Annotated in this window: 45 protein-coding genes and 1 tRNA gene (1 of these 46 only partly in view); 23 read left to right on the plus strand and 23 right to left on the minus strand. The window is 59.8% G+C overall.

The annotated features are described in order from the left end of the window. Positions 1-59: 59 nt before the first annotated feature. Positions 60-608, plus strand: a complete 549-nt coding sequence (locus tag ACO08A_RS23920; RefSeq protein WP_422038396.1) for a MarR family winged helix-turn-helix transcriptional regulator — start codon at positions 60-62, stop codon at positions 606-608. A 99-nt stretch (positions 609-707) separates the two neighbouring features. After that, positions 708-1,346 carry a DUF938 domain-containing protein gene (locus ACO08A_RS23925; RefSeq protein ID WP_422038397.1) on the plus strand — a complete coding sequence of 213 codons (639 nt, stop codon included), beginning with the start codon at positions 708-710 and terminating at the stop codon, positions 1,344-1,346. Positions 1,347-1,349: 3 nt separating this feature from the next. On the opposite strand, the gene ACO08A_RS23930 is transcribed toward ACO08A_RS23925, so the two are convergent. Further along, positions 1,350-2,060 carry a spermidine synthase gene (locus ACO08A_RS23930; protein WP_422038398.1) on the minus strand — a complete coding sequence of 237 codons (711 nt, stop codon included), beginning with the start codon at positions 2,058-2,060 and terminating at the stop codon, positions 1,350-1,352. A gap of 213 nt (positions 2,061-2,273) precedes the next feature. Here ACO08A_RS23930 and ACO08A_RS23935 point away from each other — a divergent pair, with 213 nt between their 5' ends. Beyond that, positions 2,274-3,578, plus strand: coding sequence for an NAD(P)H-dependent oxidoreductase (locus tag ACO08A_RS23935; RefSeq protein ID WP_422038399.1), 1,305 nt, complete (start codon positions 2,274-2,276; stop codon positions 3,576-3,578). 34 nt (positions 3,579-3,612) lie between these two features. Here ACO08A_RS23935 and ACO08A_RS23940 read toward each other — a convergent pair whose 3' ends face one another. From ACO08A_RS23940 to ACO08A_RS23950, 3 genes are all read right to left on the minus strand, one after another. Then, positions 3,613-4,008 (minus strand): hypothetical protein, encoded by a 396-nt coding sequence (locus ACO08A_RS23940; RefSeq protein ID WP_422038401.1) that lies wholly within the window; start codon positions 4,006-4,008, stop codon positions 3,613-3,615. 43 nt (positions 4,009-4,051) lie between these two features. Continuing rightward, entirely contained in the window at positions 4,052-5,392 is a 1,341-nt protein-coding gene (locus ACO08A_RS23945) for a hypothetical protein (RefSeq protein WP_422038403.1), read from the minus strand. 385 nt (positions 5,393-5,777) lie between these two features. Then, positions 5,778-6,833, minus strand: coding sequence for a manganese-dependent inorganic pyrophosphatase (locus ACO08A_RS23950; RefSeq protein WP_422038404.1), 1,056 nt, complete (start codon positions 6,831-6,833; stop codon positions 5,778-5,780). 524 nt (positions 6,834-7,357) lie between these two features. Here ACO08A_RS23950 and ACO08A_RS23955 point away from each other — a divergent pair. From ACO08A_RS23955 to ACO08A_RS23965, 3 genes are all read left to right on the plus strand, one after another. Next, positions 7,358-9,130 carry a caspase family protein gene (locus ACO08A_RS23955; protein ID WP_422038405.1) on the plus strand — a complete coding sequence of 591 codons (1,773 nt, stop codon included), beginning with the start codon at positions 7,358-7,360 and terminating at the stop codon, positions 9,128-9,130. A 378-nt stretch (positions 9,131-9,508) separates the two neighbouring features. Beyond that, positions 9,509-11,242: an adenylate/guanylate cyclase domain-containing protein gene (locus ACO08A_RS23960; protein ID WP_422038406.1), complete on the plus strand. Its 1,734-nt coding sequence runs from the start codon at positions 9,509-9,511 to the stop codon at positions 11,240-11,242. A 67-nt stretch (positions 11,243-11,309) separates the two neighbouring features. Then, complete coding sequence (locus ACO08A_RS23965) at positions 11,310-12,152, plus strand: class I SAM-dependent methyltransferase (protein ID WP_422038407.1); 843 nt, start codon at positions 11,310-11,312, stop codon at positions 12,150-12,152. A gap of 228 nt (positions 12,153-12,380) precedes the next feature. On the opposite strand, the gene ACO08A_RS23970 is transcribed toward ACO08A_RS23965, so the two are convergent. After that, positions 12,381-12,884, minus strand: coding sequence for a hypothetical protein (locus ACO08A_RS23970; RefSeq protein WP_422038408.1), 504 nt, complete (start codon positions 12,882-12,884; stop codon positions 12,381-12,383). On the opposite strand from ACO08A_RS23970, the gene ACO08A_RS23975 reads away from it, so the two are divergent. Next, positions 12,870-13,235, plus strand: a complete 366-nt coding sequence (locus ACO08A_RS23975) for a hypothetical protein (RefSeq protein ID WP_422038409.1) — start codon at positions 12,870-12,872, stop codon at positions 13,233-13,235. The two genes, ACO08A_RS23970 and ACO08A_RS23975, sit on opposite strands and share 15 nt — an antisense overlap. A gap of 232 nt (positions 13,236-13,467) precedes the next feature. Here ACO08A_RS23975 and ACO08A_RS23980 read toward each other — a convergent pair whose 3' ends face one another. Next, complete coding sequence (locus tag ACO08A_RS23980) at positions 13,468-14,274, minus strand: class I SAM-dependent methyltransferase (protein WP_422038410.1); 807 nt, start codon at positions 14,272-14,274, stop codon at positions 13,468-13,470. 122 nt (positions 14,275-14,396) lie between these two features. Here ACO08A_RS23980 and ACO08A_RS23985 point away from each other — a divergent pair, with 122 nt between their 5' ends. Further along, positions 14,397-15,434: a GlxA family transcriptional regulator gene (locus ACO08A_RS23985; protein WP_422038411.1), complete on the plus strand. Its 1,038-nt coding sequence runs from the start codon at positions 14,397-14,399 to the stop codon at positions 15,432-15,434. Between the two features lie 166 nt (positions 15,435-15,600). Here the strand turns inward: ACO08A_RS23985 and ACO08A_RS23990 are convergent, their stop codons facing one another. After that, positions 15,601-19,287 carry a vitamin B12-dependent ribonucleotide reductase gene (locus tag ACO08A_RS23990; protein WP_422038413.1) on the minus strand — a complete coding sequence of 1,229 codons (3,687 nt, stop codon included), beginning with the start codon at positions 19,285-19,287 and terminating at the stop codon, positions 15,601-15,603. Between the two features lie 637 nt (positions 19,288-19,924). On the opposite strand from ACO08A_RS23990, the gene ACO08A_RS23995 reads away from it, so the two are divergent. After that, complete coding sequence (locus ACO08A_RS23995) at positions 19,925-20,647, plus strand: response regulator (RefSeq protein WP_421983235.1); 723 nt, start codon at positions 19,925-19,927, stop codon at positions 20,645-20,647. Between the two features lie 209 nt (positions 20,648-20,856). Further along, on the plus strand, positions 20,857-21,243 hold the full coding sequence (locus tag ACO08A_RS24000) for an NADH:ubiquinone oxidoreductase subunit NDUFA12 (protein ID WP_421983234.1): 387 nt from the start codon (positions 20,857-20,859) through the stop codon (positions 21,241-21,243). A 56-nt stretch (positions 21,244-21,299) separates the two neighbouring features. Here the strand turns inward: ACO08A_RS24000 and ACO08A_RS24005 are convergent, their stop codons facing one another. The 6 genes from ACO08A_RS24005 to ACO08A_RS24030 form a co-directional block, all read right to left on the minus strand. Beyond that, a complete protein-coding gene (locus ACO08A_RS24005; RefSeq protein ID WP_422038414.1) occupies positions 21,300-22,349 on the minus strand; it encodes a hypothetical protein in 1,050 nt (349 codons plus the stop codon). A gap of 123 nt (positions 22,350-22,472) precedes the next feature. Beyond that, positions 22,473-23,153, minus strand: a complete 681-nt coding sequence (gene aat, locus ACO08A_RS24010) for a leucyl/phenylalanyl-tRNA--protein transferase (protein ID WP_422038415.1) — start codon at positions 23,151-23,153, stop codon at positions 22,473-22,475. Positions 23,154-23,203: 50 nt separating this feature from the next. Next, positions 23,204-24,550: an acetyl-CoA carboxylase biotin carboxylase subunit gene (gene accC, locus ACO08A_RS24015; protein ID WP_421983231.1), complete on the minus strand. Its 1,347-nt coding sequence runs from the start codon at positions 24,548-24,550 to the stop codon at positions 23,204-23,206. Between the two features lie 15 nt (positions 24,551-24,565). Further along, on the minus strand, positions 24,566-25,039 hold the full coding sequence (gene accB, locus ACO08A_RS24020) for an acetyl-CoA carboxylase biotin carboxyl carrier protein (RefSeq protein ID WP_421984481.1): 474 nt from the start codon (positions 25,037-25,039) through the stop codon (positions 24,566-24,568). 304 nt (positions 25,040-25,343) lie between these two features. Beyond that, positions 25,344-26,132 (minus strand): DsbA family protein, encoded by a 789-nt coding sequence (locus tag ACO08A_RS24025; RefSeq protein ID WP_422038416.1) that lies wholly within the window; start codon positions 26,130-26,132, stop codon positions 25,344-25,346. Positions 26,133-26,188: 56 nt separating this feature from the next. Then, positions 26,189-27,571, minus strand: a complete 1,383-nt coding sequence (locus ACO08A_RS24030; RefSeq protein WP_422038417.1) for a M48 family metalloprotease — start codon at positions 27,569-27,571, stop codon at positions 26,189-26,191. A 268-nt stretch (positions 27,572-27,839) separates the two neighbouring features. Here ACO08A_RS24030 and ACO08A_RS24035 point away from each other — a divergent pair, with 268 nt between their 5' ends. After that, the gene (locus ACO08A_RS24035) at positions 27,840-29,003 is read left to right on the plus strand and encodes a pyridoxal phosphate-dependent aminotransferase (RefSeq protein ID WP_422038418.1); all 1,164 of its coding nucleotides are present in this window, start codon (positions 27,840-27,842) and stop codon (positions 29,001-29,003) included. Between the two features lie 90 nt (positions 29,004-29,093). On the opposite strand, the gene ACO08A_RS24040 is transcribed toward ACO08A_RS24035, so the two are convergent. After that, a complete protein-coding gene (locus tag ACO08A_RS24040) occupies positions 29,094-32,015 on the minus strand; it encodes an Rne/Rng family ribonuclease (protein ID WP_422038419.1) in 2,922 nt (973 codons plus the stop codon). Positions 32,016-32,685: 670 nt separating this feature from the next. Between ACO08A_RS24040 and ACO08A_RS24045 the strand changes: the two genes are divergently transcribed. The 3 genes from ACO08A_RS24045 to prfB all read left to right on the plus strand — a co-directional run bounded on the left by ACO08A_RS24045 (position 32,686) and on the right by prfB (position 37,905). Then, positions 32,686-33,990 (plus strand): N-acetylmuramoyl-L-alanine amidase, encoded by a 1,305-nt coding sequence (locus tag ACO08A_RS24045; RefSeq protein ID WP_422038420.1) that lies wholly within the window; start codon positions 32,686-32,688, stop codon positions 33,988-33,990. A gap of 187 nt (positions 33,991-34,177) precedes the next feature. Continuing rightward, the gene (locus ACO08A_RS24050) at positions 34,178-36,622 is read left to right on the plus strand and encodes a penicillin-binding protein 1A (RefSeq protein ID WP_422041800.1); all 2,445 of its coding nucleotides are present in this window, start codon (positions 34,178-34,180) and stop codon (positions 36,620-36,622) included. A 151-nt stretch (positions 36,623-36,773) separates the two neighbouring features. Next, positions 36,774-37,905 (plus strand): peptide chain release factor 2 gene (gene prfB / locus ACO08A_RS24055; protein ID WP_422038421.1). Its coding sequence is split into 2 segments (ribosomal slippage): positions 36,774-36,842 and positions 36,844-37,905, totalling 1,131 coding nucleotides; the frame shifts between segments, so codons are not numbered across the junction. A gap of 46 nt (positions 37,906-37,951) precedes the next feature. Here the strand turns inward: prfB and ACO08A_RS24060 are convergent. From ACO08A_RS24060 to bcp, 3 genes are all read right to left on the minus strand, one after another. After that, complete coding sequence (locus ACO08A_RS24060) at positions 37,952-39,256, minus strand: M23 family metallopeptidase (protein ID WP_422038422.1); 1,305 nt, start codon at positions 39,254-39,256, stop codon at positions 37,952-37,954. A gap of 135 nt (positions 39,257-39,391) precedes the next feature. Then, on the minus strand, positions 39,392-40,228 hold the full coding sequence (locus ACO08A_RS24065) for a ferritin-like domain-containing protein (protein ID WP_422038423.1): 837 nt from the start codon (positions 40,226-40,228) through the stop codon (positions 39,392-39,394). A 38-nt stretch (positions 40,229-40,266) separates the two neighbouring features. After that, positions 40,267-40,734, minus strand: a complete 468-nt coding sequence (gene bcp / locus ACO08A_RS24070) for a thioredoxin-dependent thiol peroxidase (RefSeq protein ID WP_422038424.1) — start codon at positions 40,732-40,734, stop codon at positions 40,267-40,269. A 227-nt stretch (positions 40,735-40,961) separates the two neighbouring features. Here bcp and ACO08A_RS24075 point away from each other — a divergent pair, with 227 nt between their 5' ends. Next, complete coding sequence (locus ACO08A_RS24075) at positions 40,962-44,219, plus strand: AsmA-like C-terminal domain-containing protein (RefSeq protein ID WP_422038425.1); 3,258 nt, start codon at positions 40,962-40,964, stop codon at positions 44,217-44,219. Between the two features lie 42 nt (positions 44,220-44,261). On the opposite strand, the gene tyrS is transcribed toward ACO08A_RS24075, so the two are convergent. Continuing rightward, positions 44,262-45,515, minus strand: coding sequence for a tyrosine--tRNA ligase (tyrS, locus tag ACO08A_RS24080; RefSeq protein WP_422038426.1), 1,254 nt, complete (start codon positions 45,513-45,515; stop codon positions 44,262-44,264). Between the two features lie 234 nt (positions 45,516-45,749). Continuing rightward, a complete protein-coding gene (locus tag ACO08A_RS24085) occupies positions 45,750-45,968 on the minus strand; it encodes a hypothetical protein (protein ID WP_422038427.1) in 219 nt (72 codons plus the stop codon). A gap of 166 nt (positions 45,969-46,134) precedes the next feature. Here ACO08A_RS24085 and ACO08A_RS24090 point away from each other — a divergent pair, with 166 nt between their 5' ends. Together ACO08A_RS24090 and ACO08A_RS24095 are read left to right on the plus strand one after the other, a co-directional pair. Continuing rightward, positions 46,135-46,404 (plus strand): tyrosyl-tRNA synthetase, encoded by a 270-nt coding sequence (locus ACO08A_RS24090; protein WP_422038428.1) that lies wholly within the window; start codon positions 46,135-46,137, stop codon positions 46,402-46,404. Between the two features lie 224 nt (positions 46,405-46,628). Beyond that, positions 46,629-47,675, plus strand: a complete 1,047-nt coding sequence (locus tag ACO08A_RS24095) for a P1 family peptidase (protein WP_422038430.1) — start codon at positions 46,629-46,631, stop codon at positions 47,673-47,675. A gap of 58 nt (positions 47,676-47,733) precedes the next feature. Here ACO08A_RS24095 and glnA read toward each other — a convergent pair whose 3' ends face one another. The 3 genes from glnA to ACO08A_RS24110 form a co-directional block, all read right to left on the minus strand. After that, complete coding sequence (glnA, locus tag ACO08A_RS24100) at positions 47,734-49,143, minus strand: type I glutamate--ammonia ligase (protein WP_421983214.1); 1,410 nt, start codon at positions 49,141-49,143, stop codon at positions 47,734-47,736. Between the two features lie 124 nt (positions 49,144-49,267). Beyond that, complete coding sequence (locus ACO08A_RS24105) at positions 49,268-49,606, minus strand: P-II family nitrogen regulator (RefSeq protein WP_006934743.1); 339 nt, start codon at positions 49,604-49,606, stop codon at positions 49,268-49,270. Positions 49,607-49,627: 21 nt separating this feature from the next. Then, on the minus strand, positions 49,628-49,918 hold the full coding sequence (locus tag ACO08A_RS24110) for a hypothetical protein (RefSeq protein ID WP_422038431.1): 291 nt from the start codon (positions 49,916-49,918) through the stop codon (positions 49,628-49,630). Between the two features lie 52 nt (positions 49,919-49,970). On the opposite strand from ACO08A_RS24110, the gene ACO08A_RS24115 reads away from it, so the two are divergent. Together ACO08A_RS24115 and ACO08A_RS24120 are read left to right on the plus strand one after the other, a co-directional pair. After that, positions 49,971-51,524, plus strand: coding sequence for an NAD(P)H-hydrate dehydratase (locus tag ACO08A_RS24115; RefSeq protein ID WP_422038432.1), 1,554 nt, complete (start codon positions 49,971-49,973; stop codon positions 51,522-51,524). A gap of 82 nt (positions 51,525-51,606) precedes the next feature. Further along, positions 51,607-51,691: transfer RNA gene (locus ACO08A_RS24120), tRNA-Leu, on the plus strand. 69 nt (positions 51,692-51,760) lie between these two features. Here the strand turns inward: ACO08A_RS24120 and ACO08A_RS24125 are convergent. Beyond that, positions 51,761-52,759 (minus strand): aldo/keto reductase, encoded by a 999-nt coding sequence (locus ACO08A_RS24125; protein WP_422038433.1) that lies wholly within the window; start codon positions 52,757-52,759, stop codon positions 51,761-51,763. Between the two features lie 632 nt (positions 52,760-53,391). On the opposite strand from ACO08A_RS24125, the gene tig reads away from it, so the two are divergent. The 4 genes from tig to lon form a co-directional block, all read left to right on the plus strand. Beyond that, complete coding sequence (tig, locus tag ACO08A_RS24130) at positions 53,392-54,741, plus strand: trigger factor (protein ID WP_422038434.1); 1,350 nt, start codon at positions 53,392-53,394, stop codon at positions 54,739-54,741. A 199-nt stretch (positions 54,742-54,940) separates the two neighbouring features. Then, positions 54,941-55,576, plus strand: coding sequence for an ATP-dependent Clp protease proteolytic subunit (locus ACO08A_RS24135; RefSeq protein WP_421983208.1), 636 nt, complete (start codon positions 54,941-54,943; stop codon positions 55,574-55,576). Positions 55,577-55,811: 235 nt separating this feature from the next. Next, positions 55,812-57,077, plus strand: a complete 1,266-nt coding sequence (clpX, locus tag ACO08A_RS24140; protein WP_306143751.1) for an ATP-dependent Clp protease ATP-binding subunit ClpX — start codon at positions 55,812-55,814, stop codon at positions 57,075-57,077. A 330-nt stretch (positions 57,078-57,407) separates the two neighbouring features. Then, on the plus strand, positions 57,408-57,671 hold the start of the coding sequence (gene lon / locus ACO08A_RS24145; protein WP_421983207.1) for an endopeptidase La. The gene runs 2,166 nt beyond the window's last position; 264 of the gene's 2,430 nt are visible here — the first part of the coding sequence; the start codon lies at positions 57,408-57,410; the stop codon falls past the right edge of the window.

Genomic DNA, 57,671 nt, shown 5'->3' on the forward strand with positions numbered 1-57,671 from the left:
TTAATTAATAGCGAGTCGCTACTATTGCAAGGACTATTTTGAGTCGCTACTTTTAGGTCATGAAAAACGACTCCCGATCACGTGTTCGCCCGCTGCTGGATCGCCTTCAACGGCTCATTGCCTCCGAAGACTGGGCGGACGACCTCAATCCCGCGCAGCGCAGTGCGCTGGGGTACCTTGTGCGCGCGAACCGGTTTTCGCGCTCGCCGTCCCAGGTCGCCGACTATCTGTGCACGACAAGAGGGACGGCCTCGCAGACACTGAAGGCCCTGGAGAAAAAGGGGTTGATTGAGCGTTCGGCATCCGACGGTGACAAACGGACCATTTCCTACGATGTCACGCAGGCGGGATTCGGCGTGGCCGGCCGGATGGATGCGCTCGACAATGCTCTTGAGAGGCTCGACACCGAAAGCGGCGCCGCGCTTGAGAATACGCTCTCCGAGCTGATCAGGCTTCAGCTCGCGGCACGCGGTTTTCGGTCATTCGGGCTGTGCAGAACCTGCAAATATCACAGGACGGCGGAGGCCGGGCTTTATTGCACGCTGCTTCAGGTCGACCTCACGGCCGAGCAGGCCAACGAGCTGTGTCACGAACACGCCGCGGCCTGAAACCCGCATCCGGGCGTTGAGATGAAGCGCCAGTGAGAGCCGATTGATCCGGCTCTTTCCGTGCTGGACGCAGGCCGTTCCGGCTGGCATCGTCGCGTCATGGCAAGACACATCATTCAACAGGCGGATGAAGCTGCTGACGGCCGTCGAACCGCACCGGCGGCATTGCGCAACAGTGGCCCGCTGATCGAGGCTCTCCGGCGACGGTTGCCCTCCGAAGGACGCGTCCTGGAAGTGGCGAGCGGCACCGGTCAGCATGCGGCCGCCTTCTCAGAAGCGTTTCCGGACCTTGACTGGGTACCCTCCGACGTCGACCCCGGGCAAAGGCAGAGCATTGCCGCCTGGCGCCGCAGCAGCGGTGTGAAAAACCTTGCCGAACCGCTGGCCATCGATATCTCGGCCTCCTGGCCGGTCGGGCAAGGATTTGCGCAGGCGGTCCTGACGGTCAATCTTCTTCATCTCGTACCGGAGACTTTCGTTTCGCGTTTCTTTGAAGAGGCGCGTTCAGCGCTGAGTAGCGGCGGCCGGGTGATTGTCTACGGCCCGTTTCTGAGAGGATCGTCCTACGCTTCGGAGGGTGACCGTGCCTTTGACACGTCGCTGCGTGCCCGGGATCCCACGATCGGGTACAAATCGGTCGAGGCGGTGTCTGAATTTGCAGGTGCAGCGGGGTTTTCGCCCTTGGCAAACGATGCGATGCCGGCGAACAACCTTCTTCTGACATTCAACCTGCCGTGACGGTCAGGCCTTGCGTCCGAGATAAACGGCCTGCGTGACCTCGCGGCCCTCCTGCAGCGGGTTTGCGAATACGACAGGCTCGGCCCATGCCTGGTCAAAGGCTCCGGCCAGCCGATTGGTGATGGCCTCATCGGGTGGCTCATCCGACCAGAGCCCGACGATCCCGCCAGGTTTCAGGAAACGCTGTACGGAGCGGAAGCCTTCTGCCGTGTAGAACCCCTTCGAGCCACCGTGGAGAAGCCGCTCCGGCGTGTGGTCGATGTCGATGAGGAGCGCGTCATACTGGCGTCCGGGATGTTCGGCATCAAACCCATCCGGCGATGCCGCCAATGCAAAGAAGTCTCCTTGAACAAGCCGGCATTTCGGGTCGTCGGCAAGCTCGGTTTTCATCGGAACCAATCCCTCGCGGTGCCAGCGGATCACCGGTTCCAGAAGATCGACCACATCAAGGGAGAGAAGACGATGATCCGCCAGCACGGCCCTGGCGGTGTACCCAAGTCCGAGACCGCCAACGAGCACGTCCAGCCGGTCGCCTTTCAGCGCGGCCATGCCCTTCTCGGCCAGTGCGATTTCGGACGCGGTGAACAGACTCGACATCAGATGTTCGTCCCCGAGCAGGATTTCGAAGACATCGATCCCGAGCGACAGGATATGCCTTCGCCGCAGTGAAATCGCGCCGATCGGGGTCGGGGCGTAGTCCAGTTCTTCAAACATTCTGCTCATCCCGGCACCGTGGCAGGTCAGGCGGACAAAGGGAAGTACAGAGTTGCCGCAATCCGGAACATGGGGTCCGTTGCGGCTGTCGTTGTTGACCGGATACGGTGCGTGCGCCCGTGAAAGCCGAGTTGACATCAGGCTGGCAATCTTTGAATTCTGACGCTCAGACCGGGTTGGCTTTGCGGGACAACAGTCGAAAAGGGGAGGCGCATGTTCGTTTATCAGGAGCTGTCGGCACGTGTCGCGGCGGAACGGCCGGTGCGGGTGGGTCTGATCGGTGCGGGCAAGTTTGGGTCGATGTTCCTGAGCCAGGTTCCGACCACGCCCGGGCTGACGGTGTCGGCGATCGCGGATCTGCGACCAGACAATGCCCGCAAGGCATGCGCCGAAGTCGGCTGGACGGAGGATCTGGCGGGCGGCGTGGCCTTCACCGACGACGCCATGGCCATGATGGCGCGTGACGATGTTGATGTCGTTGTCGAAGCGACGGGCAACCCTGTCGCGGGCCTTGTTCATGCCCGGGAGGCAATCCGGCAGGGCCGGCACGTTGTCATGGTCAATGTCGAAGCCGATGTGCTGGCCGGTGCGCTGCTGGCGGAGCAGGCGCGCGCGGCGGGCGTGGTCTACTCGATGGCCTATGGTGACCAGCCGGCGCTGACCTGTGAGATGGTGGAATGGGCCCGGTCCTGCGGGTTCCGCGTTGTCGCGGCCGGCAAGGGCACGAAATACCTGCCCGGCTACCATGGGTCCACGCCGGACACGGTCTGGGATCACTATGGTCTCACACCCGAACAGGCAGCGGACGCGGGCATGAATGCGCAGATGTTCAACAGTTTCCTCGACGGAACCAAGTCTGCGCTCGAAATGGCTGCGATTGCCAATGCAACGGGTCTGACGCCGCCATCGGACGGGTTGCTGTTTCCGCCTGCCGGAATGGATGATCTGGCGCATGTTCTGCGGCCCGTTGAAGATGGCGGTCAGCTGGCCGGAAAAGGCATGGTGGAAGTCGTGTCTTCCCTGGAGCGGGATGGCCGGCCGGTTTTCCGGGATCTTCGCTGGGGCGTCTATGTGGTCATCGAAGCACCGAACCCTTACGCGGCCGCCTGTTTCCGACAATATGGCATGAACACGGACGCCTCCGGACGCTACTCGGCGATGTACAAGCCCTTTCACCTGATCGGACTCGAGTTGAACGTTTCCATTCTGTCCGCTGCATTGCTCGGCAAGCCGACCGGCTCGACGCTGTCCTTCGACGCCGATGTTGCCGCAACGGCCAAACGCGACCTTGCCATCGGTGAGAGACTGGACGGGGAAGGCGGATCAACGGTCTGGGGCAAGCTGTTGCCGGCAAAAACCTCGCTTGCGCGGGGCGCGCTGCCGATCGGCCTTGCCCACGGCGTGACACTGAAGAACAGAATTGCCGCCGGACAGATCGTAACCTGGGACGACGTAGACATCGACGAGGCCACCGATGCCGTCAGTATCCGCCGCGAGATGGAACAGCGTTTCGGCTAAGCCCGGTCTTCCTCACCGCCGCTCGTGTTTGCTGCTATTTGGAAAACACCTTGGCGGCGGCGGTGATCAGATCGCCCAAACCGTCAATCTCGTTTTGTTTTCGCGTGACCTTGGTTCCATCCTTGTGGAAAATGATGACCTCGCCCTTGGGCAGGTCCGGATCTTTCGTGACACGTACTTTCTCGCCCTCGAAATCGATGACGACGCCCGTGCGCCATTCCCGGCGAATGAGCATGACGAGGTCGACGATAGCCCGGATGCCGAGGATCGCCAGGATCGTCAGCTCGAAGCCGCTGGCGCCAAGTCCCTTGCCGCTCTTGAAGCTGTCGCCTTCGGCCGCCTCCCTGACGGCGCTCTCGATACTCGCCTGTTCCTCCGGCGAATCGGGGGTGAATTCCACGTCGATCTCGACGGTCGTCGTCATATCCATATTGCTTCCATCCTCCTGATCGAATGACGCACTTTAAACGTTGCTACGGCGTTTGCGACGCACGGCCCCAAGTTCGGCGAATGCGTCCGTTCCACATTGGGGATGGCCGCAGCCCCTTCATGTAATCACTTACGAGAAACAGAGTGATCTGGTCCTCTGCCATGGCAAAGAGGGAGTTGTTCATACCGATGAGGCAGCCGGTTGCCAATCGTGAAACCTCTGGGATGTCGCCGGGTACGTAGTCCCGGAGCATTATGCGGCGCTCTTCCGGCGCTGGGTATTTTTCATCCTTCCAACGCAGACCGGGCCTTCCGTGTTCCAGCACGCACAAGGCATTGTCCAGCATACGGAAGGCGATGAGCGCAAGATCGACACACCAGAAGGGTACTGACCACGACTGGCCGCCAAGCATGGCTTGGTATGAGATAAGGAACGCTGCGTTCCCATCGGCCTCTGTTTCAGGGCTCGGGCCGAAACGGTTTGTCGCATAGTGTCCGAGGCGCACGTGACCTTGTTCGTGAATCACGACAAAGCTCAGCATGTTCTGGAAAACAGGTACAAACAGATGCCTGTTCCATTGCGGCACGGGCACGTAGGGAGCATTCGCCTCAGGTGTTCCTTCGTAGATGTAGCGCCGCAGGGTGTTCAGGCACATGTCGATCGCGCCGGGTGGAAAGGTATGGGAGCGGGGAAGCTGAGTGATCGCCCTGTCATCCATCAAGGCTTTGGGATCGATCGGTGGCACAAACCAGCACACCAGTGCTGCGAAGTCGCGCAGATAGCGCATCATGCCGTGATCATAGAAAATGACGTAGTTGTCGCCATCCAGCGTCGGGACGACGCGCGCGTTGATGTCCCCCTCCGGGAGAGTGGCGATATACGGCAGCAGATGCAGGGGCTGGCCGACATGACGCATCGCCTGTTCTTCCAGTACGGTCTGGATCCGGAACCAGCGCTGCCGGACCAGCTCATCTTCCAGGGCAAACTTCGGCAATTTGGGCTCGGCCGCATCGGCTTCGGCAATTGTTTGTTTGGCCGCTTCAAGTTCTTCATCGGAAACGAGCGATTGCCAGCCCATTTGATCGCGAAACTGCTCCGGTGTCAGGCCTGGCCGCGGCGTTTCCCGGAGGCGTTCAAATGCGGCGGCTGCGCCGCCTTCGATTCCGAGAGCCCTTGAAACTTCGCGATAGCTCGTGGCCTGGCGATAGCGGATCGTCGTAAGGACATCCTCCGGCCACTCCGTCATGCTGGGGTAGGGATGTGGCTGCAGCGCTCCGGCGATCTGGCCCGGCAGGAGGCCGTCATCACCGGTTGGCGCATGGGCCTGATCACTGGTTGAGCCGAATACGCTTGCAATACGTTTCAGCGCAGCTTGAGTATCCATATTGCCCCTTCGGAACAATTCACAGCCAAATGGGCTGACTACTCGACAGGGCGGCCTTCCTGGCCGCAGAACTTTTAAAATCATTATTGCATGGTAAAGCACGGTGCGCCGTTCAACGAGCGCTTGTCGAAACTCTACTACATCACACTGGCAAGTAAACAGTATTTCCTTTACGTAAAGTATGGCACGGTTCTGCACACTGTTGCGGGCGGCAGTTCAGGCGTGCATATCGGCAGAGCCACACCGCGTGACTGTTCTCCACGCACGTTGAACTCGGCTCCAGACTGCGGGGAACAAGCACGCGCTTCCGCAGGCCTGGTGACCGGCGTCCCCGAAAAGGCATGCCCCGCCCGAACGTTTCCGCCGGGCGGGTCTTCCTTTACGGTCAGTTCGTGAGGCTCGCCGTCACCGCGCTCTGGATGGCGGGCGCGATCTGGTTCTTGCGGGAGACGACGTTGTCGAGTTCGAGCATTTCATCATCGGTGCCCTGAGCAAATGCCGAAGCAACAATGTCCCTGTCGGTATCATCGCCCCAAAGAAGGTATGATTTTTGGTCGCGCGCATCGACGATCGCAAAGAACAGGTGATCAAGATTGCTGTTCTGTTTGTGGTCCCGAACGGCCGTCTTGAGCTCCGGCTTCCGGTCAATCAGGTCCTGTGGCGTCAGCGTTTCGGCAACACCGATGCCAACATGCTTGCCGTCGAACTCGAAGTCCTTGTAGTCGAGAAGGATGATGTCCAGGGCCGACATGGCGCTCAGATCCGACTTGGCCAGCAACATTCTTTCCGCGAAAGCGTCCCTATCGTCGATCCCGGCGGTTTCGGCGAGTTTGCCCGCATAGTAACGGTCGTAGTCGGTCGTTGTCGTGGAGGTCAGGTTGAGCGTATCGGACAGGATCGCCGCCATTCCCATGCATGCCAGCGGGGCCGGAAGGTCGACGCCGAGCACCTCCGCACGGTCGGCAAGAATGGTTGCCGTCGATCCCCACGGCCGGATGTCGAGGTTCACCACCTTTGAAAGATCAAGGGGCGAACCGGCGATCGCATGGTGGTCTATGATTGCCACGACCTGATCAGGTTCGATTGTCTGCGGCAACTGCGTGGTTTGATTGAAGTCGACGATACCGACATTCATGCCGGTGAAATCCTCGATATACTCGGGCGTGTCGGCCATGCACGCGTCAATGGCAAACCGAGACTCCGGGTTTGGCGGCCCTGCGCTTCCCGGTTTGCCGCCATAGATATGGGCAGCAATCAGACTTGCGCCGATGGCATCGGTGTCCGGATTGAGGTGTCCGGTCCAGACTAGGTTGTCGTAATCCGCCAGCTTGGTCTTCAGGTAGCTTCTGACGTCGGGCGTGTTTTCCCACGTTCCCCCGGCGCTCATGTGTTCTTCGGCCGAGACCGAGGTCAGACCGGGGCCGACAATCAATCCTAGCACTATTGCAACTGTTCCGATCGTTCTTGTGAGACCAGACACGGCGTCTCTGCCGGGTCGTGTGTTCTGAATGGCTTCGGAATTCAAATTCATTACGGTATCCTCCAGTAATTTTGTATATTGAAAATAAATATAGTGTCTATTATTTGAGAATCAGGCTAAAATTGAAAATAATCTCAAAAACTTCATTAAATTACTGTAATACTGATTATGGTAAATTTCCATCATCAGCGCTTCTATTTCATTATTTTTATCGAATGCAATATTTTTACTCAGAAGCATGGCGGTGGTTCGGAGCGTTTCGTTCTTTCATTTCCATGGACCGGTACGATGCGAGTGACCGAAAAAGGTCAATCCCGGTAATCTGTGCGAAGCCGGTCTTTGAAGGTTGTCCGAGACCAGGCTGGCAAAAGAGTTCGATGCCAATTTCGCCAGCGTGTGATGGGCTACGCTTGTCGCTTGCCGCTGGGTTAGGTATGCATATCAAGTGAATTGTTCTGAACAGATAAATTGCCGGCAGGGTGCCAATGTTTCGAATTCTTGTTTTTGCCTTTGTGTTGTTGCTGGGTGCGCTTCCAGCCCTTGCGGAGAAACGCACGGCGTTCATCGTCGGCAACGCGGACTACGCCAATGCGGGGCCGCTCGCCAATCCGGTCAACGATGCGCGCCTTGTGGCTGAAACGCTCAAAAGACTGGACTTCGAAGTCACGCTGGCGACCGATCTGACCCGGGCAGGGCTGGCATCGGAGTTCTCGGCTTTCCTCGACCGGACCGAAGGTGCGGACGTAACGCTCTTTTACTACGCCGGCCACGGTATGCAGTTCGAGGGACAGAATTACCTGTTGGGGGTGGACGCCGCGTTGCGAAGTGCCTTCGACGTGCAGAGCGAGGCATTGCCGCTCAACCGGATCGTGCAGATGCTCGAAGAAAGAGCGCGCGCCGCTCTGGTCTTCATTGACGCCTGCCGGGACAATCCACTGGCCACCGAGTTCTATACCCAGAACTTCTCGCCGACGCGTGCGCTTTCGACGCGGGGCCTCGCACCGATGGCAGGGCGCTTCCAGGGCTCGATGCTGATGTTCGCAGCCTCGCCCGGGCAGGTCGCCTATGACGGTGTTTCGGGGAACTCGCCGTTCACCGCGGCGCTGGCGAAGCATCTGCCGACCGAGAATGTCGAGATCCTGACACTGATGAAGCGCGTGATCCGCGACGTGAAGGCCGATACCGAGGACAAGCAGGTGCCGACGGTGACGAACGATCTGGCACTGGAGGTGTACCTGAACCTTGCCGCAGGAGGTGAGGGCGCGGCGATCGCCGCAGCGCAGGAGGAGGCGATCTTCGAGGCGGCACTGGCGATCAACACCGAGCGGGCCTGGGACATTTACCTGAAGCGGTTCCCGGCAGGTTCGATGCGCGACCTGGCGCTGACAGCGCGCGAGGAACTGACGGCCGCAGCGCTGGCGGGCGCACCGGGGAGCGTCGTTGCCGAAGGCGGGCAGATCACGGTTGCGCGCGAGGCCGCGGCCTCGGCCGAGCAGTCGCTCGGTCTGTCGAAGGAAGACGCCCAGGCGGTGCAGGTAGCATTGAATGCGCGCGGCTACGACGCGGGTCCTGAGGACAGCGTGATCGGGACGCGGACGCGCCGGGCGATCGCTGATTTCCAGGCGGCGGCCGGGTTGCCGTCGACCGGTGTGGTGACCGCGGGCACGGCTGAGGCATTGAACATCGAACTGATTGCGGCTGAAACCAGTTCAGTCCCTATCGTGTCTTCCAGCAATGCACGCCGTTATGACCCGAAAACGCTGGCTCTTCTCGAGACGGATCCACGGCTTCTGAAAGCGGCAACGGCGCTTGCAGGCAAGGAATTTGTGTACGGCTTTTTCGAAGATCGCCTGTTTATCGGCGTTCTGACATGGTGCTGTTCGAGGGTCGACGGGGCGAATGCGCTCGCCAAGCGAAGCGGTGGACATCTGGCGACGCTCACGACACCGGAGGAAAATGACTTCGTTTTTCGACTGGTCAAGGACGACAAGAGATTCTGGCGGGACCATGGCGACAACTCCTATGTCGGTCCAACCTTCGGTTTGCAGCAGAAGGAGGGCGCGCGCGAACCCGATGGCGGTTGGGGCTGGGTGACCGGCGAACCCGCAGACTGGATACCGTGGTTCCCGAGCCAGCCAAACAACAGTGGCGAGGGTCAGGCGGTGATGGCTGCGTTCTTCAATGAACCCCCGATCCCGTATAACCGTTGGGCAGATGCCCACGTGGTCCATACGGGCATCATCATCGAAATCGATTGATTGTGGTCGCCTTCGAGACATGGGCTGATCGTTTACGGTCGCAGGTCTTCCTATCCGGGTGCCGGAGCTGCGCGAGGCAGGCGACCGGCGGGTTAACGCGCGCGGATGGCAAACCACAAAACGTTGAAAAATGGATGATAAACGGTCCAACCGGCGAACGGTTTCCTGCGGAGCGAAGCGGACGCTCAAGGTTGCTTCGAACGGCTTCGTTTTGGGCGGATGACGATTGACGGGTCTGAAATGTCATCGCCGTTTGCCTGCCCCCGGCGTCGCGCATTGTGCTACGCTTTCGCATAGGATCGTGTCGGACCGTTTAGATCGATGAAGATCGCGCGGCGTCCGTAAGACGAGCGGTACTGGTCCCGGAGAAATGGTTTCATGGAGCACACCCTGGAAAGACGCCTGGCCGCGATCGTCGCTATGGACATGGTCGGCTTTTCCCGTCTGGTGGGGTTGGACGAAGAAGGAACAATTGCACGGCAACAGCGACTGAACTCTGAAATATTCCAACCGGTTATTGCCGGAAACAATGGCCGTGTCTTCAAAAGCAGCGGTGACGGTCTGCTTGTCGAATTTCCCTCGGCAGTAAGCGCTGCACGTGCTTGTGTCGCGATCCAGCAATCCGTATCGGAAGCCGAAAAGTCGATAGATTCCTCCAAGAGAATTGCCTACCGGATCGGCTTACATGTTGGCGACGTCATCGTCGACGGCGATGATTTGTTTGGTGACGGTGTCAATGTCGCTGCCCGGCTGGAAGCGCTGGCAGAACCTGCAACGATTGTTGCTTCGGCAGACGCTCATCGCCAGTTTGATGGCAGGCTGGACGCGGACTTTGTCTCAGCGGGATCCCGCACCCTGAAGAACATATCCGAACCTGTTCACATCCTGCAGTGGCCCGCAGACGTGGTTCTGGCTGCGCCGGCAACTTCCAAGCCAACCGTGGCAGTGCTGCCATTCGAAAACCGATCTTCCGATCCGGATAACGAGTTCATTGCAGACGGCATGGCGGAAGATATCACGACGGACCTTAGCCGTATGCCCTGGTTCAATGTGATTTCGCGCAACTCCACCCTCGCTCATCAGGACAACGGATTGGATCTGGCGGAATCGACACGGCAATTGGGGGTGGTCTATGTGCTGAAAGGTTCCATCCGGAAGTCTGCCGACCGCATTCGGGTGACGGCTCAACTCGTTGACCTTGCGACTGGAACGCAGGCCTGGGCAAACCGCTACGACAGGGTTTTCACTGACATCTTTGATATTCAGGACGAGATTTCCAACGCGATTGTATCCGCAGTCGGGCCCGGTTTCCTGAATGCGGAAGCCAGGCGCGCCCGGGCCAAGGATCCGACCCAACTGGATGCGTGGGAGTGTGTGATGAGAGGACGGCCTCTGGTCATGCATCTGGGGCAGTCGGAGACTGCAGAGGCCCGACGTTTTTTTGAACGCGCCGTCGAACTTTCCGGAGGCTCGATCGGAAACGCCGATCTGGCGCTCGTGCATTTCTTGCAGGCATTCTACCGATGGGCTGAACCCGGCGAAGATTCTGCCGCAGCAATGGTAGCGGCGGCCGATGCGGCCGTCCGGGGAGACAATCAGGATCCGATTGTATTGGCTATCAAAGGCTGGTCGTTGATGTTTGTCGGCCGCTGGGACGAGGCCGTTGACCTCTTTGATCGCGCCATTACCCTCGCCCCGTCGTTTTCGACCGTACTGGGTTTTTGCGGAAGCGGCTACTGCATCAGCGGCGCATATCAAAAAGGCCTGGATCTTGTCGAGCGCGCCGAGTCGTTGAGTCCCCAGGACGTTTTTACACCGCTTTGGCTTATGGGTGTCTACTTCGCCCATTTTTGCCTGGAAGACTACGAAAGTGCAGAAAAGACGGTACGCCGTGCGTTGACGATGGCCCCCGAAAACCCGACCTACAGACGGCAGTTGGTCGTGACGCTGCATCTTTCCGGCCGCCTTGAAGAGAGAAACCAGGCTTTGGACGAATATCTGGCCGTTGCTCCGGACGTCCGGGCAAGTGACGCAAGAAAGATTCCCGGTCGGGACCGCGAACAGGTAGAGCGCTTTGTACAGGTCCTGCTTGCTGCAGGTGTGCCGGACTGAGATCTTGCCGGATAATTTAGCGCCCAGACAAATGCCGGTTAGGCTGGCCGAAACAGGGTGTCAATTGATGGATGTAAACAAGGCGCAGGCCGAATATTGGGCTTCTCCTGCAGGCCTGAAATGGATCGAACACGAACATGCTCTGGATACGGCGATGGCCGGGATGCTGGACAAGATGCTCGATGCTGCCGGCATTGCATCAACGGACCGCATCCTCGATATAGGCTGTGGAACCGGAGCAAGCACACTCGAAGCCGCCCGGTGCGCTCCGGACGGGCACGTCCTTGGCGTCGATATCTCCGATCCGCTTCTGAAACGCGCTGCCGACCGGGCGAAAACGGAAGGTGTTGCCAACGCGTCTTTTCTGCTGGCAGATGCACAAACCCATGACTTTTCAGCCCGTCCTTTCGACCTTCTTGTCTCGCGATTGGGTATGAGCTTCTTTTCCGACACGGTTGCAGCCCTGAAGAACCTTTCCAATGCTCTGACCGACAACGGTAAAATGATCTTCGTCAGTTGGGCATCCGTGGCAAAGAACCCCTGGTTCGCGATCCCGGAACAAGCGGCCGAGAAAAGGTTGGGGGCGCTGGCAAAGGCAGACCCCGATAAACCGGGTCCGACAGCCTTTCAGGACCGTGAGCGTGTCACCGATCTGTTGGCCCGGGCTGGTGTGTCCAATATCGAAGCGCACGAGCTGGACATCGCGCTCACGCCTCCAGGCGGGATTGCCGGTGCGGCGCGGGCCGCCAGCAAGGTGGGTCCGGCCGCGCGCATCATGAAGGCCCATAACGGGTCGGAAGCCGACGCAGCAGCAATCGAAAGCGTGGTCGTCGCCGCTTTTGAGGCGTTCAGGAAAGGTGACGCTGCGGTGGTGCCTGCCGTCGTGAACCTGTTTTCCTGTTCCCGATGAATGGCGAACCGGGAGATCCCGAAGACCCTAAATACCGCCTTCTGCCAAAGTTCGGATAGTCGTTCATACCGTGACGGGCGGCCGATTACCGCCCAGGTGAGGCTTGGCCGTGAACAACCCGGAGCGGACACTGGTGCGCCGCACCGCGAAGATCCGGACTGTGTCAGAGTGGAGATTGCCGGGAACTGCGCGCCGCCTGGCAGCGCAAATGCAAGACCCCAGCCAACGTCAAGTCAATCCGTTCAAGTAACCTGACGCAGACCCGCTTCCCGACATGGAGAAAAACACGCCGTTTTCGCGCTCGGTGCTGTTTGACGTCTGCCGGACCCTGTTCCTCAGAGCTTCCGCTGTAATGGAGACCCCGACTTCAAGATTTGAATGGTGCTCACCAAGGCTCGGATCAATCAGGCCATGCTGGTACCGGTCGACAAGCGATTCAGGGAGATCGACCAGCCAGAAGTTTTCATCGGAATGGAAGGACAGAAGGATTTCATACGGGTCAATGCCGTGTTCCTTGATCATCGTCTCGATCAGAACCACGCGGTCATCAGATGACAGGCCCAGTTCCTCGCGAATGGCCCGGGGGGCTGGGATATACCTGTAGGCGGGTGGCGCCCTGCGCGGCAACCGAAAGAACAAGGGCGGCTTTTCAAGCAGGCTGGGGCAGAGAGCCCCGATCTTTTCGATGAAGACTTTTCCGACGCCGAAATCGTCGCCGTGAAAGGCAATCATGTGCTCAACCGTTTTGTAGGCAATCTGTTCGTGCCCGGCGAATTCGGCGGAATTCGCATCACCGATCCAAACGTCGTTCTGGTAATCGACATCCAAAAGCTTGAATTCACATCCGGTGACACCGATGCTGAAATTCCACTGGTGCTCAAAAAGACGATTTGTGTCTCCCGGATTGCGCGTCAGGATCTTGATCCCGATAACACCAAATGGCGCTTCGCGGGAAATCATCTTTTGAACGGCACCGTCCTGGATATCAAAGACCGTGGAGGTGTTCCACAAGTCGATGAGATGAGACTGGAACTCTGCGCCTATCGCATCAATCAGTCTTTCAACGCGGCCTTTGCCTGGTGACACATCAGTCTCCGGTCTCTTCGTGGTCACTCAATCCTTCGAACCAATATATGGCATCTGCGCGCTGTCGGTAACTGCCTGCCTTTCAAAAAAGAAGACATCCGATCGTGTCCGATGGGCGGGGCTTCTTCATCCGGGCGCCGGAAGCCGCGCTGTGGCCGGTGGTTCGCCGGGTTTGGCGGTTCTGCTTCGATCGGTAGGGGAACAGGTCCAACAAAATCCGACCGGCCATCTATTCACGAACAGCTGAAACGGCGAGTGCAGGCATGGGTATCTGGTAGGCATCTTCCACGAGGTATTCTTCCAACTGGCTGTCCCATGCGCCGTAGATCTGCTTCAGCACATCGTCTGCTTGCCTGTCGAGGATCACGGCAGCTCTTCCAGCGAATTTCCTGAAATGACCGACGAATTCTCCGGCGGGAGCGGTGAACATCAGTGGAAGGCGTACGCATTCCACGCCGCGAAAGCCGGCCTTTTCAAGCGCCGCACGCATTGCATCCTCGCTCGACAACGCAAACAGGGCCGGCGCGGGTGGTACGACGCTCATGTCTGCAAACTGCTGCACGGCGCCAAACACGATCCGGAAGAGCGGCGAATCCGGCGGGCCGATCCAATGGCTGAGGGCGACGCGCCCGCCCGGTTTCAGAACCCGGGCAACGTCCCTGAGCATGGCCTCGGTGTTGCCGATATGCATGATGCCGAAGGAACAGATGACGCCATCGTAGTGCCCGGGGTCTCTCGGTATGGTCTCGGCGTCGCCCACCTCGAACGAAGTCGAGGGAAAGGCTGCCTTTGCCCTGTCGATCATCGCAGGAGAGATATCGAGGCCGTCTGCAACAGCCCCGAGCGCGCTGGCCGCCCCGGCCACCCGTCCGGTTCCGCAGCAAAGGTCGAGAATGCGCTTGCCGGGGGCCGTTTCGGCCAGCGCCAGAAGCGTCGGAATGGCCCCGGTTGTCACCTGTCCCGTGAAGTCGTCGTAGGTAGCTGCACGCGCGTCCCAGGCTTCCTTTTCCGCGAACCTGAATGCTTCGTAGGTCATGATCTTCCTCACAAAGTTTCGTAGGTTTTTCCAAGTTGCCGTATGGTGAAGGCACACAGCAGGGCCGGACTGGCCACAAACGGGCCAATCCGGCCGGTGGGTATGACAAGGGGGCAAACAACATGCAGCCGAGAGACTTCACGCTTGATCCGCTCCGGATCGACGTTCTGGCGGCAGAGAGTTGCAGAGGGGCCATTCTTTACGGGCTGTACGACCTGCTCGCATCTGTCGGTTCGGCGTGGTCCACGATCACGGAAGGCACAGCCACACCGCCATTGACCCGCGTCAGGATCGTTGCGCGAACGGGAGACCCGTTCCGCTGCATAAGCGGCGTACCGGTGATGCCCGACGCGACACTTGAAGACGCGGACGACGCGGAGATCGTTTGCCTTCCGAATTTCCGGATCGGTGCCTTGACCCCGCCAAGGGAGGTTCTTGGACCGGAAATCGACTGGGTGATGGACCGGTATCGTGCCGGGGCGCGCCTGGCAACCGCCTGTTCCGGCTCCGCGCTGCTGGCAGATGCCGGTCTTCTTGATGGCGAAGCGGCGACGGCGCACTGGTCCATGCGGGAGATCTTCCGGCAGCGGTACCCGCAGGTGGCCTTCTGTCCGGACCGCACGCTCGCCTTCGCGGGCGAAGGGGACTCCATCGTGATGTCGGGCGGGATGGCGTCCTGGCAGGATCTCGCGCTTTATCTGATCGCGCGGTACATAGGTCCCGAGCATGCGTCGAAATCCGCCCGATTTTATTGCGTCGATCCCAAACCCGATGGCCAGAGACACTACGCGGCTCCGTCGAGGAAGCTTCAGAGCGAAGATGCGGTCATTCAGGAGTGCCAGGCCTGGCTGGCTGACATCTACAGTGAAAGTGACCTCGTCGGCCGCATGTTAGCCCGCACCGGTCTCCCGAGACGGACCTTCGATCGGCGTTTCCGTGCAGCGACCGGCTACAGCCCGAAGGACTATGTTCAGTCTCTGCGGGTCGAGGAAGCCAAGCAGTTCCTCGAAATGGACGGTCAGAGCGTCGACGCGATTTCAGAGGCCGTCGGATATTCCGACCCGCGCGCATTCCGCCGGCTTTTCAGGAAGATGACCGGCCTCAGCCCCGCCGAGTACCGGCGCCGCTTTTCAGGCAAAGGCTTTCTTTCGGCCCGCTGAGCCGTCGGTCGGCGCCGCCGGTGCGTGTCTCCTGCACCCGCCTTCCGCTTTTCAAAAAACAAAACCCGCCCGATCGTTGCCGATGGGCGGGTCTTCATCATCTGGGCGCCGGAAGCCGCGCTGTGGCCGGTGGTTGGCCGGCCTTGGCGGTCTTCCGACTAAACCGTCAGCTGCAGCCGCTGGTCGCGCCGCAGGTGTCGCATTTCAGGCAGGTGCCGTTGCGGACCATAGTGAAGTTGCCGCATTCGCCGCAGCTTTCACCCTCATAGCCCTTCATGCGGGCCTGGGCGATCTGCTGGGCCGCCGTGGCAACCTGCGGGGCAGGGGCCGTGGTGCCGACTTCGACGGCCGCCGCGGCTTCCGTGCCACGGGCGAAGGCCGTTGCGACAGCCGATACCTGGGCCGCCGGCGTATTCGCCGTCTGGACCGAGATCGCCTCGGTGGTTTCACCGGCCGGTTCTCCGGCGCTGGAAACAAGCCGGAACCGCTCGGTCTGGCCGCGCACGAGGCCATGGGAGACGATCTGTCCGCCCTGGCCGCGGTCCTCGCCGGAGGACGCGCCTTCACCCGTGCTGCCGAAGACTTCCGGCGGTACGTGAGCAAGGTCGTGACGGCCGAGATAGGACACGGCGAGCTCGCGGAACACGTAGTCGAGGATCGACGTCGCGTTCTTGATGGCGTCGTTGCCCTGGACCATGCCGGCCGGCTCGAACTTGGTGAAGGTGAACGCGTCGACATACTCCTCAAGCGGCACACCATACTGCAGGCCGAGCGAGACGGAGATGGCGAAGTTGTTGATGAAGGCGCGCAGCGCGGAGCCTTCCTTGTTCATGTCCAGGAAGATCTCGCCGAGACGGCCGTCGTGGTATTCGCCGGTGCGCAGGAAGACGGTGTGTCCGCCGATCTTGGCCTTCTGGGTGTACCCCTTGCGCCGTGCCGGCAGTTTTTCCTGTTCGCGGACGACCCGCTCGACGATGCGTTCAACAATCCGTTCCGCGACGACTTCGGCCTTGGCGGCCTGAGGCTTGGCGGCGATGTCCTCGATGGCCTCGTCCTGCTCCTCGTCATCGTCGGCCAGAAGCTGTGCGTTCAGCGGCTGCGACAGCTTGGAGCCGTCGCGATAGAGCGCGTTCGCTTTCAGGGCGAGCTTCCAGGAGAGCATGTAGGCTTCCTTGCAGTCCTCGACCGTTGCATCGTTCGGCATGTTGATCGTCTTGGAGATCGCGCCGGAGATGAAGGGCTGGGCCGCCGCCATCATGCGGATGTGGCTTTCCACCGACAGGAAGCGCTTGCCGATGCGGCCGCACGGGTTGGCGCAGTCGAAGACCGGGTAGTGCTCTTCCTTCAGGAAGGGAGCGCCTTCCAGGGTCATGGCACCGCAGACATGCGTGTTCGCAGCCTCGATATCGGCCTTGGAGTAGCCGAGGAAGGTGAGGAGATCGAATTCGGTGTCTTCCAGCTGTTCTTCGGAGACGCCGAGCGATTTCAGCTGGTCATCGCCGAGTGTCCAGCGGTTGAACACGAACTTGATGTCGAAGGCGGACTTCATGCCGTCCTTGAGCTTGCCGAGGCTTTCCTCGGTGAAGCCCTTCGCGGAGAGGCTGGCCGGGTTGATGCCGGGCGCCTGGTCGATCGAACCGTGACCGACCGCATAGGCCTCGATCTCGCCGATCTCGCTTTCCGAGTAACCGAGCACACGCAAGGCTTCGGGAACCGCACGGTTGATGATCTTGAAGTAGCCGCCGCCGGCCAGCTTCTTGAATTTGACCAGGGCAAAGTCGGGTTCGATGCCGGTGGTGTCACAGTCCATGACGAGTCCGATGGTGCCGGTCGGCGCGATCACGGTGGACTGCGCGTTGCGGTAGCCGTTCTTTTCCCCCAGCTCCAGGGCGCGGTCCCACGCCTTCCTGGCGCGTTCGATGATCTCCTGGTCCGGGCAGCTCGCGTGGTCAAGCGCGACCGGAGGGGTGTTCAGGCCCTCGTAGCCGGTCGTCTCGCCATGGGCCGCGCGGCGGTGATTGCGGATCACCTTCAGCATGTGCTTGGCGTTCTTCTTGTATCCTGGGAAGGAGCCGAGTTCGCCGGCCATCTCGGCAGACGTTGCATAGGCGACGCCTGTCATGACCGCTGTCAGCGCACCGCAAAGCGCGCGGCCTTCATCGGAATCGTAGGAAATGCCGGATGTCATCAGGAGGCCGCCGATATTGGCGTAGCCGAGCCCGAGCGTGCGGAACTTGTAGGAGAGTTCCGCGATTTCCTTCGACGGGAACTGTGCCATCAGGACCGAGATTTCGAGAACGATCGTCCACAGGCGGACGGCATGCTCGTAGTTGTCGATGGCAAAGGACCGGTCTTCATTGCGGAACTGCATCAGGTTCAGGGACGCCAGGTTACAGGCCGTGTCGTCCAGGAACATGTATTCCGAGCACGGGTTGGACGCCCGGATCTCGCCGTCCGCAAGGCAGGTGTGCCAGTCGTTGATCGTGGTGTGGTACTGCAGGCCCGGATCGGCGGATGCCCAGGCGGCATAACCGATCTGTTCCCAGAGTTCCTTCGCCTTGATCGTCTTCAGCGTTTCGCCGGTGCGGCGGGCCGTCAGATCCCATTCGCCATCATCGACAACCGCGCCCAGGAAGCCATCGGTCACGCGCACGGAGTTGTTGGAGTTCTGTCCGGCAACGGTCAGGTAGGCCTCGGAGTCCCAGTCGGTGTTGTAGGTCGGGAACTCGATCTTGGTGAACCCCTGACGGGCGAACTGGATGACGCGCTGGATGTAGTTCTCCGGCACCATCATCTTCTTCGCGGCGCGGATCTCCCGCTTCAGGGCGGGGTTCTTGGCCGGGTCGAAACAGTCGCCATTGTCCGCCTCGCAGTTGACGCAGGCGCGCATGATCGCGGACAGGTGCTTCTGGCAGATCCTGGAACCGGTGACGAGCGCTGCCACCTTCTGTTCTTCCTTGACCTTCCAGTTGACATATTCCTCGATGTCGGGGTGATCGACATCGACCACGACCATCTTGGCCGCGCGGCGTGTCGTGCCGCCGGACTTGATCGCGCCCGCTGCCCGGTCGCCGATCTTCAGGAAGCTCATCAGGCCGGACGACTTGCCGCCGCCGGAAAGCCGCTCGCCTTCGGAGCGGACGAAAGAGAAGTTCGAGCCGGTGCCGGAGCCGTATTTGAACAGGCGCGCTTCCCGCACCCACAGGTCCATGATGCCGCCGTCATTCACCAGATCGTCCTGAACGGACTGGATGAAGCAGGCATGCGGCTGGGGATGTTCGTAGGCTGTCTTTGATTTCGTCAGCTTGCCGGACTGGTAGTCGACGTAGAAATGGCCCTGGCTCGGGCCGTCGATGCCGTAGGCCCAATGCAGACCGGTGTTGAACCATTGCGGGGAGTTTGGTGCGACCTTCTGCGTTGCCAGCATGTAGCGCAGTTCATCGTAGAACGCCTGGGCGTCCGCTTCCTGGTCGAAATAGCCGCCTTTCCAGCCCCAATAGGTCCAGGTGCCGGCGAGACGGTCGAATACCTGTCTGCCGTCGATCTCCGACCCGTAGCGCGCGTCTTCGGCGAGGTCGCCCATGGCGTCCTCGTCGGCTTCGTGGCGCCACAGCCAGGAGGGAACCGTGTTTTCCTCGACCGGCTTCAGTTTGGCCGGGACGCCGGCCTTGCGGAAATATTTCTGGGCCAGGATGTCCGACGCGACCTGCGAAAACTGCGCCGGGACCTGAATGTCCTCCAGGCGGAACACAATGGAGCCGTCCGGGTTCCGGATTTCGCTCGTTGCCGTCCGAAATTCAATGTCGGCGTAAGGCGATTGGCCTTCCTTGGTATAGCGCCGCTCGATCCGCATTCTAAAAGTCCCCTTATGTCCCCAGCCGGTTCGCCCCGAACCGGTCCATTCCGCATCTTATCCGCCGCGACGAAATCGTCTGCCTTCTCGCCGGATGCCACCTCAATGCCTACTGGCAATTCCTGTATGTAGCGTTAACTGTGTCAGGGTCTACTATATATAGTAGTCATCAACAGGTTTGTCACGATGTGCCTCCTGAATTCAGCACGCAAAAACCCGTCTTCCGCACTCGTTTGTGAACGCGGAAAAGGTACGCGGCTACTTTAGGGTTGCTGGATGACCGAGGGGCCCGGACAGGGCTCCCGATTACGCACATCGCAATAATGAAAAACTAATGTAAATGAATTCTTAAGGTCAAGGCGTGAGTGACAACAGCTTGTGTCGTCCTTGTGGGCAAACGCAAAATATTGTGTGGCTGTGTGGATTGTGGGGAGCAAGGCGAGGTCAGCGGGAACGCAGGGAAATTTGTGCTTGCAAACGCGCTGATCACGCATCGAAAGCGCGTTCGAACTTCGTTGTGGATGACGATGATCCCGCTTTTATGAAAATTTGACGAAAATGGCAGGCGGCGGCTTCAGGCGGGTTTAAGCCGGCTTTGGTTTAGTGCGGGGATGGCAAGGAGAGGACCCCGCATTTCATGAAGCATCACGCAGCCTACGGACTTGCGATGGAGGATATCGATGCTGTCGTTGTCGAAGACAGCAAGCCGATGCAGACGATTCTCCGATCGATTCTTCTGAGCTTCAAGGTGTCGCGAGTCCGGGTGTTTGATTCGGTCGACGACGCCCTTGAGGCGAGCCTCGCCGAACCACCGAATGTGATTCTGACCGACTGGCGCATGGAGCCGACGTCCGGCTACCAGTTCCTGCGCCTGGTCCGGCACCGTCACATGGAACCGCTCTGCTATGTGCCGATTCTCTTCATTACGGCGCACGGCACGCGTCCGCTCGTCGACAAGGCGTTGCGCGCGGGTGCACATCATGTCCTTGTGAAGCCGGTGTCGCCATCGACGCTTTTCAAGCGCCTCCAGTGGCTGATGGCGGACGAGCGGCCGATGATCCTGGAACACTCCGGTTTCTACAACATCTACGGCATTCAGAAGACGCTGGACGAACAGGCGGAGAAACTGCAGTCCCTTGCAGGCGCGCGCCTTCACCACAAGATCGCGATCCAGAAACGGGCCGAGGTGGAAGAAGTGGTCGAAGAGGAATTCGACAGGGCGCCGAAGGTGGAGCCGGACAAAAAGGAAGAGATTTTCGCCGGCGTCAAGAAGGGCGGAACGACTGCAAAGCACTCGGCCGCGGCACGGCACATCCGTAACGCCGAATACGTGAAGTCCAAGGATCTCAAGCTCCACTAGCGTTTCCGCCCCGCGTTTTCCCGGTCCCGTGCGGGCCAGCCGCTGCTGTGATGTGGCTGCAGAACAGATGCCGGTTCGATTTCTGCCGCGATGCGGCAGTGCGGCACTGGACAGGAGCCGTCGATAAGGCCATATTCCGCGAAATTACCGCCGCTCCGAAGGAGAGGCCGGACCAAGGACCCGTATCCCAAAAGGACCTCTCAAGGGCCATGAAGACGCTTCTGCTTGAAATCTTCACCTGGTGGAACAGCCAGACCATGGGCACGCGCTTTTTTACCTGGCGCAAGGGCGAGTTTGTCGGCGAGGATGAAGCCGGCAACAAGTACTACAAGGAGCGCGGCGGCAAGAAACGCTGGGTGATCTACAACGGCCTTGCCGAGGCGTCGTCGATCCCGCCGGGCTGGCATGGCTGGATGCATCACCGTGTCGATACCCCGCCCAGCGACGAGACCTATCATCCCAAGCACTGGCAGCAGACGCACAAGGCCAATCCCACCGGGACGCCAGAAGCCTACAGGCCGCACGGGTCCATTCTGACGCCGGAAAAACGCCCGGAAGTGACCGGCGATTACGAGGCCTGGACCCCCGGCGGCTGAAGCAACGGGACAATCGGTTTTTCAAGGCCCCGCTTTCGCGGGGCTTTTTGTATCTGCTATCGGCCGTCCTGGCCGGAAGCGGCCCTGGTTTTCGTTTCCTGTGCCCCGAAGAGGGTGCTCGCGGACGAGATCAGCCTGTTGAGAATCAGGATCACCAGCGATGTGCTGTAGCCGAGCACGAAAGGCATGATCAAAAGCAGGGACTGGTTGGTAAAGGCGAGTTCGGATTGTGTCGGTACAGTCGCCCGGTTCTGGGCGGCCGTACTCAAGCTTTTTGCAAAGCTGATGAACTCGTGGAAGCCGAAGGGCAGGGTGAAGAACAAGGCGAACAGCGCGCCCAGGACGATGCGTTGAACGATGAAATTGGAATCGGAGATATCAAACGTGATGTCGGTGCTGACGGAGATCGCGTTGAAGCCGATAAACGCCGCGGCTCCGATCGCACCGAGCGACATCAGCCAGACCAGGAAGAAAAAGACCATGAAGGCGCCGTTGATGCCGGGGTCGAACAGCGTCAATTCGGCCATCACCACGGACATGATCATCGACCCGATCGAGACCGCCACGAGCCAGACGGCGATCCTCGGCAGGAAGTTCGGCATCTGGGACGCCAGGAACTTCTTTCTGTCGGTGTCTGTCAACTGCGCGAACAAAACTTGCGTCTTCTTCTCGATCGCCTTCCACTCATCGGCCGTCGGACTGCGGCCTTTTTCGCTCTGGCCGCCATCCTTGAGCGTGTTCAGAATGCCGAGCGAGAAGTCTTCGGGAAGCGATTTGGCTTCCCGGATGAGAAATGAATGCAGGTTCCGAAGAGTTTGCAGGTCCTTGTTGAATTTCGCATCGGCGATCGTGTTTTCCGGGTCCGTGGTCCGGCCGGCTGTCGTCATGTAGTCCGTAACGGTTTTCGTCGCCTTCTTCAGGTCGCTGACGAAATCTGACTGCGCCGTGGTCTTCTGCGCGGCAGGCGCCTGAGGGTTCGGGCTGGCAGTCTCCGCGACGTGTTGGTCCCGGCCTGCCAGTGCGCGCCGTTCTTCCTTTGCCCCGGTCGCAGCAGCGGGCTTGCCCAGGCCGTTGTTGTTGCCGGTTTGTTTGGGGTCCCCCGCCATAGCATTTCCCTGAACTTGGTTTACCAAGGGGAAACTTAGCAAAGTTGCCGCGAAACACCTACAACCACGTGTGCTCGCGCTGGTTGCCGTTTCTGGGTTGCACCGACGATGTTCGCAAAGGCGTCAGGATGCCCGGCACGCGTCCAGGACCGACAACACGTCTTGCCCGCCGGCATGTGTGGACAGGGCGTAAAAGTCCGTTTCCAGTTTCAGGGCTTCGGACAGGCGCTCGTTGTAGTCCGCCTGAGACACTTCGAGCGTGCCGAACTTGCTGAGGTGATCCGTCACGAACTGGGTATCCAGAAGGGCGTAGCCCCCCACGATCAGGCGCGCAACGAGATGCGCCAGGCAGACTTTCGACGCATCGGTTCTGAAGGTGAACATGCTCTCGCCGAAAAAAGCCCCGTTCAGGCTGACGCCGTAAAGTCCGCCGACCAGGTCTCCGTCCTGCCACGCTTCGACCGTGTGGCAGTATCCCATGTCGAAGAGTTCACCATAGAGGCGGCGGATTTCGCGGTTGATCCAGGTTTTCTGGCGTCCGGGCATGGGTTCCGCGCAGCCGTCGATCACGCGCTGAAAGTCGGTGCTCACCCTGATCTCGAAAACGTCGTTCCGGATGGTGCGCCTGAGGCGGCGGGGGAGGTGGAAAGCATCGAACGGCAAAATGCCGCGCTGTTCCGGTTCCAGCCAGAACAATCCCGGATCGTCCGCCGATTCTGCCATGGGAAACAACCCGCAGGCATAGGCCTTCAGCAGCACCTGCGGTGTTATTTCCATGACAATATCGTCTTTATAACCAGCCATGCGCGGTCTCGCTTTCCAGGTGCGAAGCCGTTTGCTTCGCCGTTGCCCGGTCAGTTCGACTTGTCAGCCAGGTATTTTTCCAGCCAGTGAATGTCGTACTGACCGTTCGCGATCGCCTGATTGTCCACCAAATCACGGAACAGCGGAATAGTCGACTTGATTTCGTCAACGACAAATTCGTCGAGACACCGGCGCAGGCGCATCATGCATTCCACGCGGTTCCGCCCGTGTACGATGAGCTTGCCGATCAGGCTGTCGTAATAGGGCGGGATCTTGTAGCCCTGATAAACTCCGGAATCGACCCGGACGCCCAGTCCACCCGGCGGGTGGTAGTAGGTAATCGTCCCGGGAGACGGGGCGAAGGTGACAGGGTCTTCAGCATTGATCCGGCATTCGATCGCGTGGCCCTCGAATCTGATGTCGTCCTGGGTCATGTCCAGATCGCCGCCCGCGGCAATACGGATCTGCTCGTTCACAAGGTCGATGCCGGTGATCATCTCGGTGACCGGGTGCTCCACCTGCAGGCGGGTGTTCATTTCGATGAAATAGAACTCGCCGTTCTCATAGAGAAACTCGACCGTCCCGACACCGCGGTATTTCAGCTTGCGCATGGCGCTTGCCACGATTTCGCCGATGCGTTCGCGCTGTTCGGCGTTCAGGCTGGGCGAGGGGGCCTCTTCCAGGACCTTCTGGTGCCGGCGCTGAAGCGAGCAGTCGCGTTCACCAAGATGGACCGCGTTGCCCTTGCCGTCCCCCAGAACCTGGATTTCGATGTGCCTCGGTTTTCCGAGATATTTTTCCATGTAGAGCGCGTCGTCACCGAAGGCAGCCTTGGCCTCGGACCGGGCTGTTGAAAGGGCGGTGTCCAGATCGGCTTCCGTCTGGGCCACCTTCATCCCGCGTCCGCCGCCGCCGGCGGCGGCCTTGACCAGAACCGGGTAGCCGATGTCCCGGGCAATCGCGTGGGCATCGTCGCCTGCGGCAACTTCGCCGTCCGAGCCGGGAACGACCGGGATGCCGAGATCCTTGGCCGTCTGTTTCGCCTGGATCTTGTCACCCATGATGCGGATATGTTCGGCGGTCGGGCCGATGAACTCTATGTTGTGGGCTTCGAGTATCTCCGCAAATCGGGCGTTTTCAGACAAAAACCCGTAGCCCGGATGAACGGCATCCGCGCCGGTGATCTCGCACGCGGCGAGCAATTGCGGAATGTTCAGGTAGCTGTCGCGTGCTGCGGGCGGACCGATACACACGCTCTCGTCCGCAAGGCGGACATGCATGGCGTCAGCGTCGGCGGTTGAATGAACCGCGACCGTTGAAATGCCAAGCTCTTTGCAGGCGCGAAGGATACGCAGCGCGATTTCGCCCCGGTTGGCGATGAGAATTTTGGAGAACATGACCCTGGCGGCTCCTTACTCGACGACGATGAGCGGCTCGCCGAATTCCACCGGCTGCGCATCGTCGACCAGGATCTGTTTCACAGTGCCGGATTTCGTGGAGGGGATGTTGTTCATCGTCTTCATGGCTTCGATGATCAGAATCGTCTGGCCTTCCGTCACCTTGTCGCCAACCTGAATGAAGGGCGCTGCGCCCGGCTCGGGTGAAATATAGGCCGTTCCCACCATCGGCGAGGTCACTGAAGAACCCGCCTGGGCAGGTTTTTCCTCGACCGCTTCAACCGTCTTGGCAACCGGTTCGGCAACCACGGGAGCTGCTGCCGCCACCGGTGCGGCGACGTTGACGGGAGCGTTTATCGACATCTGACGGGCGACGCGGATCCGGGTATCGCCCTGTTCCAGCTCAATCTCGGAGAGGTTGGTTTCGTCCAACAGGACCGCGAGGTCGCGGATCAGGGCCGTGTCGAATTTCTTGTTATCGTTACGCATCATATCATTTGGCTCTCGTACTCGATCCACAAAAAGCATGAGCTCTGGGGCTACCGGTCTCTGGCGCCACGCATGCGTGTCGAGGTTCCGGCCATTTTTGACTTTTACAAGGTGAAATCCTGGTAGAAGCCCGTTCCATCCGCACTTTTTGTCCCGCCATAATGCAGCGGATATAATTGTTTGGCCCGTATTCGAGCGAATACGAGCCAGACTTCTTATAGGGATTCAATTGTGTCAGGAAAAGCCCCGAAGGTTCATTGATTTTCAGACCAACCAGTTTCCAACAGCCTTGAGCGTTCAAGGCTCAGCATGTGGTCTGGTCACAATCCTTCAGGGCCTCGATCTTCGACCGCAGCTGTTCGTAGCCGACTGCGCCCATGACAACCTCGTTGCCGACAACATAGGACGGCGTGCCTGTCAGGCCGAGACGGTTTGCCAGCGTGTAAACCTCCTCGATCGTCTGACCGGCCTCGTCCGTTGCAAGGGCTGCCTGCAATTCGGCTTCGGACAGTCCGATTTCCGTCGCAGCGGCAAGGGCGCTGGACAGGTTGGCCTGGCCGCGGCTCATCAGAAGAGCTTCGTGGAACTCGCCGTATTTTTCCGGCGCGATGGAATTGACGGCAACGGCGACCTGGGCTGCTTCGACCGAACCCTGGCCCAGGACCGGGAATTCCTTCAAGACGACCTTGAGTTCCGGGTTCTCGTCGATGAGACGGACCATGTCGCCATGCGCGCGTTTGCAGTATCCGCAATTGTAGTCGAAGAACTCGACCAGCGTGACGGACCCTTCCGGATTGCCCAGAACGACCTGCCGTGTCGAATTGAAAAGAACGTCCGCGCTGTCGTTCAGCGCCTGAAGCCGGGCTGCCTCTTCTGCAGCCTGCTCGCGGCGCTGCAGCTCATTGAATGCCTCGGCAATGATCTCCGGGTTTTCCAAAAGGTATTCGCGAACGATTTTCTCAACGTCGCTGCGGCTGAGATCCTGTGCCGACACGGACCCCGCCATGAGCGCGAGCACTAGTGCGGCTGCCGAAGCAATGCGAAGAAACGCAGCCGACAGCAACCGTTGCGGGTATGAGTAAGGGTTGATCATCAAAAACTCCTCTGGCGACGCCACGGGTCAATCCGCCGCCACGCATCCGTTTGGCGTCACCGGCGATTCCCTACGTTAGGTGGTTTGTACGCCACAATGTCGTCCGCTTGAACCCATGCCGGCGATCCGCGCTTCAAACTTTTTTGAGCACGGGCCGCATATCGCTTCGCCGCATCGAAATCTCCGCGCACCATCAGCCCCTTCGCGGTGGCCAGATCGGCTTCCGCCCGCTCTCCCTGCCGTCCATGGGCGATCGCAAGCTGGCTGTAGGCAACGCCTGAATTTTCATCCAGCGCAATCGCCCGCTTCAGCACACGCTCGGCCTCCTGCAAATAGGCCGGATTGTTGGCCCCCACGAGCGCATAGCCGAGCCAGACAAGGAACTGCGGTTCATTCGGTTTGAAGGAGAGAGCTTTCCTGAAGGGAGCAATCGCGCGCTTCGGATCGCCGCCTTCCATCAGAGCCTGTCCCTTCAGTTCGTAGTAGTGCGGATTGTTCGGCTGCGTGCGGATCAGGGCATCGATTTCCTTGACGGCCCCCTTTCCGCGGCTCTTCATCGCGGCGATCGCCCGCGCATATTGGGCGGCAGGGCTCTTGTCGCTTCGCGGATAGGCGCGCAGCGTTGCGGAGGGATGGCTGGAAAACGCAAACAGCTTGGCGCGGACCTGTTCGTGACGATACTGCAGCACGTAATCGTCCGGCGTGTCGAAATACTTGGACTTCTGGGCTTCCCGCAGCAGTCCGCTATAGCGCTCCTGCGCCATTGGGTGGCTTTGCGCGTAAGGATCGGCGAACTGGCTTGAAAACAGCTGCTGCTCGGACATGCGCTGAAATGTCTTCAACATGCCGCGCGCGCTTTGTCCGGTCGCGTTGAGGTACCGAAGCGCAGCGCGGTCGGCGGCCGCTTCTTCTCCGCGCTGATAGGCGAGCAACGATCTCCGGCCGACTTCGGGTGCGCTCAGGGCTGCGGCGGCGCCGCCGGAGGCCGCGCGACCGGATCCGGACGCCGCACCTGCTGCGGCGGCGCCGGCACCCAGAAGGATGCCGATCACAGCGATGATCTGCGCGTTGGAGGCAGCAGCGCGAAGTCTCACCAGATGCCGGCCGGCGATATGGCCGGTTTCATGCGCGATGACCCCGATAACCTCGTTGGGCGTTTCCGCGTCCATGAGCACGCCGATATTGATGAACATGCGCCGGGAATCGGGTACGAACGCGTTGAACGACTTGTCGTTCACAAGGATGATCTGGGGTTCGGACTGGGCGATCCCGGCTACCTTGAAGAGCGGTTTTGCGTAGTCTCTCAGCAGCGCTTCCGTTTCCGCGTCTCGCACGATCGGCACTTTGCCCCGCTGTGCATTGGCGGGTGTGACGACGAGCGGAATGGCGATCGCGGCGGAACACAGGGTCGCGACCGTCTTGCGTATCGATCGTCGCAAGGTCTTCCTGTCTGGTGATGGGGTAACCGGCATTGAGCGCAGTCCGTTCTGAATTATTGCAGTTATCTTGTTGCGGTATGGATAGTCGACCGTGTGGCGAAGTTATGGATGTGTCCTGTTCCGGTCAAGAAATCCCGGATGACAAATCGGAAAGGTTTTTCCTGACGGCCGCGGCGACAGGTGTTCTGGCCGACCGGCGCATTGCCTCTTTGCGCAAAATCGGCAATACGGTCCACTCAGGAAAAACGACCGGACGCCAAGAGCAGACATGACAGATAATGCCTTCCGACCTTCCCGGCGCAGTGACGTGTCGCCCTTCATCGCCATGGATGTGCTTGCCGAAGCGGCGAGGCTGGAAGCCGATGGGCAGTCCATCGTTCACATGGAGGTTGGCCAACCGTCTGCGCCCGCTCCGAAAGCGGCACTCGAGGCAGCCCGGCAAGCCCTGGAGCACGGTCGTCTGGGATACACGGAGGCGGCCGGGATAAGTCCTCTTCGCAACGCCCTTTCAGCGCATTACCGGCGCACATATGGTGTCGAGGTGCCCCGGGACAGGGTCACGGTGACAACCGGCTCCTCGGCAGGTTTCAACCTGGCCTTTCTTGCCGCTTTCGATGTCGGCGACCGGATCGTGCTGACGATGCCCGGCTACCCAGCCTACCGCAACATCCTGAAATCGCTAGGACTGGTGCCTGTCGAACTGGCTGTCGGACCGGAGACGCGCTGGTGCCTGACGCCGGAACATCTTGAGGCGGCGCAGGCGGACGGTCCGATCAAGGGCGTGCTGGTCGCCAGTCCCGCAAACCCGACGGGCACCATGATGAGCGGTGACGCCCTGGCCGAACTGGTCGCCTATTGCGACGCGGAGAACATCTGGTTCATCTCGGACGAGATCTATCACGGTCTCGATTATGCGGAGGATCAGACAACCGCGCTCGCGCTTTCGGAAAACGCGATCATCATCAACAGCTTCTCAAAATACTACTGCATGACGGGCTGGCGGATCGGCTGGATGGTGCTGCCGGAACAGCTGGTGCGCCCGGTGGAGCGAATTGCCCAGAACCTTTACATTTCCGCCCCCGAAATCTCCCAGATCGCGGCAACTGCTGCATTGGATTCCGTGCAGGAACTGGAGGCCGTGAAAGCCGGCTATGTCGACAACCGGTCGCTTCTGCTGGACGGCCTGCCGAAGGTCGGGTTGGATAGACTGCTGCCCGTGGATGGGGCCTTCTACATTTACGCCGACATCAGCCGGTACAGCAGCGACAGTCTCGAATTTGCCCGCAAGCTGTTGCACCAGACGGGGATCGCAGCGACGCCCGGTGTTGATTTCGATCCGCTCAACGGGCACGCGTTCCTGCGGTTTTCCTTCGCCGGCGCCCACGACCGCATGAAAGAAGCGCTGGTGCGCCTGTCGGATTTTCTCGACTGAAAACGTTCAGCTGGCGTTTCCGGCTCAGTTCCTTACTTTAAAGAAAAGGCGGCCAAGGGCCGCCTTTTTCAGACTTGGATTGAAAAGCGATCAGAAGAACGACCTGCCGCGCTGCCACCAGCCGACGCGCTTGGGTTTGTCTTCCTCTTCGTCGCCTGATGTCTCGCTCGTCACGACCGGCTCTGCCGGCGCAGACGGCTTGGCGGGCGTATCCTCGCCTGCGGCTTCGTTCGGCACAGGCTGTTCGGATGTCGGCGTTTCGACAACGATGTCTTCCGGGGACTGGGTTTCTTCCGCCTGAACCGCTGGTTCATCGGTTTCGGCGGCGCTCATATCCGGCGCTTCACCGTTTGCATCCGGAGTCTCGTCCTGTTCCGCATCGGCGTGAAGGGCCTCGGAGGCTTTTTCGCTCTCGTCAGTTTCATCGACGGTGTCGGCGTCTGCGGTTGCTTCGGCTTCCATGCCTGCGTCGGCGAGAGCAGGAGCGTCCGTTTCTACTGCATCGGTCTCAGGTGCCTCTGCGCCGTCTTCCGGCGAACCGCCGTCTTCCTGATTCTCCGCATTGGCCTCGACCTGTTCGTCGGTCTGAAGATCCGAGTCTTCACCGTTCCTGCGACCGCGCCGCCCACCTCTGCGTCCGCGCCGGCGCTTGCGGCGGGGTTCATCGGAGTCTCCGTCTTCGGATCCCGCGTCCAGGGCCGTCTGGTCTTCCTTTTCGGACTCATCTGATTCGGCGGCTGCCTGTTGACCGTCCTGAGATTCCTGGGCGTTGTCCGAACCGTTCCTGCGGCGCTTTCTGCGACGTCTGCGGCGGCGGTCGCCGCCCTCTTCGTCCTGCGCCTGTTCTTCGATGACCGGCTGATCGGTCTCTTCGTCGATGATCTCGACGGTGTCGGGATGGACCGTTGGGGCCGGCGCGGGCACCCGGTCACGGTCTATCGGCGCACCGCGCTCCAGGACATAGAGCTGGCCGTTGACCATTTCGTCGGCGTTGACCTCGATTTCAACGGCGAACCGCATTTCGAGATCTGACAGGTTGGAGCGCTTCTGATTGAGAATGTAAAGCGCGACCTGTGTTGTCGTCCGTATGATGAGATCGTGCGTAGCGCCCTTCAGGAGGTTGTCTTCAATGGAACGCAGCACGTGCAGTGCGACCGACTCGACAGAGCGGATCATGCCCGTGCCCTGACAATGCGGGCACGGTGTCGTCGAGCTTTCCAAAACGCCGGTGCGGATCCTCTGGCGGGACATCTCAAGCAGTCCGAAATGCGAGATCCGGCCGACCTGAATGCGTGCGCGGTCGTTCTTGAGACAGTCTTTCAGCTTCCGTTCGACCGCGCGATTGTTTTTCGACTCTTCCATGTCGATGAAATCGATCACGACGAGACCGGCAAGATCCCGTAGACGCAGCTGGCGCGTGACTTCTTCCGCCGCTTCCAGGTTCGTCTGGAGCGCCGTGTCCTCGATATTGTGTTCCCGGGTCGATTTGCCGGAGTTCACGTCGATCGAAACCAGCGCTTCCGTCTGGTTGATGACGATGTATCCGCCCGACTTCAGCGTTACCTGAGGCGAGAACATAGCGTCGAGTTGAGGTTCGACGCCGTATCGAATGAAAAGCGGTGAGGGATCGCGATAGGGCTGAACATTCTTCGCGTGGCTCGGCATGAGCATGCGCATGAAGTCCTTGGCCTCGCGGTACCCGTCGTCCCCGGAAACAAGGACTTCGTTTATGTCCTTGTTGTAGAGGTCGCGTATCGATCGCTTGACCAGACTGCCTTCCTCGTAGACGAGGCTTGGCGCGCTCGATTTCAGCGTCAGCTCGCGCACGTTTTCCCAAAGGCGCATGAGATATTCGAAATCCCGCTTGATTTCGGCCTTTGTCCGGCTCGCGCCGGCCGTGCGCAGGATCACGCCCATGCCCTCCGGAACATCAAGCTCGGAGGCGATCTTCTTGAGGCGCTTGCGGTCGGTCGGCTGCGTGATCTTCCGGGAGATGCCACCGCCGCGAGCGGTGTTCGGCATCAGCACGGAGTAGCGGCCAGCGAGGGAAAGATAGGTGGTGAGCGCGGCGCCCTTGTTGCCGCGTTCTTCCTTGACGACCTGAACCAGAATGATCTGGCGGCGCTTGATGACTTCCTGGATCTTGTACTGCTTGCGCAAGGGAACGACGCGCTCGGGCACTTCTTCCATTGCGTCTTCCGCACCGACGGATTCGACCATGTCGTCTTCACTGTCGACTTCGTCGTCGTCGTCGCGCGAGCGCCGGCGACGGCGGCTGCGCGCCCGGACCGGCTTTTCGGTCTCTTCTTCGGCATCGGCTGCCGCAACGGTTTCATCGTCGCCGTTCTCGTCAGCGTCCGGGTCCTGATCTTCGTCGGCTTCGCCAGCCGGATCTGTCTCGTCTTCTGAAGCGGTTTCTTCAGCCGGTTCCGCGTCAGACGCGGCAGCAAGCTCGTCTACGGTGCCGTCTTCGGAAACCGGCGCATCCGCGGCATCTTCACTGCCTGCGTCTGCTGTTGCTTCCGCTTGGCCGGCCGCCTCGGCGACTGCTTCGACGGATGCATCCGTGTCGTCGCCCGCACCTTGATCAGAGGCGGCCGCTTCCGATGTTTTATCGGCATCGACCTTCTCGCTGGCGACAGTCTCAGCAGATTCGTTTTTTGCCGCACGGGACTTGCGCCGGCGCTTCGGTTTCTCGTCCGCGTCCTGATCGTCTTTCTGACGCTCGGCCGCTTCGGCCGCCAAAAGCGCTTCGCGGTCCGCAACCGGGATCTGATAGTAGTCCGGATGAATTTCGCTAAATGCGAGGAAACCGTGCCGGTTCCCGCCATATTCAACGAAAGCCGCCTGCAGGGACGGTTCGACCCGGGTCACTTTCGCCAGATATATATTTCCGCGTAGCTGCTTCCTGTTTGCCGCCTCAAAGTCGAATTCTTCAACACGATTGCCACGTACGACGACGACCCGGGTCTCTTCCGGGTGGCCCGCGTCGATCAGCATTTTGTTTGCCATTACTGAACGTCTCCACGGCAGCAGTGCTTAGCGCGCATAGCAAGCGCGCATCGCCCGAAAGGAGTGAAGCTGCCGTATTTTTATTGCTAAGAATGAGAAGGGCGTCTGCGCCCGGCGCGGTCGTCTGATCAACGAAACCATCCGCGAAAGCGGGGCCTTGTTTCGTGTTGATCACTGTGTGCATCGCGCGGGTCCTTCGGGGCAACGCAGGCCCTTTAGTTAAGTCGTTGTACCATTTCCGGTATGCCAGGGAGGGGAGTGCCGCTTCATCTGCAACCGGTGCCGGAGAAGTTCGCCTTTGTTTTCCGTGGTCCGTATTGCATGGGGCACTGTTTCCAATTCAGGCCACAAACCTGCAATACAGATCGTATTCAAAGGGGGCCGCTACCTGATCCTCTATCATCGAGTCTGCGTTTTCGCGACAGAACGGCCTCTGTTCCGTCGCAATGAGACCATGATTTTCGATGGTGTTGTGGATAGCCACCCTGAAACACCACCCGGGAAGGTATCGGTCTTGAACCGAAATCCGTAAGGTACTTTTACGATCCGTTGCTCCGCTTTGCAAGCAATGTGAAACGGACAAACTATTTTCCTGAGCCTGTACTTCGCCTAAAACGGCGTTGCCGAGACCAGAAACAAACAGAACATGCATCACTTGGCCGGAGAAATTGTGAAAGAAAACGCGCCGAAACCTGAGGTGGAGCCTGTTGCAGGGGGCATTGCTCGGGCCGGCGGTGTGTTGCGCTCGGCGGCCACGCTGTTTTTTTTCACTTTCCTGATCCTGATGGGAGGCGCACAGGCAAATCCTGTGTTCGCGGCGGCTGCGAAGGTTATCGGCGCGCGCGTTGCCGGTGATGCGGAACGCACCCGATTCGTTCTCGACCTCGATACGCAGGTCAAACCCACCATTTCGGGCCTTGCGCGCCCCTTCCGTCTGATCGTCGACCTGCCCGAGGTCGAATTCAAGCTGCCGGGCGGTGCGGGCGAGACGGGCCGCGGAATGGTAACGACCTGGCGATACGGGCTTTTTGCGCCGGGGAAATCCCGGATCGTCATGGACTTGAGCGGGCCCGTCAGTGTCGACAAGACCTTCTTTCTGCCGGCCGTCGACGATCAGCCCGCGCGACTTGTCATTGATCTGGTCAAATCGTCGCCGGACGACTTCGACGCTTTCGTTCTGAGTTCTCGCAAGCCGGAGAAGGTGACTGCCGCGAAAACCGCGCCCAAGACCGACCGTCTCGGCGAGGAAGCGAAGAAAGGCGACAGGCCCCTGATCGTGCTGGACCCCGGACACGGGGGCATCGACAACGGTGCGACAGGTGTCGGCGGCACGCTGGAGAAGGCGATCGTGCTGGATTTCGCGAACCTTCTGAAGGAGAAGCTGGAAAAAAGCGGGCTTTACGATGTGCGTCTGACGCGCGAGGACGACACGTTTGTGTCTCTCTCCCGTCGCGTCGAGATCGGTCACGAGCTCGAGGCCGATCTTTTCATATCCATTCACGCTGATTCGGTGCGGCGGGGCAGGAAACTGGCGCGCGGTGCGACGGTGTACACGCTGTCGGACAAGGCATCCGACCAGTTGTCGGAGGAATTGGCGGAAGTCGAAAACATGTCCGACATCATTGCCGGCGTTGAACTTGACGAGGAGCCGACGGACGTCACCGACATCCTGCTTGATCTCGCCAAACGCGAGACCCGTTCCTTTTCCAACTACTTTGCGAAAACACTCGTGACCGAGCTCAAGAGTGCCGTCCGGTTGATCAACAATCCGCACAGATCTGCGGGTTTTCGCGTTCTCAAGGCACATGATGTGCCGTCGGTTCTGGTAGAGCTCGGGTATCTTTCCAACGAGCACGACGAAAAACTGCTGATTACCGAAGAGTGGCGGGAACGCATGGCGAATGCGATGAGCGATGCCATACACGGCTTTTTCAGGCCCAGGCTGGCCCGGCAGAAAGGCACACTTTCGCAGTAATGATGGTGATTTGTCACGCAAATTGAGCGTCTTGGAGGGCGATTGCCTCAGCATCGCCATATTGGTGCAAGAGGTAACAGTCAGGTAATTGTGACAATCTGCGCCCGAGAGTGCCGTGTTAGAGTTTCCGTGCTAGAAAGCGACAAGCAGCAATGACGGGGAAAGACGAGCCCGCAGTATGAAATTCTTGATTAAATTTTTTGGCTATCTTTTCGGCATCGGAGCCGCGCTCGCGCTCCTGATCGCGGCGGGTGTGTGGATGTATCTGCAGCACCTCGACGAGGACATTCCGGACTACACGGCGTTGAAGAACTACGAGCCGCCCGTCATGACGCGCGTTCACGCCGCCGATGGCAGTCTCATGGCCGAGTATGCGACCGAGCGGCGCATGTTTCTGCCGATACAGGCGATGCCGGATCGTGTGAAGCAGGCGTTCATTGCCGCGGAAGACAAGAATTTCTATTCGCATATCGGCGTCGACCCGGAGGGCATTGCCCGCGCGGCCGTCCGGTTCGTGCAGAATTACGGCTCGGGACGGCGTCCGGAGGGGGCGTCGACGATCACGCAGCAGGTCGCCAAGAACTTCCTGCTGACAAACGATCTGTCCATCGTCCGCAAGATCAAGGAAGCCATCCTTTCGCTGCGAATCGAGCAGGCCTACACCAAAGACGAAATTCTCGAACTGTATCTCAACGAGAACTTCTTCGGCCTGGGAGCTTACGGGATTGCCGCTGCCGCGCTGATTTACTACGACAAGTCGGTTCACGAACTGGAACTCGATGAAGTCGCCTACATGGCGGCGCTCCTGAAAGCCCCCAACAACTATCATCCCTTCCGGCACACGGACCGCGCGATCGCGCGCCGCAACTATGTTCTCGACCGCATGGTCGCGGACGGGTATGTGACGTTCGAAGAGGGCGAAGAGGCGAAAAAGAAGCCGATCGACGTCAAGCCGCGGAAATCCGGCTCCCGGCTGTTTGCCGCCGAGTACTTTACGGAAGAAGTGCGCAGGGAAGTTGCCGAAATTTTCGGAACCACCCGACTTTATGAAGGTGGTCTTTCCGTTCGCTCCACGCTGGATCCCGAATTGCAGACAATGGCCCGCAAGTCGCTGATGGACGGGCTGATCGATTTCGACCGCAAGCGCGGCAGCTGGAACGGGCCCATTGACCGGATCGCGCTCGGTGCGGATTGGGGCGTGGATCTGGGCAAGATCGAAGGCCTCAGCGACATCCCCGAGTGGACGCTTGCCGTGGTCCTGGAAAGCGGCGGCGAACAGGCGACCGTCGGTGTGCAGCCGGACAAGCTGGTGAGCGGCAAGCTTTCGAAAGACCGCAAAAGCGGTCCGCTGTTCCTGGAGACGATGAAGTGGGCCCGCGTCAACGGACGGGCGCCGGGCTCCGTATCCGACGTGCTCGCACCGGGCGACGTCGTTTACGTGCAGGAGAGCCAGGTAGCGCCTGGCACGTATGAACTCAGGCAGATCCCCAAGGTGTCCGGCGCGCTGGTCGCGATGGATCCCTATACCGGCCGCGTTCTCGCACTGGTCGGCGGGTTCAGCTTTGCGCAGAGCGAGTTCAACCGCGCAACCCAGGCCTACCGTCAACCGGGATCGTCGTTCAAGCCGTTCCTTTATGCGGCAGCACTGGACAACGGTTACACGCCGTCGTCCGTGATCATGGACGCGCCGCTCGAAATCAGCCAGGGGCCGGGTCTCGGGACATGGCGGCCGCAGAACTATGGCGGCAAATTCTACGGGCCCTCCACGCTTCGGACCGGGATCGAACTCTCCAGGAACGTGATGACGGTCCGTCTCGCCCAGGACATGGGCATGCCCCTGGTTGCCGAGTATTCCAAGCGGTTCGGGATCTATGACAACATGCTGCCGGTCCTGTCCATGTCGCTGGGGGCAGGGGAAACAACGGTCCTGAGGATGACGACCGCCTATGCGACGATCGCGAATGGCGGGCGAAAGGTCCGCCCGACCCTGATCGACAGGATCCAGGACCGGTATGGTCGCACGATCTACAAGCATGACAGCCGGATTTGCGACGGTTGCACGCAGAACGCCTGGGAAGGCCAGCAGGAGCCGATCCTGATCGATGACCGGGAGCAGGTTCTTGATCCCATGACGGCCTATCAGATCACGTCGATGATGGAAGGCGTCGTCCAGCGCGGCACCGCCACTTCCGTGCGCGCGGTCGAGCGGCCCGTTGCCGGCAAGACCGGAACAACAAATGACGAGAAGGACGCCTGGTTCATGGGCTTCACGCCGGATCTGGCCGTCGGCGTTTTCGTCGGCTTCGACAATCCCAAACCCATGGGACGCGGCGCCACGGGCGGTCAGGTCGCAGCACCGATCTTCACGGACTTCGTCAAGAAGGCGCTCGCCGACAAGCCGCCGGTCGAATTCCGCGTGCCGCGCGGTCTCCAGCTGATCGCCATCAACCGGCGGACCGGCGGGCGGGCAGCGCCCGGATCACCCGGCGCAATCCTGGAAGCGTTCAAGCCCGGGATGACGCCGAATGACAGCTACGCGGTCATTGATTTCCAGAGCCAGCTCGGTGTCCCCACGGCGGTTTCGCCGGAGGCGCAGCAAGCGGTCACCGTGGGGACCGGCGGCCTCTACTGATCCCTGACGGATCCGGACAGGTTCTCGAACGTCAGATCCGCGCCCAAAGGCGGTTTACACCGCCTATCTGCGCGGCTAATGTCCCGCTCCAATTCACGGCCCGGTCCTGTCCAGGAAAACCGGGCCGTCTCACACTACAGCGAGGTATCCGATGCGCGCCGAAATGGAAGCGATCGTTGATGAAATCAAGCAGGCCATAAGCCTGCTGAGGAGGCATCTTTGACTGGGATCAGGCTCTTGTCCGGTTGGAAGAACTGAACGCCCTTTCTGAAGATCCCGATCTCTGGAACGATCCGGCGAAGGCGCAGAAACTCATGCGCGAACGCCAGCAACTCGACGATGGCATTACAGGCGTCAAGGGCCTGGAACAGGACCTTGCGGACAACATCGAGCTGATCGAACTCGGCGAGATGGAAGACGACAAGGACGTCATCGAGGACGCCGAAGACGCTCTGCGGGGCCTCAAGGACAAGGTCAACCAGCTGCAGCTCAACTCGCTGCTGTCCGGAGAAGCAGACGGCAACGACGCCTACCTAGAGATCAACTCCGGTGCCGGCGGCACGGAAAGCCAGGACTGGGCGTCGATGCTTCTCAGGATGTACCGGAGATGGGCGGAAAAGCACGGTTTCAAGGTCGAAGTGCCCGCCTACAGCGATGGCGAGGAAGCCGGCATCAAGTCCGCGACGCTGCTCATCAAGGGCGAGAACGCCTATGGCTGGCTGAAAACGGAATCGGGCGTCCACCGGCTTGTTCGCATCTCGCCGTATGACAGCAATGCGCGGCGCCACACCAGTTTCTCAAGTGCCTGGGTCTACCCGGTGATCGACGATTCGATCGAGATCGACGTCAACGAGAGCGACTGCAGGATCGATACCTACCGGGCGTCGGGTGCCGGTGGACAGCACGTCAACACGACGGACTCGGCGGTGCGGATCACGCACCAGCCGACCGGGATCGTCGTCCAGTGCCAGTCGGAAAGATCACAGCACAAGAACAGGGCGACAGCCTGGGGCATGCTGAAGGCACGGCTTTACGAGGCCGAGCTGAAAAAGCGCGAAGAAGCGGCAAATGCCGAAGCTGCGTCCAAGACGGATATCGGCTGGGGACACCAGATCCGCTCCTACGTTCTGCAGCCCTACCAGCTGGTGAAGGACCTGCGCACCGGAGTGGAGAGCACATCTCCCGGCGACGTACTGGACGGGGATCTCGACAAGTTCATGGAGGCCGCATTGGCGCAGCGCGTCTTTGGGGGAGACCCCGTGGAAGTCGACGATATCGACTGATCCGAACGATCGGAACGCGGACAAACGGGGCGCAAGGCCCCGTTTTTTAATGAGACAGCTCGGTCAGTTTGTTGCCTGCCGTCAGGAAGGCACCGGGATTGTGCGGCTTGTCATGCCGGCGGATCTCGTAGTGCAGGTGCGGGCCGGTTGACCGGCCTGTCGACCCGATATTGCCGATCAGGTCGCCGGCCAGCACATGGTCGCCTTCTGCGACCTGCATGCGGCTGAGATGCGCATAGCGCGTCACGAATCCGTTGGCATGCCTGATTTCGATCATCTTGCCGTAACCGCCGTTCCACTTGGCGCTCACGATCGTGCCAGGCGCCGTGGCATAGACCCGCGCGCCGTACGGTGCCTTGAAGTCAATTCCCGTGTGCATGGCGAGACGGCGCAGGAACGGATCCACGCGTGGACCGTAGTTGCTCGAAATCGTGCCGTTGCGGACGGGGCGTTTCACGGGGAGCCTGAGCGCGGCGAATTTCACGCGGCGCAGTGTTTCAAGCGCACTGTCGGCCCGTCTCAGGCGCTCCGGAAACGTCTTGTGCGAAATAGGCGTGAAAGGCCCGCCGATCGAACTGTTGTCGCGCAGGGCCTCATTGATGGACGGAGCAATCGACTTGGTGATGCTCAGGATCTCCTCGATCCGGCTTTCAGTGGCGACCGTGATCGTGTCGACGGCCGCGGTGCTCTCGACATCCATTTCGGAAATGTCGGCCTTCACGGCGTCGAGAGCGGCCCGTTTTTCAGTGTTTTTTTTTACGGTCGTCCGCGCTTCGGGCTGCGGTTCCGTTTGCTGCAAGATAGACAGCGGATCGACGCTTTTGGTCGTTGTTTCGCGAAGTCCGAGCGCCTTGACCGGTTCGTCGATCAACTCGCTCTCGCCACCGATCGCAGATTTGTCGCTGGTTCCGATGGTCGCAAGCTCGCGTGCATCCAGTGACGGTTTCGGCGGGGGGAGGGGCTTGTCGTTGCTGAGGTATATGCCGACGCTTTCAGCGCGTGCCACCAGATCCGCCACGATCGCATGGCGCTGGTTGAGATCCTGCTGACGGCGCAGCACGTCCATCACCTGGATTTCGACGGTTTCGCGATCGACCATCTGGCGGCTGGTGAGTTTTTCGATTTCGGCTCTCAACCGGTCAATATGGTCCTGGTATTCGAGCACGAGTTCGGTGCGTTCGGCACTCGCCTCCGCCATCACGTCGCTGCGCATCAGGTAATAGGCTGCGGATCCGCTGACACCCAGCGTGACAGCGACACATGCAAGTGCCCCGCAAATCAGGTGCATGGGGCGCACGCTATACGTGGTGGACTTCTCGACCCGGTTCAATGACGCGTGATGCGCTGCCATTCTTGGCCCGTTTAGAGGTCGCTGCGATTTCTGACTTTGTTGCATGATCACTCAGTCACTGTCTGCATTCTGCAAATGAACTGATGATGATTAGAATTTGGTAAGGTTAATAAATCGTCTGCAACCGGACTATTTTTAACCCGTGATTGGGGCGAGAGGCTTGTAAAATCCGGGGGTTAGCCCTGCTTCGGATCTTGCCCGATCATTAAATGGCGGTTTCAAACTGCCACGGAAATGTTTTCTGACGAAGGCGTGGAAGGCCGGTTCCGGGGTGATTCCCTGCCTGTCGCACAAGAATCGGAACCACTTTGCGCCGAAAGCAACATGGTTCTTTTCATCCCGGTAGATGACTTCCAGGCACTTCGCCGTATCGTCATCTCCCGACTTGCGCGCCTTTTCGATCATCGGTGGCGTGATATCGAGGCCGCGCGCCTCCAGCACGAGCGGAATGATGGCCAGCCGCGCGGCAAGGTCATGTCCCGTGTCCTGCGCGGCCTGCCAGAGCCCGTCATGGGCCGGCAGGTCGCCATAGGCGGCATCCAGTCTCGCGAGCCTGTCCTGCAGCATTGAGAAATGCTTGGCCTCTTCCAGGCCGACCCGGACCCAGTCGTCATAATAGGTGCGCGGCAGGCGGACATGTGCGAAGCGTCCGACCAGATCCCAGGTGAGGTCGACGGCGTTCAATTCGATATGCGCGAGCGAATGAAGCAGGGCAAGACGGCCGGCCTTTCCGGAGACGCTCCGCTTGGGCATGTCACGCGGTGCCAGCAACTCGGGCCGGGCTGGCCGTCCGGGGCGGTCCGGCATGAGCCCGTCCTTGGATGGAGAACCCAGGGCAAGGTCTCTGCCGAACCAGGCTTTCGACACCTGATAGGCCAGTCTCACCTTTTCCGCCACATCCGAAGCAGACACGATGGCTCTGGCTCCGGCGACGAGGGTCGGCGGTGCGGGCGGCGTTTTGTCAGGCGTCATCGTGATCCCGGCTACAGTGTCGCTGGCGTTGCGTGTTGTCAGAGTGCCCTGGCGGCTTCCAGCACGGCTTCCGCGTGACCGGGCACTTTCACCTTTCGCCAGACCTGGGCGATCTTTCCTTCCTTGTCTATCAGAAAGGTCGAACGTTCCACACCCATGTACTTCTTGCCGTACATGGATTTTTCCACCCACACGCCATACGCCTCGGCGGTGTGTGTTTCGGTGTCCGCACCGAGCCGGACCGCAAGATTGTGTTTGGCAATAAAATTGTCGTGTTTCTTGGCGGAGTCGGGCGACACGCCGACAATCGTGATGCCGAGATTTCCGAATTCCCCGATCAGTTCCGAAAAGGCAATTGCTTCCTTCGTGCAGCCTGGCGTGTTGTCTTTCGGGTAGAAATACAGAACCACCGGTTTTCCCTTGAGGCCGCTCAAGGCGATCCGTCCGCCTCCGTCGCCTTCAAGGTCGAAGTCCGGCGCCGTATCTCCGATGGCGAGTTCCTGCATCTTGTCATCCTTCTGTCATAATTTGTGCGTTCTTGCCGGAACCGGAAAACGGCTGCGCAAGCAGCAGTCGATTTTGTCCCGACTTTCGAAGTATCATAGGTCGCGTTGCGACTCGTTCAATGCGCGCTAGAACATGTATTTGTATCGGCGCAGCGCAGCAGCGCCCGTCCGCTTTCGCAAGTCAGGAGAATGGACCGAATTTGTTTGGAAGATCTGGCGGCAAAAACTTGAACAAAACGGCGCGAAAGACCGTTCGCAGACGCTACTTGTTTGCCGCTCTCGGACTTCTCGTTTGCGTGTCGGCGGGGCTTGTGGTGCTGTTTGCTTCCGGCCCGGTCCGTATCCCCTTCCTGGGAAGCGTTCTGGCCTCCCAGGCCACGCGCGGACCACTGGAGCTCGCCATAAGGCAGGGCAGCGTCGATTTCACTGCCGAGGACGGCATCGAATTCATCCTGGAAGAGGCGGTGCTGGAGATCGACGGGCCGGCCCCCGTCACGATCCTTTTTCCCAAACTGGTTGTTCCGCTTGATCCGGATGCCCTGCTCGGGGGCAAGCTCCGGTTTTCGTCCCTGCGCCTCGTTCAGCCGAGGGTGACGGTCGCGCTCAAGGGAGGCCCGGCGAAACTGCCCGAGATCGGTCCGCTCATGGAAGCGGTCGACCGGATGAGTGACGTCGTGGACGATCAGTTCTCCCGGCGTGGCCTGAGGCACGTCTCGATCCGCAATGGCACGTTCGAGCTCACCGGTGCCAAGCCGCGCCTGTTTGACGGGATCGATGCCGACGTCGTTCGAAGCGACCGCCGTGTCATCCGGGCGAATGCGAAAGTATCGGGCAACGTATCCACCTGGCGGCTGCAACTGGCGCGCAGTGCGCCTGAAGACGGTTCTGAAAAGACCATCGGTATTGTCGTCAACGGAATCACTCTTGCCGAACTGCTCGGTCCGGCGACCCTGGACAGGCACGGCAAGGGCTTTGGTCTGCCGGCATCGGCGAAGGTCGAGACGAAGCTTGACGGCGATGGCAGGTTCCTGTCCGCAAATGCTGTCGCGCGGGTACAGAACGGCTGGTTCCAGCTTGGCAAAACCCTTGTCGCCTTTGACGACGCCGCGCTATCGCTGCTGTTCAAGGCGGGACAGAACGCGATTGAAATCACCAAGTCGCACGTGATCCGGGGCAACACGCGGATCTTCTTTTCCGGACTTGTCGAGCCCGGAGACGCGGGCTCCAACGAGTGGAACATCAGGCTCACATCGGACTTTCCGCAATTCGGCTCGGCAGACGTTCGCGAAGCACCGCAGATGCTGGACGGTGTGAAGATCAGGGCGCGCTTCAATCCGCTCGACCGGGTGATATCCATTGACCGGTTCATTGCGAAAGCCGGAAAGGCGATCGCGCAACTGGTCGCGTCCATCGAGATTACCGATCAGGGCCCCTACGTTGCCATTGCCGCCTCCGGTGAGAACATTCCCATCGCAACGGCAAAGCAGGTGTGGCCTATCACGCTCGTTCCGCCCGCGCGCCGCTGGGTGGCGGACAATATCAAGGCGGGGCTGATCGAAGACTTCACCTATAGCGCTGCAATCCGGCCGCCCGCCTTCAACCACCGGGACCCGGATGCCGGATGGTCCGGCGACGACATGCTCATGGATGCAACCTTCAGCGGCGGCGCAGTCACACCATTCGGAGACCTGCCGCAGGTGTCGGACCTGACCGGATCGCTCAAGGTGGCAGGTGAAGTGCTGACCGTGCGCGCGGACGGCGGTGTCGCGCAGACTGCCGAAGGCGGCAATGTCACGGTGCCGCAAAGCATTTTCGAGATCTACAATTTGCCGCTTCGCGAAGGAAAAACAGCCAAGATCGAGGCGAAGGTGGCAGGCGGCATCGGTGAACTCGCAACCGTCGCGAACAGCAATCCGCTTAATGTGATTGACCGCGCGGGGCTCAAGACAGGCGGTGCGAGCGGTGACGGCAGCATTGATGTCGTGGCGCGCTTTCCGCTCGCCAAAGGCATCAGCCTTGATGATGTCTCATGGCGTGTCACCGGAGCACTCGATGACTTCAGCGACGAAAACCCCATCATGGGCCGCACGATCGAAAATGCGGATGTCGAGATCGATGCAACGCCCGAACAGGTTGCCATCACCGGGAACGGCGTTCTCGACGGCCTCGATGCCGACATCGATCTGGTGGTGCCGCTCGGCGGTTCCGGCGTTGCCGGCAAGCAGGATGTCGTCGTCTCGGTCACCGCGGACCAGTTGAAGCAGAAAGGGATCGACCTCACCGCATTTCTCGACGGCGACCTGGTTCTCAGCGTGACTGGGAGAAGCGACGGACAGGACTTCTCGGTCGATCTGACCAAATGCACGGTCGTCCTTGAAGCGCTCGGCTGGGAGAAGGCGAGGGGTGTGCCCGCAACCGCGACCTTCAAACTGATAGAGACCGACGAAAACCAGATGGTCCGCGACTTCAGGCTCACGTCTGAGGGGGCAAACATTTCCGGTTCGATGCAGCTTTCCAAGGCTGGAGAGCTGGTCACCGCGTCCTTCGAGACGTTCAAGCTTCGCCCCGGCGACAATGCCGACGTTGAGATACAGCGCGCGGCGAACGGCCGGTACGACATCATCTTTTCCGGCTCCGTGTTCGACGGGCGCGGCCTCATTCAGAGCCTGACGAGCCCGGGCGGCAGCCAGGGTGCCGGCGATTTCTCCGAAGGTGCCCGCATTGCAGTGTCTCTGCAGAGCGTGACCGGGTTCAACGGACAGACACTAAAAGGGGTCTCCGGCAAGGTCGAGACGGGACCGAAAGGCATCCGGACGGCGGACCTGAGCGGGAAAATCAACGGCGGCTCCGATCTGGAATTCAAGATCGTCGAGCAGGGTCAAAGCCAGCTTGCCACCGGTCAGTTTGACGACACGGGCGCGACACTCAAGTTTCTCGATTTCTACGAGCGCATGGAAGGCGGGCGCGGCGTCATCAGCGTCGCCATGGCGGACGAGGACAGCTGGGCAGGAGATTTCAAGGTGCGTTCCCTGCGGATCACGGAAGACCCGGCCATCAGGAGCATCCGGGACAGGGAGCAGTCGAACCCGGATCCGGATGCGCGGATCGTGACGGCCAGGACGTCGGACGGGTCTGCGAATTTCGATACGATGGATATCAACTTCACCCGCGACGGCGACATCATGACGATCCTGCGCGGGGCGCTTCAGGGCAACGTTCTGGGTGGTACGGTCAGCGGGACCGTGAACCTCAAGGAACAGACGCTCAATCTGAGCGGGACCTTCGTGCCGATCTATGCGCTGAACAATTTCTTCGCCAAGATCCCGATCCTCGGCTTCGCACTCGGCGGCAATTCCGGCGAGGGCCTGATCGGCGTGACCTACCGCCTTTCGGGGTCGGTGTCCGACCCCGTGCTTTCGGTCAATCCGATTTCCGCGATCGCACCGGGCATTTTCCGCAGGATGTTCGAGTTCCAGCAGAACTGAACATCGATCTCCTGGCTTTTGTCCCGGTTCCCTCAGGAATGCTCAGACCGGCTTCAGCAGGACGTGCTTCTTCTTGCCGAGCGAAAGCTTGACGATGCCGCCTTCGGAGACATCGGCCATGTCCAGCATGCGCTTGTCGTTCTGCTCGCCCTTGTCGTTGATTTTCACTGCGCCGCCCTTGATGTTCCTGCGCACTTCGCCGTTGGAACTGCACAGACCGGCCGTGACAAAGGCGGACAGGACGCCGATGCCCGCTTCAAGGTCGCTTCTGGAAATCTCGACGGTCGGCAGGCCCTCGGCGGACTGACCTTCTTCAAATGCCTTGCGTGCGGTTTCTGCCGCCTCGTCGGCCTTGTCCCGTCCGTGGATCAGCGCAGTCGCTTCCGTGGCCAGGATCTTCTTGGCATCGTTGATCTCCGACCCTTCCAGGGCGGAAAGCCGGGCGATCTCGTCCATCGGCAGGACCGTGAAGAGTTTCAGGAAACGGCCGACATCGGCGTCTTCGGTGTTGCGCCAGTATTGCCAGTAGTCATAGGCCGAGAGCTGTTCCTCGTTGAGCCAGACGGCGCCCGCCGCCGTCTTGCCCATCTTCGCGCCCGAGGCGGTCGTCAGCAATGGCGAGGTGAGGGCGAAGGCCTCCGTCTCCGCGAGCCTGCGGACGAGATCGGTGCCGGAGAGGATGTTGCCCCATTGGTCCGAACCGCCCATCTGGAGACGGCAACCGGTGCGCCGGTAGAGCTCCAGATAGTCGTAGCCCTGCAGAAGCATGTAGTTGAATTCGAGGAACGAAAGATGCTGCTCGCGTTCCAGGCGCAGGCGCACCGAGTCCCGCTGGATCATCTGGTTGACCGAGAAGTGCCGGCCGATGTCACGCAGGAAGTCGACATAGTTCAGCTTCAGGAGCCAGTCCGCATTGTCGAGCATGATGGCATCGCCCGGCCCGTCGCCGAAACGCAGTAGCTTCTCGAAAACCTTCCGGATACCGGCCTTGTTTTCCTCGATCGCCTCCTCGGTGAGGATCTTCCGGCTTTCATCCTTGCCCGACGGGTCGCCGACGCGGGTGGTGCCGCCGCCCATCAATGCGATGGGCCGGTGTCCCGTCTGCTGGAACCAGTGCAGCATCATGATCGGGACGAGCGATCCGGCATGCAGGCTGGGAGCGGTGCAATCAAAGCCGATATAGGCCGTGACCGTTTCCTTTGCGCACAATTCGTCCAGGCCCTGTGGATCGGAAATCTGATGAATGAAGCCACGTTCGGAAAGAACGTTCAGGAAATCCGATTTGAACTCGCTCATGGTGTCGTCCGAACCCGTCTGTCGTCTTGAGGGATGTCTTTTCTGCGGACGTGCTCTAGCGCGCACAGGGAAAGATGTAAATCGCGGCTGTCAGAAAAACTCTGCCGGACACCTTTCGAACGCCAAGCCGGTACCAGGCGCTCGCCATTTCGAGGATTGAGGGGCCGTGACTGCGGCCGACCTGGACGTATATCAAGGCTGAAAGGTAGGCACAAAGGGCAGACGCAGCTTAAGTCAGTTGCCTGCAGATCCGGGTTCGCGGGCCTTGATGCAGACAAATTTGAGCTCGCCTTGTTCCCAGGCGATACGCATCTGTTCGGAAAGCGTGCGCGGGACGGCTTCGTCGAGCACCGTCCGGCATTCGGTCTCCGAGACGAAGGTTCCCTGATCCAGGACAGGCCAGACATTCGGGCCCGATAGCACTTGAATGGAAACGGCCAGTATCACCCACATTTGCTCGATCCTGCGCTGCTGTCTGACGCCGACTATACCGTGATTTTTCCGAAATCATACGAATGTGACGTTGCGTGATGGTGATCACAGCGGCGTGTCAGGGACGGTCCTATCTTGGGTACATCAAGACGCAGACACAGTTGAACACCAGTCGAGAGGACCCGTTATGTTTCGCAAATTTGCCATCGCAGCCGTCACCGTCGCAACGATCGCGACCACTGCCATTGCCGTTGCACCGACCGAGGCACATGCCAAGAACCGTGCAGGTGCAGTTGCAGCAGGTGCCATCATCGGTCTGGCGACCGGCGCCATCATCGCCTCGCAGGCGCAGCGCCGTCATTACCATCCCGTACGCTGCCACAACCAGCCGATTCAGCGCTGGAGCCCCTACTACGGCCGTTATGTCGTCGTCGGATACCGTCAGGTCTGCTACTAAGATCAGCTTGTCACCTGACCTCATCAACGATGGCCTCCGATTTCGGAGGCCTTTCGTTTTTCGGCTCTCGGGACATGTCTCCATACCGGCGGGGGGGCGGTTTTTACGCGTCTTCGGACTGCTGTTGCGCACGGGTTTTTGCCGCCAACTCGTTCGGCAGTTGTCCGAAGGCAGACAATCATCTTCTATGAGATCCAGTCGATTCTCATGGAACGGTTTGCCTCATGCCCTCGCATTCAACTTCTCCAGCGCGTGCCCACGGTCTGCAGTGCGGCGACCTTGAGCCGGGTCCGTCCAACCTGATTACCGATGTTGCGGGGGTGACGGTCGGGCATCACACCTTGCAGGAGGGCGATTTCAGGACCGGGTTCACGGCTATTCTCCCGCACGCCGGAAATCTCTTTCTGGAAAAACTGCCGGCCGGGGCGGATGTCATCAACGGGTTCGGCAAGAGCGCAGGTCTTGTCCAGGTTGAGGAGCTGGGAACGCTGGAAACACCCATACTGTTGACCAACACGTTCGGCGTGGGCACCGGGATCAACGCGCTGATCCGGCGGGAACTCTCCATCAACCCCGACATCGACCGCTCCGGCGGCACGGTCAATCCGGTCGTCATGGAATGCAATGACGGGTATCTGAGCGACATCAACGCGATGGTGCTGAACGAAGCGGATGCATTTGCCGCGCTTCAAGCTGCCTCGAGCGACTTCGAGCAGGGCAGTGTCGGGGCGGGCACGGGCATCAGCGCGTTCGGGTTCAAGGGCGGGATCGGGTCTGCGTCGCGCGTCATCGCGTTTGACCGCGGTGAGTTCACGCTCGGAGCCCTGGTGCAGGCAAATTTCGGCAAACCGGGTGACCTCACGCTTCCCGACGGGCGCAAGCCCCGCCCGTCAGAGGGAGCGCAGACGCTTGAGCGCGGATCGGTGATCATCGTTCTTGCCACCGATGTGCCGCTTGAAAGCCGCCAGTTGAAGCGGATCGCGCGGCGCGCTGCTGCCGGTCTCGGGCGACTTGGTGCCTATTACGGCAACGGCAGCGGCGATATTGCGCTGGCGTTTTCCACGGCACAGCGCATTCCGCATTTCACCGATGGCGATTTCATCGCACGCGATGTTCTGCGCGAAGACGGAATTGACGTTCTGTTCAAGGCCGCCGCGGAGACGACGCAGGAAGCGGTTCTGAACGCGATGATCGCGTCCCCTCAAATGCACGGCTTCAAGGGACGCAGCCGTCCGTCGCTGGCGGACTGGCTGAACGCCGGCAAGGCGTGAACAACAAAAAACCCCGGCCTTGCGGCCGGGGTTTTCGCGTTCAAAAGAGCAGGTGCTCTTAGACGGAGTAGTACATGTCGAACTCGACCGGGTGCGGCGTCATTTCGAAACGCTCGACTTCTTCCATCTTCAACTCGATGTAAGCGTTGATCTGGTCGTCGTCGAAGACGCCACCGGCTTTCAGGAAATCGCGGTCGGCATCGACGGATTCAAGTGCTTCACGCAGAGAACCGCAAACCGTCGGGATTTCGGCCAGCTCTTCGGCAGGCAGATCATAAAGGTTCTTGTCCATGGCGTCGCCCGGATGGATCTTGTTCTTGATGCCGTCGAGGCCAGCCATCAGCAGAGCGGAGAAGCAGAGATACGGGTTTGCCGTCGGATCCGGGAAGCGAACTTCAACGCGCTTTGCCTTCGGCGAAGCGGTGAACGGAATGCGGCAGGACGCGGACCGGTTGCGCGAGGAGTAGGCCAGCAGAACCGGTGCTTCGTAACCCGGTACCAGACGCTTGTAGGAGTTGGTCGACGGGTTGGTGAACGCGTTCAGCGCCTTTGCGTGTTTCAGAATTCCACCGATGAAGTAAAGGCAGGTCTCGGACAGGTCAGCGTACTGGTTGCCGGCGAAGACCGGCTCTCCGCCGTTCCAAATGGAAAGGTGGCAGTGCATGCCCGTTCCGTTGTCGCCAAAGACCGGTTTCGGCATGAACGTGGACGTCTTGCCATAAGCGTGTGCAACCTGGTGAACAACGTATTTGTAAACCTGCATGTTGTCGGCACAAGAGGTCAGTTTTTCAAACTTCATGCCGAGTTCGTGCTGAGCGGCAGCCACTTCGTGGTGGTGCTTTTCGGTCGGAACGCCCATTTCACCCATGACGGACAGCATTTCGGAGCGGATGTCCTGAGCACTGTCGACCGGCGGGACCGGGAAGTAGCCGCCCTTCGTACGCGGACGGTGGCCGAGGTTGCCGGTTTCATACTCGGAACCCATGTTGGACGGCAGTTCGGAACTGTCCAGGATGAAGCCGGTGTTATAGGGGTCAGCCGTGAAGCGAACGTCGTCGAACATGAAGAATTCGGCTTCCGGACCAACATAGATCGTGTCACCGAAACCGCCGGACTTGACATAAGCTTCGGCTTTCTTGGCTGTCATGCGCGGATCGCGATTGTAGCCTTCGCCGGTGATCGGATCGATGATGTCGCAGAAAATCGCCATGGTGGACTGTGCGAAAAACGGGTCCATATGGGCAGATTCAGGATCGAGGATCAGCATCATGTCGGACTCGTTGATGGCCTTCCAGCCGGCAATCGACGACCCGTCAAAGGCGACACCTTCTGCGAACATGTCCTCGTCAACAAGTGCAACGTCCATTGTAACGTGCTGCATTTTACCGCGCGGGTCGGTAAAGCGCAGGTCGACGAATTTCACGTCCTTTTCCTGAATTTCCTTGAGGACGTCAGCGGCAGTGGTCATTATGTCCATCCCTTTGATTATCTTGTGAACGGTGGGTTTGGGTCCGGGCCTTCAGAGGGTTCCATTTTTCTCTGTTGGACAAGGCCGGAGTTCGGATTACCGGCGGCTGCCGGAATTGGGTGGGTCAGATGGCGTCGATACCGGATTCACCGGTACGGATGCGAACGGCTTCCTCGATGTTCGAAACGAAGATCTTGCCGTCGCCGATGCGCCCTGTTTGCGCAGCCGAGCGGATCGCGTCAACCGCTTTTTCGACCATATCGTCACCAAGGACGATTTCGACTTTCACTTTCGGGAGAAAATCGACGACGTATTCGGCGCCCCTGTAAAGCTCCGTGTGGCCTTTCTGACGGCCGAAACCTTTCGCTTCGGTCACGGTGATGCCCTGAAGGCCGACTTCCTGCAAAGCCTCTTTGACCTCATCCAGCTTGAAGGGCTTTATGATCGCTTCGATCTTTTTCATCACCTTGTTTCTCTCTCCAAATTACATGCCGGACATGTCGGCAGGCTCATTTTTGGCCGATGACTTGAAGGCGAGCGCTCCCGTGCACCGGCGAAAACCGATGCTGTCCCTAAGCACGATGCGTGCCAACCGGGTTGCGTTTTTCGCGCTAATTTGGAAGTCCGGGAAAACAGCCAACAAAAGTGGCAATTCGGCATCCCGAAAGCGTGGATGCCTGTGTGCGTCAGCAAAAAAATGATTAAAACATAGGCGATGTGATGAAAACATATGCAGTTTGGTGGCCCGCTTGTCATTGCCTGGATGAAATTCCATAAAAAGACATCCTGGCCGTCAGGCCGCTTCCGGCGAGGAGAGTGCGTTTGTCATGACATCAGAAAGTGGAGAAGCGACTGCCGTTCTGCTTACGCCGGACGAGATGGGCCTTGCCGACAGGCGGACGATTGAGGGTGGTGTACCCGGGATCATACTGATGGAGCGGGCAGGGCAGGCCGTTGCCAGGACGGCATCGGATCAAGTGTCTGCCGGGGCTAGGGTGCTGGTGCTGTGCGGGCCGGGCAATAACGGGGGCGACGGTTTCATCGCAGCGCGTTGCCTCAACATGTCGGGCTACTCCGTCAGTCTTTATCTGCTGAAGCCGCCGGAGACGCTCAAGGGCGATGCGCTTGAGGCATTCGAGCGCATGAATTCAGATATGCGCGGCTCGATTTCGTACCTCTCAACCGGAGACCGCCTATCAGACGGTTTCCTGGAAGACCTGCGATCCGCAGATCTGGTCGTCGATGCGCTGTTCGGGGCTGGTTTGGACCGTCCGCTTTCTGGACCCGTTCTCGATCTTGTCGGCAGGATCAACCAGTCCGGCGTGCCCGTGGTCGCGGTTGATCTTCCCTCCGGCTTGAGCGGTGCCACCGGTGAAGTCCTCGGTGACGCGATCAAGTCGCGTGCGACCGTCACGTTTTTCCGGAAAAAGCCCGGGCACCTGCTCTTTCCGGGCAGGTCCCTGTGCGGCCCGACAAACGTTGCCGATATCGGCATCGATCCGGAGACACTGAAAGACATCGGTCCGAAGACATTCGAAAACGGTCCCGGCCTCTGGCTGGACGCCTGGCCCATGCCTTCCGCGGGCGGGCACAAGTATTCCAGGGGGCACGCCGTGGTTTTCAGCGGACCGATGTCCGCGACAGGCGCGGCGCGGTTGTCGGCCGGTGCCGCGCTCAGTGCCGGGGCGGGCCTGGTGACACTGGCATCGCCGCCCGATGCGATGATGGTCAACGCCTGCCACCTGACAGCCGTGCTGCTGAAAAAGATTGGTGACGGCGATGCGATCAGGGACTTTCTGGCCGATGCGCGACTGAACGCCCTTCTTGTCGGGCCGGGCTTCGGTGTCGGCGCGCACACGCGGGAGGTTGTCGCGGAGCTTTTGAATGCCGGACGCGCCCTTGTGCTGGATGCCGACGCGCTGACCAGCTTTGCCGTCGATCCGGGCACCCTGTTCAATCAGACAAACAAGGCCCCGGTTCCAGTTGTTCTGACACCGCATGAAGGCGAGTTTTCGCGCCTGTTTCCGGACATCACGGGAGACAGGCTTGAGCGCGCGAGGCAAGCCGCAACCCTGTCGGGTACCATCATCGTGCTGAAAGGGCCGGATACCGTGATCGCATCGCCGGACGGACGCGCTGCGATCAATTCAAACGCGCCGCCCTGGCTGGCAACAGCGGGGTCCGGCGACGTCCTCGCCGGTGTTGTCACAGGTCTGCTCGCACAGGGCGTACCGGCGTTTGAAGCCGCCTGCCAGGCGGTCTGGCTGCACGGGGAGGCAGGATCGCGAGCGGGCCCGGGGCTCATCGCGGAAGATCTCGGACCCGCACTGCGTCCCGCCATCGCGGCGCTTGTGGACAAGCGCCGCGGCATGGCCTCGTGAAGACATCTTTTTCCTTTGACGGAAAAACCTGCGGTGCTATAGAGGCCCCGCCTTGAGCGCAGGGCCTCCGGCCTGTTGCGATGCGGATGTGGTGAAATTGGCAGACACGCCAGATTTAGGTTCTGGTGCCGCAAGGCGTGGGGGTTCAAGTCCCTCCATCCGCACCAACTTCAAACTTTTGCCTTCCCTTCATATACGATTGTTCTGTCGGGCATTGCCGCGGGCACCGGTCATCTTCAGCAATACCGCTCCGGCCCGATCCACTGCTGTTCGGAATACCGGTCACCATGGGCCCAGCCGACGGGAAGGGCGGTTTCGATCTGCTCAAGATCCGTTTCGGTGAGCTTTAGCGAAGCCCCCGAAATGCATTCGCGCAGGTGGTCGACCGAGCGGGTGCCGGGGATCGGGATGACATGGGGACCGCGCGCCAGGAGCCAGGCATTGGCCAGACCCGCCGCCGTTGTCCCCATCCGGGCCGCGAGCTTGCGGAACCCCTGCATGATGCGCAGGTTTTCAGACAGGTTGGGCTCCATGAAGCGGGGGTTGCCGGCAAGGAAGGGGATGTCCCGGATCCGGTCCGCCGGGATCGGGTTGTCGGTCAGCAAAGACCGCCCGACCGGCGAGAAGGCGACCATGGCGACGCCGAGTTCCGCACAGGCCTGAACCAATCCGAGTTCCGGAGCGCGCGTCGACAGCGAGTATTCCGACTGAACGGCGGCCACGGGATGTGCCGTCATGGCGCGACGGAGTGTGGACGGGGACACTTCGGACAGCCCGATCGCCCGTGTCATGCCCTTTTCGACCAGCCTGCCGAGATTGGCCGCCGTTTCTTCAGGTGTGAAGCGGGTGTCTCGGCGATGCGCGTAGAACAGGTCCACGCAGTCCACACCCAGCCGCTGCAGGGATTTCTCAAGTTCCGCTTCGAGGTGTTCCGCCGAGTTGTCAAAGGCCCGGTTGCCGTCTGCGTCCTTGGTGATCGTTGCCTTGGTGGCGATGATGAACTCGTGCCGGGCGCTCGGATTGGTCTTCAGGTAAGTCCCGATGGCGTTTTCCGATTTGCCCATGCCATAAATGTTGGCAGTGTCCAGATGGGTCACGCCGAGATCGCGGCAGGCGTCGAGGACCGCGTGGCTTGCCGCCTCGTTCGTGGCGCCGTACATGTCGGAGAAAGACATTGCGCCATACCCGATCGCGCTGATTTCCGGCCCGTTTGCACCCAGTCTGCGTCGTTCCATTTCTACCTCTATGTTTTTGAATAACCAGATGGTGTCGAGGGTCAGGACCCATTCTTTTGGTTGAATTGGTAGGGATGAATTTGTTCGAATACGAGGCGCAAAGCTGCAGGAAACCGTCCGGTTTCCAAAGATTTGCAACGACGTTGCCGGGCAAATTCATCCTATCCCTTAGGGACGCAAAAACGGCTTCGATCTGCACCGTCAAACCGCTCAACCGGGCAGGAAGCCCGCTTGTCGCGCTTTTCCTTGAAGCTCATCGCCGTTTGCTGCGCCAATTCAACCAAATTAGTGAGTCCTGACCCTAAGCAAAAGACGGGACGCGTCAAACCCTTGATTGGCGCAGGGCGATCTGTGAAACCGGCTGGCTTGCTCGCCTGCAGGAACGCGATGTTCCGTCTTGCGGGCGGGGCCGGAATCATCGGCATTTGCAGGCAATTTCGGGCGTCTGCCCTTGACACTTTCAGCCCCAAGCTTTATCGCGCTCCCATCGTGCGCCCCGGAGTCCGCTTCGGGGTGAGGCGCTGCTATTTGAACGCTTTCGGAAAAAGGAAGGCGCAGGCGGCGCGGCACACGGGATTTAAAACAAAACCTCCGGAGCGAATTGCCGCTCGGGATCGAGGACGAAAAAACCCATGCAGGTAACCGAAACCCTCTCCGAGGGCCTCAAGCGAGAGCTCAAAATCGACATTCCGGCTGGTGATCTTGCCACCAAGCTCGAAGACTACATGGCGGACCTGAAGTCCAAGGCCAACATCAAAGGTTTCCGTCCGGGCAAAGTGCCGGTCGCGCACCTGAAGAAGATGTATGGCCGCCAGGCCATGGCGGAAATCCTGTCGAACACCATCCAGGAAACGACGCAGAAAGCTGTTGAAGAGCGCTCCGAGCGCCCGGCTTTGACGCCTGAAATCGATCTTCCGGAAGAAGAAGCCGAAAAGATCATGGCCGGCGATGCGGATCTGTCGTTCAAGATGAGCTACGACGTGCTGCCGGTATTCGAAATCGTCGACTTCGCCGGTTTCGAGATCGAGCGTCCGGTTGTCGAAATCGCCGACGAGGAAGTCGACACGCAGGTTGCCGACATCGCCAAGAACAACACGCCGTTCGATACCAAGGAAGGCGCGGCGGAAGACGGCGACCGGGTCACCATGTCCTACCTGGGCAAGATCGACGGCGAGCCTTTCGAAGGCGGTGCGGATGAAAACGGTCAGCTGGTACTGGGTTCCGGCCAGTTCATTCCGGGCTTCGAAGAGCAGCTTGTCGGCCTCAAGGCGGGTGACACCAAAGTTGTTGAAGTGAGCTTCCCCGAGGACTATCCGGCCGCGCATCTCGCCGGCAAGGCGGCGACATTCGACGTCGAGGTAAAGGAAGTGGCAGCGCCTGGCGACGTCAAGATCGACGACGAATTCGCAACTGGTCTTGGTCTCGAATCGCTGGAAAAGCTGAAGGAAATCGTTCGCGGCCAGATCGAGGGCCAGTTCGGCCAGATGACCCGCCAGCGCGTGAAGCGTCAGCTGCTCGACAAGCTCGACGAGCACTATTCCTTCGAACTTCCCGAGAAATTGCTGGATTCGGAATTCGAGATCGTCTGGCGTCAGGTCGAAGACGACATGAAGCGGAACGAAAAAACCTTCGAAGACGAAGACACGACCGAGGAAGAGGCGAAGGCGGAATACCGCAAGATCGCCGAGCGGCGTGTGCGTCTCGGTCTGGTTCTTTCCGAAATCGGCGAAAAGAACGACATTCAGGTCACCGACGAGGAATTGCAGCGCGCGCTCTATGATCGCGTTCGCCAGTTCCCGGGCCAGGAACAGCAGGTGTTCGAATACTACAAGAACAACCAGCAGGCCCTGGCTTCGCTGCGCGCACCGATCTACGAGGAAAAAGTCGTCGATTTCATGCTTGAACTCGCCAAGGTCACCGACAAGACGGTCACCAAGGAAGAGCTTGAAAAGCTGGTCGCGGAAGACGAAGACGACGCCTGAATTCAGGCCTGATATCCCCAGATGCGGCCAAGGCCTTAACCTTGCCTTCATGTCGCATCTGCCATGAATTTGCGTTAAGGGCGACATCCCATATATACGGGATGTCGCTTTTTTCGAGTCGGGCCCCTGATCGATGCGCTTCAAGGGCCTGTGTCCAGTCCGGCGTCACCGGACATCATCTCAAGCATATGGATGAGGTATGAAGGATCCTGTCGATATCTACATGAACACTCTCGTGCCGATGGTCGTCGAGCAGACGAATCGCGGCGAGAGGGCCTTCGATATCTTTTCGCGCCTGCTGAAGGAGCGCATCATTTTCCTCACCGGCCCGGTCGAGGATCACATGGCAACCCTCGTCAGCGCGCAGCTTCTCTATCTGGAAGCCGATAACCCGAGCAAAGAAATCGCAATCTATATCAATTCGCCGGGGGGCCTGGTCACCTCCGGTCTTGCGATCTACGACACGATGCAGTTCATCCGTCCGGCCGTTTCGACGCTGTGCATCGGACAGGCGGCCTCGATGGGATCGCTTCTTTTGGCTGCCGGCCAGAAGGACATGCGATTCATCCTGCCCAACGCGCGCGTGATGGTGCATCAGCCTTCCGGCGGGTTCAGAGGACAGGCGGCCGACATCATGCTTCATGCACAGGAAATCCTGGCAATGAAGCGCCGGCTGAATGAAATCTATGTGAAGCATACCGGGCAGAGCCTTGATCAGGTTGAAGAAGCGCTCGAGCGCGACAACTTCATGACCGCCGAAAAGGCCAAGGAATTCGGTATCGTAGACAATGTGATCAGCGATCGCACCACCCTCGGCGGTGAAGCGGAAAGCTGACGTCGCTAAAACGATCTTAAGGAAGGATGCAGAATCCTTCCGAAAGATCGCACTTCGGCAGATTAATGCCGGGTTTTCATCTTCACCTTAAACCTATATTGATTTTTATTGGTGAAGCATGATGACTTAATATTGCGAAGCATCGCCCCCTGGGCGGCTTCAGAACGGTTCCGCCACAATTTGGCCGTGACGGGAACGATAAGGGGACAAGCCCCACAAACGCGAGGTTGACTACATGACAAAGGCCAGCGGCAGCGATTCCAAGAATACGCTCTACTGCTCCTTCTGCGGCAAAAGCCAGCACGAGGTTCGCAAGCTGATCGCCGGCCCGACTGTTTTCATTTGCGATGAATGTGTCGAGCTGTGCATGGATATCATCCGCGAGGAGAACAAGTCCTCGCTGGTGAAGTCACGGGACGGTATCCCGACCCCTCAGGAAATACGCGATGTTCTGGATGATTACGTCATCGGACAGGGCAGTGCGAAAAAGGTCCTGTCGGTCGCCGTTCACAACCACTACAAACGTCTGAACCACGCGTCGAAGAACAATGATGTTGAACTGGCAAAGTCCAACATCCTGCTCGTCGGTCCGACCGGTTGCGGCAAGACGCTTCTGGCGCAGACACTTGCACGCATCCTGGATGTGCCCTTCACGATGGCCGACGCGACCACGCTGACGGAAGCCGGCTATGTCGGCGAAGATGTCGAGAACATCATCCTGAAGCTGCTCCAGTCAGCGGACTACAATGTCGAGCGCGCGCAGCGCGGCATCGTTTACATCGACGAAGTCGACAAGATCAGCCGCAAGGCCGACAATCCGTCGATCACGCGTGATGTCTCCGGTGAAGGCGTGCAGCAGGCCCTCCTGAAGATCATGGAAGGGACGGTTGCCTCCGTTCCGCCGCAGGGCGGCAGAAAGCATCCGCAGCAGGAATTCCTTCAGGTGGACACGACGAACATCCTGTTCATCTGCGGTGGCGCCTTTGCGGGTCTCGACAAGATCATTTCCGATCGCGGAACGCAGACGTCCATCGGCTTCCAGGCGCGGGTCGAAGCACCGGAAGACCGGCGCATCGGCGAACTGTTCGCGGAACTGGAGCCGGAAGACCTGTTGAAGTTCGGTCTCATTCCGGAATTCGTCGGCCGCCTTCCGGTGATCGCGACGCTTGAGGATCTCGACGAAGATGCCCTGGTGACGATCCTGACCGAGCCGAAGAATGCGCTCGTGAAGCAGTATCAGCGGCTGTTCGAGATGGAACAGGTCGAACTCGCGTTCCACGATGAAGCGCTGAAGGCGATCGCGCGCAAGGCGATCGAGCGCAAGACGGGCGCACGCGGGTTGCGGTCCATCCTTGAATCCATCCTGCTGGACACGATGTACGAGCTGCCTGGTCTCAAGGGTGTCAAGGAAGTGGTGATTTCGCCGGAAGTCGTCAAAGGCGAGGCACGACCGCTCTATATCTACGAGGATCGCGAAGAAACGTCGGCAACGAGTGCCTGACGACGGGTCTTGTCTTTCCGTCAAACGATCACGAAATGCCGCTCGCACAGGGCGGCATTTTGTTTTTTGTCCATTGTTTCCGCACAACCGCAGCGTTTTCCACCGGATGTGTGAGTCGTCAACAGACTAGACCAATTTGGGAACAAAACCTGCCTTGACACCAGGAGTGCTGGTGTCCACCTAATAGGACTGACGACGGCTCGTGCGAATTGCAGGACGCTCGCTAGGGGTGCTGCGGTTCGGCCAGTCGGAAACTTCTCCGAAAGCCGTTTTTCAGTGTTTCGGTTGCTTTCTTGAATGGGGCCGGGACACGCTGAGAAAGGAAAAAAAATGAGCGACGCAGAAATCCGCGCCACCGACGCAGACAGCACCGCTGTCTATCCCGTTCTGCCACTGCGCGACATTGTCGTGTTTCCGCACATGATCGTTCCGCTCTTCGTTGGTCGTGAAAAATCGATCAAGGCGCTCGAAGAGGTTATGACGACCGACAAGCACATTCTTCTGGCTACCCAGAAAAATGCGGCTGATGATGATCCGAATTCGGACCAGATCTACGACGTCGGTACGCTCGCCACCGTGCTGCAGCTCCTGAAA

Source organism: Roseibium sp., from assembly GCF_965232425.1.
Classification (GTDB): Bacteria; Pseudomonadota; Alphaproteobacteria; order Rhizobiales; family Stappiaceae; genus Roseibium.

Bases quoted from the DNA above. Each gene is read 5' to 3' on its own strand.
- ACO08A_RS23920 (WP_422038396.1), top strand. From the start codon at position 60: ATGAAAAACGACTCCCGATCACGTGTTCGCCCGCTGCTGGATCGCCTT.
- ACO08A_RS23925 (WP_422038397.1), top strand. From the start codon at position 708: ATGGCAAGACACATCATTCAACAGGCGGATGAAGCTGCTGACGGCCGT.
- ACO08A_RS23930 (WP_422038398.1), bottom strand. From the start codon at position 2,060: ATGTTTGAAGAACTGGACTACGCCCCGACCCCGATCGGCGCGATTTCA.
- ACO08A_RS23935 (WP_422038399.1), top strand. From the start codon at position 2,274: ATGTTCGTTTATCAGGAGCTGTCGGCACGTGTCGCGGCGGAACGGCCG.
- ACO08A_RS23940 (WP_422038401.1), bottom strand. From the start codon at position 4,008: ATGGATATGACGACGACCGTCGAGATCGACGTGGAATTCACCCCCGAT.
- ACO08A_RS23945 (WP_422038403.1), bottom strand. From the start codon at position 5,392: ATGGATACTCAAGCTGCGCTGAAACGTATTGCAAGCGTATTCGGCTCA.
- ACO08A_RS23955 (WP_422038405.1), top strand. From the start codon at position 7,358: ATGTTTCGAATTCTTGTTTTTGCCTTTGTGTTGTTGCTGGGTGCGCTT.
- ACO08A_RS23960 (WP_422038406.1), top strand. From the start codon at position 9,509: ATGGAGCACACCCTGGAAAGACGCCTGGCCGCGATCGTCGCTATGGAC.
- ACO08A_RS23965 (WP_422038407.1), top strand. From the start codon at position 11,310: ATGGATGTAAACAAGGCGCAGGCCGAATATTGGGCTTCTCCTGCAGGC.
- ACO08A_RS23970 (WP_422038408.1), bottom strand. From the start codon at position 12,884: ATGATTGCCTTTCACGGCGACGATTTCGGCGTCGGAAAAGTCTTCATC.
- ACO08A_RS23980 (WP_422038410.1), bottom strand. From the start codon at position 14,274: ATGACCTACGAAGCATTCAGGTTCGCGGAAAAGGAAGCCTGGGACGCG.
- ACO08A_RS23985 (WP_422038411.1), top strand. From the start codon at position 14,397: ATGCAGCCGAGAGACTTCACGCTTGATCCGCTCCGGATCGACGTTCTG.
- ACO08A_RS23990 (WP_422038413.1), bottom strand. From the start codon at position 19,287: ATGCGGATCGAGCGGCGCTATACCAAGGAAGGCCAATCGCCTTACGCC.
- ACO08A_RS23995 (WP_421983235.1), top strand. From the start codon at position 19,925: ATGAAGCATCACGCAGCCTACGGACTTGCGATGGAGGATATCGATGCT.
- ACO08A_RS24000 (WP_421983234.1), top strand. From the start codon at position 20,857: ATGAAGACGCTTCTGCTTGAAATCTTCACCTGGTGGAACAGCCAGACC.
- ACO08A_RS24005 (WP_422038414.1), bottom strand. From the start codon at position 22,349: ATGGCGGGGGACCCCAAACAAACCGGCAACAACAACGGCCTGGGCAAG.
- aat (WP_422038415.1), bottom strand. From the start codon at position 23,153: ATGGCTGGTTATAAAGACGATATTGTCATGGAAATAACACCGCAGGTG.
- accC (WP_421983231.1), bottom strand. From the start codon at position 24,550: ATGTTCTCCAAAATTCTCATCGCCAACCGGGGCGAAATCGCGCTGCGT.
- accB (WP_421984481.1), bottom strand. From the start codon at position 25,039: ATGCGTAACGATAACAAGAAATTCGACACGGCCCTGATCCGCGACCTC.
- ACO08A_RS24025 (WP_422038416.1), bottom strand. From the start codon at position 26,132: ATGATCAACCCTTACTCATACCCGCAACGGTTGCTGTCGGCTGCGTTT.
- ACO08A_RS24035 (WP_422038418.1), top strand. From the start codon at position 27,840: ATGACAGATAATGCCTTCCGACCTTCCCGGCGCAGTGACGTGTCGCCC.
- ACO08A_RS24040 (WP_422038419.1), bottom strand. From the start codon at position 32,015: ATGGCAAACAAAATGCTGATCGACGCGGGCCACCCGGAAGAGACCCGG.
- ACO08A_RS24060 (WP_422038422.1), bottom strand. From the start codon at position 39,256: ATGGCAGCGCATCACGCGTCATTGAACCGGGTCGAGAAGTCCACCACG.
- ACO08A_RS24065 (WP_422038423.1), bottom strand. From the start codon at position 40,228: ATGACGCCTGACAAAACGCCGCCCGCACCGCCGACCCTCGTCGCCGGA.
- bcp (WP_422038424.1), bottom strand. From the start codon at position 40,734: ATGCAGGAACTCGCCATCGGAGATACGGCGCCGGACTTCGACCTTGAA.
- tyrS (WP_422038426.1), bottom strand. From the start codon at position 45,515: ATGAGCGAGTTCAAATCGGATTTCCTGAACGTTCTTTCCGAACGTGGC.
- ACO08A_RS24085 (WP_422038427.1), bottom strand. From the start codon at position 45,968: ATGTGGGTGATACTGGCCGTTTCCATTCAAGTGCTATCGGGCCCGAAT.
- ACO08A_RS24090 (WP_422038428.1), top strand. From the start codon at position 46,135: ATGTTTCGCAAATTTGCCATCGCAGCCGTCACCGTCGCAACGATCGCG.
- ACO08A_RS24095 (WP_422038430.1), top strand. From the start codon at position 46,629: ATGCCCTCGCATTCAACTTCTCCAGCGCGTGCCCACGGTCTGCAGTGC.
- glnA (WP_421983214.1), bottom strand. From the start codon at position 49,143: ATGACCACTGCCGCTGACGTCCTCAAGGAAATTCAGGAAAAGGACGTG.
- ACO08A_RS24105 (WP_006934743.1), bottom strand. From the start codon at position 49,606: ATGAAAAAGATCGAAGCGATCATAAAGCCCTTCAAGCTGGATGAGGTC.
- ACO08A_RS24110 (WP_422038431.1), bottom strand. From the start codon at position 49,918: ATGGAATTTCATCCAGGCAATGACAAGCGGGCCACCAAACTGCATATG.
- ACO08A_RS24115 (WP_422038432.1), top strand. From the start codon at position 49,971: ATGACATCAGAAAGTGGAGAAGCGACTGCCGTTCTGCTTACGCCGGAC.
- ACO08A_RS24125 (WP_422038433.1), bottom strand. From the start codon at position 52,759: ATGGAACGACGCAGACTGGGTGCAAACGGGCCGGAAATCAGCGCGATC.
- tig (WP_422038434.1), top strand. From the start codon at position 53,392: ATGCAGGTAACCGAAACCCTCTCCGAGGGCCTCAAGCGAGAGCTCAAA.
- ACO08A_RS24135 (WP_421983208.1), top strand. From the start codon at position 54,941: ATGAAGGATCCTGTCGATATCTACATGAACACTCTCGTGCCGATGGTC.
- clpX (WP_306143751.1), top strand. From the start codon at position 55,812: ATGACAAAGGCCAGCGGCAGCGATTCCAAGAATACGCTCTACTGCTCC.